Annotated in this window: 47 protein-coding genes (2 of these 47 running past the window's edge); 17 read left to right on the top strand and 30 right to left on the bottom strand. The window is 44.5% G+C overall.

The features are described 5' to 3' along the window. The 3 genes in view from ACDQ55_RS12965 to ACDQ55_RS12955 are tightly spaced (at most 45 nt apart) and all read left to right on the top strand, a layout consistent with a single transcriptional unit that may run on beyond the window. A protein-coding gene (locus ACDQ55_RS12965) for a metal-dependent transcriptional regulator (RefSeq protein WP_420981824.1) crosses the window boundary here: on the top strand, positions 1–131 show its end. Its footprint begins 529 nt before the window's first position; 131 of the gene's 660 nt are visible here — the last part of the coding sequence; its start codon lies off the left edge, out of view; it ends in the stop codon at positions 129–131. A gap of 25 nt (positions 132–156) precedes the next feature. Next, on the top strand, positions 157–2031 hold the full coding sequence (locus ACDQ55_RS12960; RefSeq protein ID WP_420981823.1) for an Nramp family divalent metal transporter: 1875 nt from the start codon (positions 157–159) through the stop codon (positions 2029–2031). A gap of 45 nt (positions 2032–2076) precedes the next feature. After that, positions 2077–2469 (top strand): thioesterase family protein, encoded by a 393-nt coding sequence (locus ACDQ55_RS12955; protein ID WP_420981822.1) that lies wholly within the window; start codon positions 2077–2079, stop codon positions 2467–2469. A 30-nt stretch (positions 2470–2499) separates the two neighbouring features. Here the strand turns inward: ACDQ55_RS12955 and ACDQ55_RS12950 are convergent, their stop codons facing one another. From ACDQ55_RS12950 to ACDQ55_RS12925, 6 genes are all read right to left on the bottom strand, one after another. Further along, positions 2500–3237: a LytR/AlgR family response regulator transcription factor gene (locus ACDQ55_RS12950; protein ID WP_420981821.1), complete on the bottom strand. Its 738-nt coding sequence runs from the start codon at positions 3235–3237 to the stop codon at positions 2500–2502. Further along, entirely contained in the window at positions 3215–4279 is a 1065-nt protein-coding gene (locus ACDQ55_RS12945; RefSeq protein WP_420981820.1) for a sensor histidine kinase, read from the bottom strand. The genes ACDQ55_RS12950 and ACDQ55_RS12945 overlap by 23 nt, the downstream gene beginning before the upstream one ends. A 17-nt stretch (positions 4280–4296) precedes the next feature. Then, on the bottom strand, positions 4297–4650 hold the full coding sequence (locus ACDQ55_RS12940) for a DUF4288 domain-containing protein (RefSeq protein WP_420981819.1): 354 nt from the start codon (positions 4648–4650) through the stop codon (positions 4297–4299). A gap of 52 nt (positions 4651–4702) precedes the next feature. Continuing rightward, positions 4703–5449 carry a LiaF transmembrane domain-containing protein gene (locus tag ACDQ55_RS12935; RefSeq protein ID WP_420981818.1) on the bottom strand — a complete coding sequence of 249 codons (747 nt, stop codon included), beginning with the start codon at positions 5447–5449 and terminating at the stop codon, positions 4703–4705. Positions 5450–5666: 217 nt separating this feature from the next. Further along, entirely contained in the window at positions 5667–6335 is a 669-nt protein-coding gene (locus tag ACDQ55_RS12930) for a flavodoxin reductase (protein ID WP_420981817.1), read from the bottom strand. Between the two features lie 141 nt (positions 6336–6476). Next, on the bottom strand, positions 6477–7082 hold the full coding sequence (locus ACDQ55_RS12925; protein WP_420981816.1) for an SGNH/GDSL hydrolase family protein: 606 nt from the start codon (positions 7080–7082) through the stop codon (positions 6477–6479). A 189-nt stretch (positions 7083–7271) separates the two neighbouring features. Between ACDQ55_RS12925 and icd the strand changes: the two genes are divergently transcribed. The 3 genes from icd (at position 7272) to ACDQ55_RS12910 (ending at position 10681) form a co-directional block, all read left to right on the top strand. Further along, a complete protein-coding gene (gene icd, locus ACDQ55_RS12920) occupies positions 7272–8543 on the top strand; it encodes an NADP-dependent isocitrate dehydrogenase (protein WP_420981815.1) in 1272 nt (423 codons plus the stop codon). Positions 8544–8816: 273 nt separating this feature from the next. Next, positions 8817–10049 (top strand): NADP-dependent isocitrate dehydrogenase, encoded by a 1233-nt coding sequence (locus ACDQ55_RS12915; RefSeq protein ID WP_420981814.1) that lies wholly within the window; start codon positions 8817–8819, stop codon positions 10047–10049. A 209-nt stretch (positions 10050–10258) separates the two neighbouring features. Beyond that, a complete protein-coding gene (locus tag ACDQ55_RS12910) occupies positions 10259–10681 on the top strand; it encodes a hypothetical protein (protein ID WP_420981813.1) in 423 nt (140 codons plus the stop codon). A gap of 26 nt (positions 10682–10707) precedes the next feature. On the opposite strand, the gene ACDQ55_RS12905 is transcribed toward ACDQ55_RS12910, so the two are convergent. The 7 genes from ACDQ55_RS12905 to ACDQ55_RS12875 all read right to left on the bottom strand — a co-directional run bounded on the left by ACDQ55_RS12905 (position 10708) and on the right by ACDQ55_RS12875 (position 18053). After that, entirely contained in the window at positions 10708–12381 is a 1674-nt protein-coding gene (locus tag ACDQ55_RS12905) for a L,D-transpeptidase family protein (protein WP_420981812.1), read from the bottom strand. A 291-nt stretch (positions 12382–12672) separates the two neighbouring features. Next, positions 12673–13245 carry a helix-turn-helix domain-containing protein gene (locus ACDQ55_RS12900; protein ID WP_420981811.1) on the bottom strand — a complete coding sequence of 191 codons (573 nt, stop codon included), beginning with the start codon at positions 13243–13245 and terminating at the stop codon, positions 12673–12675. Positions 13246–13248: 3 nt separating this feature from the next. Beyond that, the gene (locus ACDQ55_RS12895) at positions 13249–14115 is read right to left on the bottom strand and encodes a hypothetical protein (protein ID WP_420981810.1); all 867 of its coding nucleotides are present in this window, start codon (positions 14113–14115) and stop codon (positions 13249–13251) included. 14 nt (positions 14116–14129) lie between these two features. Then, positions 14130–14675, bottom strand: coding sequence for a heavy-metal-associated domain-containing protein (locus ACDQ55_RS12890; protein WP_420981809.1), 546 nt, complete (start codon positions 14673–14675; stop codon positions 14130–14132). Positions 14676–14772: 97 nt separating this feature from the next. Beyond that, positions 14773–15162 carry an HYC_CC_PP family protein gene (locus tag ACDQ55_RS12885; protein ID WP_420981808.1) on the bottom strand — a complete coding sequence of 130 codons (390 nt, stop codon included), beginning with the start codon at positions 15160–15162 and terminating at the stop codon, positions 14773–14775. A gap of 70 nt (positions 15163–15232) precedes the next feature. Next, a complete protein-coding gene (locus ACDQ55_RS12880) occupies positions 15233–17212 on the bottom strand; it encodes a putative porin (protein WP_420981807.1) in 1980 nt (659 codons plus the stop codon). 19 nt (positions 17213–17231) lie between these two features. After that, positions 17232–18053 (bottom strand): purine-nucleoside phosphorylase, encoded by an 822-nt coding sequence (locus tag ACDQ55_RS12875; protein ID WP_420981806.1) that lies wholly within the window; start codon positions 18051–18053, stop codon positions 17232–17234. A gap of 130 nt (positions 18054–18183) precedes the next feature. On the opposite strand from ACDQ55_RS12875, the gene sucC reads away from it, so the two are divergent. Then, entirely contained in the window at positions 18184–19398 is a 1215-nt protein-coding gene (gene sucC / locus ACDQ55_RS12870; RefSeq protein WP_420981805.1) for an ADP-forming succinate--CoA ligase subunit beta, read from the top strand. 79 nt (positions 19399–19477) lie between these two features. On the opposite strand, the gene ACDQ55_RS12865 is transcribed toward sucC, so the two are convergent. Continuing rightward, positions 19478–21886, bottom strand: a complete 2409-nt coding sequence (locus ACDQ55_RS12865; RefSeq protein ID WP_420981804.1) for a penicillin-binding protein 1A — start codon at positions 21884–21886, stop codon at positions 19478–19480. A gap of 217 nt (positions 21887–22103) precedes the next feature. Further along, on the bottom strand, positions 22104–25202 hold the full coding sequence (locus ACDQ55_RS12860) for a tetratricopeptide repeat protein (protein ID WP_420981803.1): 3099 nt from the start codon (positions 25200–25202) through the stop codon (positions 22104–22106). A gap of 263 nt (positions 25203–25465) precedes the next feature. Here ACDQ55_RS12860 and ACDQ55_RS12855 point away from each other — a divergent pair, with 263 nt between their 5' ends. The 5 genes from ACDQ55_RS12855 to ACDQ55_RS12835 all read left to right on the top strand — a co-directional run bounded on the left by ACDQ55_RS12855 (position 25466) and on the right by ACDQ55_RS12835 (position 27688). Next, positions 25466–25870 carry a hypothetical protein gene (locus ACDQ55_RS12855; protein ID WP_420981802.1) on the top strand — a complete coding sequence of 135 codons (405 nt, stop codon included), beginning with the start codon at positions 25466–25468 and terminating at the stop codon, positions 25868–25870. A 143-nt stretch (positions 25871–26013) separates the two neighbouring features. Then, positions 26014–26466 carry a bactofilin family protein gene (locus ACDQ55_RS12850; RefSeq protein ID WP_420981801.1) on the top strand — a complete coding sequence of 151 codons (453 nt, stop codon included), beginning with the start codon at positions 26014–26016 and terminating at the stop codon, positions 26464–26466. After that, positions 26435–26659 (top strand): AtpZ/AtpI family protein, encoded by a 225-nt coding sequence (locus ACDQ55_RS12845; RefSeq protein ID WP_420981800.1) that lies wholly within the window; start codon positions 26435–26437, stop codon positions 26657–26659. Before ACDQ55_RS12850 ends, ACDQ55_RS12845 begins: the two co-directional genes overlap by 32 nt. Beyond that, the gene (locus tag ACDQ55_RS12840) at positions 26652–27038 is read left to right on the top strand and encodes a hypothetical protein (protein ID WP_420981799.1); all 387 of its coding nucleotides are present in this window, start codon (positions 26652–26654) and stop codon (positions 27036–27038) included. The genes ACDQ55_RS12845 and ACDQ55_RS12840 overlap by 8 nt, the downstream gene beginning before the upstream one ends. A 5-nt stretch (positions 27039–27043) precedes the next feature. Beyond that, positions 27044–27688 carry a SprT-like domain-containing protein gene (locus tag ACDQ55_RS12835; RefSeq protein WP_420981798.1) on the top strand — a complete coding sequence of 215 codons (645 nt, stop codon included), beginning with the start codon at positions 27044–27046 and terminating at the stop codon, positions 27686–27688. A gap of 1 nt (position 27689) precedes the next feature. On the opposite strand, the gene ACDQ55_RS12830 is transcribed toward ACDQ55_RS12835, so the two are convergent. From ACDQ55_RS12830 to ACDQ55_RS12820, 3 genes are all read right to left on the bottom strand, one after another. Next, positions 27690–28622, bottom strand: coding sequence for a M20/M25/M40 family metallo-hydrolase (locus ACDQ55_RS12830; protein ID WP_420981797.1), 933 nt, complete (start codon positions 28620–28622; stop codon positions 27690–27692). An 82-nt stretch (positions 28623–28704) separates the two neighbouring features. Continuing rightward, the gene (gene yidC / locus ACDQ55_RS12825) at positions 28705–30558 is read right to left on the bottom strand and encodes a membrane protein insertase YidC (protein ID WP_420981796.1); all 1854 of its coding nucleotides are present in this window, start codon (positions 30556–30558) and stop codon (positions 28705–28707) included. Positions 30559–30829: 271 nt separating this feature from the next. After that, positions 30830–32473: a CTP synthase gene (locus tag ACDQ55_RS12820; RefSeq protein WP_420981795.1), complete on the bottom strand. Its 1644-nt coding sequence runs from the start codon at positions 32471–32473 to the stop codon at positions 30830–30832. Between the two features lie 335 nt (positions 32474–32808). Here ACDQ55_RS12820 and ACDQ55_RS12815 point away from each other — a divergent pair, with 335 nt between their 5' ends. Continuing rightward, complete coding sequence (locus ACDQ55_RS12815) at positions 32809–33327, top strand: acyl-CoA thioesterase (protein WP_420981794.1); 519 nt, start codon at positions 32809–32811, stop codon at positions 33325–33327. 50 nt (positions 33328–33377) lie between these two features. Here ACDQ55_RS12815 and ACDQ55_RS12810 read toward each other — a convergent pair whose 3' ends face one another. The 4 genes from ACDQ55_RS12810 to ACDQ55_RS12795 all read right to left on the bottom strand — a co-directional run bounded on the left by ACDQ55_RS12810 (position 33378) and on the right by ACDQ55_RS12795 (position 37655). Beyond that, a complete protein-coding gene (locus ACDQ55_RS12810) occupies positions 33378–34034 on the bottom strand; it encodes an HD domain-containing protein (RefSeq protein ID WP_420981793.1) in 657 nt (218 codons plus the stop codon). 107 nt (positions 34035–34141) lie between these two features. After that, positions 34142–34735 carry a precorrin-2 dehydrogenase/sirohydrochlorin ferrochelatase family protein gene (locus ACDQ55_RS12805; RefSeq protein ID WP_420981792.1) on the bottom strand — a complete coding sequence of 198 codons (594 nt, stop codon included), beginning with the start codon at positions 34733–34735 and terminating at the stop codon, positions 34142–34144. Further along, a complete protein-coding gene (cobA, locus tag ACDQ55_RS12800; RefSeq protein WP_420981791.1) occupies positions 34735–35511 on the bottom strand; it encodes a uroporphyrinogen-III C-methyltransferase in 777 nt (258 codons plus the stop codon). Before cobA ends, ACDQ55_RS12805 begins: the two co-directional genes overlap by 1 nt. Before the next feature lie 29 nt (positions 35512–35540). Continuing rightward, positions 35541–37655 carry a nitrite reductase gene (locus tag ACDQ55_RS12795; protein WP_420981790.1) on the bottom strand — a complete coding sequence of 705 codons (2115 nt, stop codon included), beginning with the start codon at positions 37653–37655 and terminating at the stop codon, positions 35541–35543. Between the two features lie 510 nt (positions 37656–38165). Between ACDQ55_RS12795 and hxpB the strand changes: the two genes are divergently transcribed. Continuing rightward, a complete protein-coding gene (gene hxpB, locus ACDQ55_RS12790; protein WP_420981789.1) occupies positions 38166–38825 on the top strand; it encodes a hexitol phosphatase HxpB in 660 nt (219 codons plus the stop codon). Positions 38826–38969: 144 nt separating this feature from the next. On the opposite strand, the gene rpsA is transcribed toward hxpB, so the two are convergent. Continuing rightward, entirely contained in the window at positions 38970–40871 is a 1902-nt protein-coding gene (gene rpsA, locus ACDQ55_RS12785; RefSeq protein WP_420981788.1) for a 30S ribosomal protein S1, read from the bottom strand. 355 nt (positions 40872–41226) lie between these two features. Here rpsA and ACDQ55_RS12780 point away from each other — a divergent pair, with 355 nt between their 5' ends. Both ACDQ55_RS12780 and ACDQ55_RS12775 read left to right on the top strand, forming a co-directional pair. Beyond that, the gene (locus tag ACDQ55_RS12780) at positions 41227–42108 is read left to right on the top strand and encodes a rhomboid family intramembrane serine protease (protein WP_420981787.1); all 882 of its coding nucleotides are present in this window, start codon (positions 41227–41229) and stop codon (positions 42106–42108) included. A gap of 73 nt (positions 42109–42181) precedes the next feature. After that, positions 42182–43405, top strand: coding sequence for a 4-hydroxy-3-methylbut-2-enyl diphosphate reductase (locus ACDQ55_RS12775; protein ID WP_420981786.1), 1224 nt, complete (start codon positions 42182–42184; stop codon positions 43403–43405). 254 nt (positions 43406–43659) lie between these two features. Here ACDQ55_RS12775 and ACDQ55_RS12770 read toward each other — a convergent pair whose 3' ends face one another. From ACDQ55_RS12770 to ACDQ55_RS12740, 7 genes are all read right to left on the bottom strand, one after another. Beyond that, entirely contained in the window at positions 43660–44427 is a 768-nt protein-coding gene (locus ACDQ55_RS12770; protein WP_420981785.1) for a LytR/AlgR family response regulator transcription factor, read from the bottom strand. A gap of 111 nt (positions 44428–44538) precedes the next feature. Beyond that, the gene (locus ACDQ55_RS12765) at positions 44539–46491 is read right to left on the bottom strand and encodes a tetratricopeptide repeat protein (RefSeq protein ID WP_420981784.1); all 1953 of its coding nucleotides are present in this window, start codon (positions 46489–46491) and stop codon (positions 44539–44541) included. A gap of 584 nt (positions 46492–47075) precedes the next feature. Further along, complete coding sequence (gene cmk, locus ACDQ55_RS12760) at positions 47076–47765, bottom strand: (d)CMP kinase (protein WP_420981783.1); 690 nt, start codon at positions 47763–47765, stop codon at positions 47076–47078. 134 nt (positions 47766–47899) lie between these two features. Further along, complete coding sequence (locus ACDQ55_RS12755; RefSeq protein ID WP_420981782.1) at positions 47900–49465, bottom strand: T9SS type A sorting domain-containing protein; 1566 nt, start codon at positions 49463–49465, stop codon at positions 47900–47902. Between the two features lie 15 nt (positions 49466–49480). After that, positions 49481–51895: a hypothetical protein gene (locus ACDQ55_RS12750; protein ID WP_420981781.1), complete on the bottom strand. Its 2415-nt coding sequence runs from the start codon at positions 51893–51895 to the stop codon at positions 49481–49483. A gap of 92 nt (positions 51896–51987) precedes the next feature. Continuing rightward, complete coding sequence (locus ACDQ55_RS12745; RefSeq protein WP_420981780.1) at positions 51988–53820, bottom strand: hypothetical protein; 1833 nt, start codon at positions 53818–53820, stop codon at positions 51988–51990. Positions 53821–54545: 725 nt separating this feature from the next. Further along, positions 54546–57080 (bottom strand): ATP-dependent Clp protease ATP-binding subunit, encoded by a 2535-nt coding sequence (locus ACDQ55_RS12740; protein WP_420981779.1) that lies wholly within the window; start codon positions 57078–57080, stop codon positions 54546–54548. A gap of 300 nt (positions 57081–57380) precedes the next feature. Here ACDQ55_RS12740 and ACDQ55_RS12735 point away from each other — a divergent pair, with 300 nt between their 5' ends. Continuing rightward, a protein-coding gene (locus ACDQ55_RS12735) for an STAS domain-containing protein (RefSeq protein WP_420981778.1) crosses the window boundary here: on the top strand, positions 57381–57671 show its 5' portion. 84 nt of this gene lie beyond the right edge of the window; 291 of the gene's 375 nt are visible here — the first part of the coding sequence; its start codon is at positions 57381–57383; its stop codon lies beyond the right edge, outside the window.

The raw sequence follows: 57671 nt of genomic DNA, 5'->3' as shown, positions 1-57671 counted from the left end.
AACTAGGCACGCAACTGGAAATCGTTGCCCATTACGAATACGACAATTCTATAGAAATAAAAACCAAACAGCACCCTGCCATTACCATCAGTGAACAGGTGGCAAAAAATATTATGGTAAGACCTACCTGATACAACAGGGAATTTCTAATTTATTATGAGCTTCGAACATTCAACCGCATCATTAAGTGAAGTACATCAGAGCGTAGAAACGAACGGAAAAACCAAGTGGAAAAAAATATTCGCTTTTCTGGGGCCTGCTTACCTGGTAAGCGTAGGCTATATGGACCCAGGCAACTGGGCCACCGACCTGGCCGGAGGCAGCCAATACGGCTATAAACTGCTCTGGGTGCTGCTCATGAGTAACCTGATGGCCTTGTTACTGCAAAGCCTCAGCGCCCGGCTCGGCATTGTACGTGGCCGAGATCTGGCCCAGGCTAACCGCGAAAGTTATCCTCCTGCTATCAACTTCATCCTATATGTACTGGCGGAAATCGCCATCGCCGCCACCGACCTGGCAGAAGTGCTGGGCATGGCCATCGGTATACAATTGCTTACCGGTCTTCCGCTGATATGGGGCGTTAGCCTTACGGTACTCGACACCCTGCTGCTGCTGGTATTACAACGTTATGGCATCCGGAAAATGGAAGGATTTATCGTAGGCCTGGTAGCTATTATCGGCGCATCTTTCCTGATAGAGCTCATACTGGTAAAACCACATATCGGGGAAGTGGCCAAAGGCTTTATTCCTACCATCCCCGACAATAACGCACTGTACATCGCCATCGGTATTATCGGCGCTACCGTTATGCCACACAACTTGTACTTACACTCTGCCTTGGTACAAACCAGGAAAATCAAAAAAGACGAAGCAGGTATCCGGCAGGCAATTAAACTGAATTTCCTGGATAGCACCATTGCTCTAAACCTGGCCTTTCTGGTAAATGCCGCTATTCTGATACTCGCTGCGGCAGCATTCTTCACAACCGGGCGCACCAATGTAGCAGAAATACAGGATGCCCACAGACTGCTGGATGAGCTCCTGGGCAGCAAACTGGCACCAATACTGTTTGCCGTTGCCCTTATTGCAGCCGGACAAAGCTCTACCGTTACCGGTACACTCGCCGGACAGATCGTTATGGAAGGCTACCTCCACCTGCGTATCAACCCCTGGTTAAGAAGACTTATTACCCGGCTGCTGGCCATTATTCCAGCCCTGCTTACCATCCTCATCGCCGGCGACCAGGAAGTGGGCTCCCTGCTGGTATTTAGTCAGGTACTGCTTAGCCTGCAATTAGGATTTGCCATCATTCCCCTGATACATTTTGTAAGCGATAAAAAAGCAATGGGCATTTTCGCCATCTCACCGCTCACCAAAATTGTAAGCTGGGCCGTCGCCATTTTATTGGTATACCTTAACTTGCGGATGGTGTTTACATCCGCCATAGGGTATATGAACGGCTCCGGAAATATTTTCATTGATGGCCTTATCGTAGCCGGCTGCATCGGCTTTGTGGTGCTGCTGCTGATCACGATCATCTATCCCCTGCGTAGCCGCTACCGCCATGATGCTACTGCTGGTATCCACACAGCGCAAGTGTCGCTCGGCGAAATGGAAAAGCCCATCTACCTGCGCATTGCCATGGCCCTGGATTATACCAGCAAAGACAGAGACATCTTTTCTAATGCCATCGCACACGGAAACGAACATACGCAATACATCCTTATCCATATTGTAGAGAGTGCGTCGGCCAAATATTCCGGTAACGACTCCGACGATCTGGAAACCAGGAAAGACCAGGAACAACTGGATACCTATATTGCCCTGCTGAAAAGCCGCAACATCAATGCGAAAGGGGTATTAGGCTTTCGCAGACGTGCCCTCGAAATTGCCCGCATTGTGCAGGAGGAAAACGCCGACTTCCTGGTACTCGGCGGACATGGGCACCGTGGTTTTAAAGATTGGCTATATGGCGAAACGGCCAACCAGGTAAGGCACCGGGTAAAAGTACCGGTGCTGGTGGTACAATAACCAGCGGCCGCCCAATAACTGCTTTTACATACAATAACCCTGCTTATGCACTCCATCTTTCAACCCGGCCATACCATGCAATTCAGTCGCGTGGTAAGGCCGGAAGACTGCGCTACCTTCGATAACGGCAACGTACACCCGGTATATGCCACCTTTGCGCTGGCACGGGATGCAGAATGGTGCTGCCGGTTATTTATTTTGGCAATGAAAGAAGAAACAGAGGAAGGTATCGGCACCCGGCTTACGATAGAACACATTTCACCCGCACGGATAGGTTCCCGGGTAGATTTTACGGCTACCATTACCCATATTCATCATCACGAAATCACCTGCCACTATGAAGCTGCTTGCGCCCACCGTGTAATTGCCGTAGGTGTACAGGTACAAAAGATATTAAAGAAAGAAAAACTGGAGCGGTTGTTTGCAGGGATACAATAGGGGTTTACAAACCGGATGAACTTTATTACTTTACAGCCCCAGCGCTGCTTTTAATTTCGGATAACCGGTTTTACTCACCAATATCCGGGCGCCACTGCGCAGGATCGCCAGGTGGTTTTCCTTCTCATAAGGCTCTATGCGGGTTACCTGGTTTATGTTGAGTATATAAGAACGGTGCACACGGGTAAATTGCTGCGGATCGAGCATTTTCTCGAAAAACGACATCGTTTTATTTTTCAGGAAACTGCCTTCTTGGGTAACAATTTTCACATAATCATCTGCTGCTTCCAGGTAGTGTATGTCCTGCACCGGAATAATTTTGATTTTACCATTGATCTTAATCACTACCCGGTTGCTCTGAACCGGATTACTGGCGGCAGTTTCCAGTAAGGCATTTGTATTGGCAGCAGGCGTATGGTAATGCTCCAACCACTTCTGTACTGCTTTATCGAAACGCTCGCCGGAAAAAGGTTTTAGCAGATAGTCCACCGCATTTACCTCAAATGCCCTGATAGCATGCTCTTCAAAGGCAGTGGTAAAAATAACCGCAGGCATATTTTCTACCAGTTCCAACATTTCAAAACCAGTGATCTTAGGCATTTGCACATCCAGGAAAATAATATCCGGCTGATATTGCTGGATAGCTTTCAGTCCCTCAAATCCATCACCGCATTCCTGTACCACTTGTATCTGCGGATAGCCCAGCAAATATTCTTTCACTACAGACCTGGCTAATGGTTCATCATCAATTATTACTGCTTTTATCATGGACTTGTGGTATTTTGATCAGGGTAGTAAAAATATTTTCATGGGAAGACGTTTCCAACAGGTCTTGCCGTGCAAACAACAGGTACAATCGCCGCCGGATAGAATTCAGTCCAAACCCGGTTCCTTTATTGGGCTGCTGTAGTTCGCGATCGAAAGGGTTTTGAACGGAAATATGTAACATACCATCAGCTACCCATGATTTCATTGTAATCGTGATATCGCCAACTGTATCGTATAGGCCAAATTTAATGGCGTTTTCCACAACAGGCTGTAAAAGCATCGGGGGCATCAGCATCGCTGCTGCCGCTTCGTTTGATATAATGTTGGTGGATAAACGATGACCAAAACGTACTTTCTCTATATCCAGATAGAGTTGCAGATATTTCAGCTCTTCTGCCAGTGAAATCCGCTGCTCATCTTCCCTTTTGAGGGAGCCCCTTAAAAAATCGGAGAGTTTTAACACCATTTCCCGGGCTTCTTTCGGACGCAGCATAATCAGCGCATTGATAGAATTAAGGCTGTTAAATAAAAAGTGTGGCTGCAACTGCTGACGGAGTTTAAACAGTTCGGCCTCCCGGACTATTTTTTCAGTGGCTTCTTTTCTTTGTCTGGACTCCTGTTGTTCTGCTGCATCATACCATATCTGGCTACGGTAGCCGATTCCAGCTATCATCATCCAGGCTACAAATACATGAATAGGAATAGCATGATTTAACCACCTGAGATAATCCCCTTCATATGGGAAAGTGCCAACCAGTATCCATCTGCTTACACACACCCACATTATCGACAAGGCACAACTTATCACGCCTACATATCCAAACTTCATCTTATCATCTGTTGGGCGGTAATAGGCCACATTACGGGTGATAATGATACCGGCAGCACCCAGCAATATTATGTGTACAGCACTATCTACAATAGACTCCAACGGAGGAAGGTCAAACCAATACCAGAGTAATCCGCCATACAACAGCATCCATAAAAAAAAGGAAGTAAGGTAGGTTTGCCAGGCATTATCGGTAATTATTTTCTTTGGCAAGCGTTTATATTTATCTGTTAAACGTTGAGCTCAAAATACTGCTGCCCCTGTAGTTGTGCAGACTTCATCTGTAACCAGGCGATATAAGAGTTGGGATCCCCGGGCTCTTCAATGCGGGAATACAGTTCCATACCATCTGTTAACTGATCCAGGGTATATACTTCCGGTACATTGATAAATTTCCATTGTACCAGTTCCTGCTGTTGGTTTTTAAATGCATACTGTTCCTGCATGCCTATTTCGCGGGCTCTATTACAGGCATCCTTCCTGTTCACAGCGCTGATTAATCTTAACTGCTCATCGAATTGCGGGGTGTGATTACCTTCACCGCAAATGATCTGATATACAACTTTAGCAACAAACCAATGCATAAAAAAAATTTAAGAAGTTGGAGAAAGAAAATAGAGAGATGATGGCTACTGGTTAGGCATAGCTTTTAATTTCTACCCCACCCAGAATACAGGACCCTTTCAATATAAGCAGCTTTTCTGTTGCTGTTGTTGTTAACAACTCCATGTACCGCTTATCTTCCACCCCGCCGAGAATGCAGGTAACATCCACTTGCACTTTCCAGTTGGACGGCACTATAATTTCACAGCCTCCCATAATAGCACTAACATCCAACACCGCTGTTTTTTGAATATCGGCTTTCATAAAGTTCAGCACAGTACCGCCAAATATAGCCGTTACCTCACCGCCTTTGAAATTTTTAGACATCACTACTTTATTCACACTGCCGAAAATGGCAGTAGCATTAATGCTATCTTCCGCATCGGAAGATTCTATATCGGCCAGGAATTCATTTTTTTTATAGTCGTTCCATCCCTCTCCTGCATAATTCTTTTTTAAAATGATCATTAACCCAACTATGATCATCACGACCGGCCATATAAAGCGTGAAGTATCATAAGACCATCGGAAAACGTCTGCTACCAGAAAAATGCTTCCTATCAGTACTGGTATCATCCAGCCTCCGGCTTTAAAGTTGTTCCTAGCCCCCAGCGCTACACCAATACCTATAGGCAGCATCTGCCAGGAATACATCCAGTGCGGAATATCAAGGTCCAACCGTTGTAATAAAAGGAATACACCTATTATAATCAGGATAGTGCCACCCGTTCTCTGCCCCTTCTTTTTTCTTTTTGAGATGTCTATATCCTCGTTTTTCATTTGTTTTAATATTTGTGATACAAATGTAGCAAGGCAGCATAGCTTTTAAAACAGCGTTTAGGCCAAAAAAGAGGGGTTACCGGTAAACAGCAGGAAATGACCGGCGAAAAAGCGACCGGCGGCTAGCCCCTAATAATTAGTAACGGTAAAACAGGACTGGGAAGCGTTTTTACCAAAATAAACGAGCCTGGCTTCCAGCTCTGGCAGGAAAGCTATTTCATATTTCCAGGGTTATCAGGGCTTCGTCGCCAGCCAATTTTACCAATATGCCCTTGAGCTGTTGTACCATAGGATCGGGACCACAGAGGTAGAACTGCTGGTTGAAATCGGTGATTTTTTCTTTCAGATACCCTTCATCAATTGTATGGTGGTCGTAGCCATACACTTCCTGGGCAGTAAGCGTGTTAATAAAACGTTTACCCAGCATAGTGGTAAATTCATCTTTCAGAATAATATCTCCCAGAGTTTTATTAGAGCAGATCAACTGGTTCTTGCCTAGCTGCCCGGTGTGTTGCAATTCACGGAAAATGGCAATAAACGGGGTTACGCCGGCGCCGCCGGCAATAAAGGTACCTTCCCCTTTGTATCGAATGGTTCCCCACACATCATGCAATACCAACTCATCGCCGGCTTTCAGCTGCCCCAGTTCATGGGTTACGCTATGGCGGTCATCGTAAACTTTGATAGTAAACTCCAGCTCATGCCAGGAATTCAGCCCGGTGAAGGTAAAGGGGCGCCTTTCTTCTTCCCATCCTGGCTTATTAACGGAAACTTCTGTTGCCTGTCCGGGTACAAAACTGTATCCTGCAGGCTTTTCCACAGTAAATTGCCGCACATTGTGCGTAATGGGGGTTACGGCCAGAATTTTTACGATATGGCTTTCCATTGGTTTAGGTTTTCTTCCTATGAATGTAGGGTAATTTTTCACTCCCTGCAAAAGCCATTTCACCGTCCGTTATCCCCTCCTGGGAAGAGCATTTTTTCCGTTAAAGCAAGATGATATTAGCGGCGCCATGCTTAACTAACCTTACTTCAGCGCCTGTGCTAACAGTGGCGCCAGGGCCAGGGCCCAACGGTGATAATCTTTACCGGAAGGATGTAAGCCATCTGGAGCTACCAACTCCGGATCTTGAGGTGCCTCCCTGGTAAAATGGGTGATATACAGGTAAGGTACCTGCATATCGCCGGCAATAGCTTTATTAGCCGCATTATAAACATCTATTTCACGGGAGATCTGCTGTTGGTCGCGATCGGCAGCAAAGGGCGTAACGCCCCAGTCGGGGATAGAAAGCACCACTACGTGCCCAGGCCGGTTGCCGGCAAAAGCGATGGCTTTTTTCAGCAGGGCAGCGAACTCCTCACGGTATTCCGTTACGGAGCGGCCTCTGTATTGGTTATTAACGCCTATGAGCAAGGTAACGATATCATAAGTTTGGCCGATATGAGCAGCCGCAATGCCTGCTTCCAGTTCGTCTGTTGTCCATCCGGTGGTAGCAATAATTCTGGGATCTGCCATTGTATAGCCTTCCTGCCGGAGCAAAGCAACGGTTTGTACTGGAAAACGTTCGTGGTCTGGCACCTGTTCACCAATGGTATAACTATCGCCCAGGGCGAGGTATGTAATAGGCATCATGCTGCTGTCTGAGATTTTGTTGCTGCAAAAAAATGAAGAGCAAAATAACATTAATCCTAACATAAGCAAAAAGTTATATACAGGCGGATGATTCATAATAAACACAAGAACATCGCCGGCCATTAAGCTGAAAAGCGTTACCTTTGCACCCGATTACAACAATTACGTAACGCATAAAGAAACCGTTTTATGCCGGCAGAAAAAATTACGATGAACAATGGCCTGTTACAGGTCCCTGCACAACCCATCATCCCATTTATAGAAGGCGACGGAATAGGTCCGGATATCTGGAAAGCGAGTGTTCGTGTATTCGACGCAGCTGTAGAGAAAGCCTATGGTGGTGATCGGAAAATTGAATGGAAAGAAGTATTGGCAGGCGAGAAAGCCTTCCAACAAACAGGAGAATGGCTGCCTAAGGAAACGCTGGACGCACTAAAGGAATACCTGGTGTCTATTAAAGGCCCCCTTTCTACTCCGGTAGGTGGCGGTATCCGTTCCCTGAATGTGGCAATGCGCCAGGAACTGGACCTCTACGCTTGTGTAAGGCCTGTACGTTGGTTCAACAAAGTTCCCTCTCCAGTGAAACATCCGGAGAAAGTTGACATGGTCATTTTCCGTGAGAACACGGAAGATATCTATGCCGGCATAGAATACATGACAGGTACGCCAGAAGCGAAAAAACTGCTTGATTTCCTCCAAAATGAAATGGGCGTTAACAAGATCCGCTTCCCGGAAACCTCCTCCCTGGGTATTAAACCAGTATCTATTGAAGGTACAGAAAGACTGGTACGTGCGGCCGTTCTCTATGCACTGGAACACAAACGTCCTTCTGTTACCCTCGTTCACAAGGGTAATATCATGAAATTCACCGAAGGCGGTTTCAAAAACTGGGGCTATGCCCTGGCAGAAAAAGAATTTGGGGATAAAGTATACACCTGGGAACATTGGGAAAAAACCAAGAAAGACCTGGGCGAAGAAGAAGCCAATAAAGAACTGAAAGTTGCCCAGGCTCAAGGTAAACTGCTGATCAAAGATGTGATTGCAGATAACTTCCTCCAACAGATCCTGCTGGCACCGCAAGATTACGATGTAGTGGCTACGCTGAACCTGAACGGCGATTATATCTCAGACGCCTTAGCGGCTGCAGTAGGTGGTATTGGTATTGCCCCTGGCGCCAATATCAACTATCAAACCGGTTACGCAGTATTTGAAGCCACCCATGGCACTGCCCCCCGCTTTGCCAACACCAATACCATGAACCCTTCCTCTGTGATCCTGAGCGGCGTAATGATGCTGGAATATATGGGCTGGAAAGAAGCCGCCAATATTATTGTACATGGCCTCAGCACGGCTATCATGCGCAAACGCGTTACCATCGACTTCTACAACCTGATGGACGATGCCACCCTGGTTAAAACCAGCGAATTTGCAGACGAAGTGATTAAGCAAATGTCTATGTAATTTTTTTTGATGGGGGGTGAAAAAGTAAACCCGGAAATCAATAATTACAATAAATTTAGCGAAGATTGAAGTGTACATGACTACTTTCAATCTTCGCTTTTTTTAGCAAAAAACATCAGCACAATCAAACAAATCACACTGATCACATTAAATAATCATTTAATCACATTGTTTTTATCGTAGCTATTCGTATTTTTCGGGATTATCCCGCAAGGGACTTGCTTGAATAATTGTTGTGAATAGCTTTTAATCAATTTTTTTAAAAAACCCGAAATGGCAGAAAAAATTAAAGTTGCTAATCCGGTAGTAGAACTGGACGGTGATGAGATGACACGTATCATCTGGACATTCATCAAAAACAAACTGATACTTCCATACCTGGATGTTGATATTAAATACTATGATCTGGGCATGGAGCATCGCGACGCTACCAACGACCAGGTAACTATCGATGCAGCAAATGCGATCAGAGAGGTTGGCGTTGGTATCAAGTGTGCTACCATTACACCAGATGAAGCACGTGTAAAAGAATTCAACCTGAAACAGATGTGGAAATCACCTAACGGCACTATCCGTAATATCCTGGATGGTACCGTATTCCGTGAACCCATCGTGATGAAGAATGTACCCCGCCTGGTACCTAACTGGACAGCGCCTATCTGCATCGGCCGCCATGCTTTTGGCGACCAATACCGCGCTACCGATTTCGTTACAAAAGGAAAGGGTAAACTCACCATCAAATTTGAAGGTGAAAACGGCGAAGTAATCGAACACGAAGTATACAACTTCCAAGGCGATGGCGTAGCCCTGGCTATGTACAACACCGACGAATCCATCAAAGGCTTTGCACGCGCCTGTTTCAACCAGGCATTGATGAAAAAATGGCCGCTGTACCTGAGCACCAAAAACACCATCCTGAAAAAATATGATGGCCGTTTCAAAGATATCTTCGAAGATATTTACCAAAATGAATTCAAAGCTGAATTCGATAAAAATGGCTTAACCTACGAACATCGCCTGATCGATGACATGGTGGCCAGCGCCCTGAAATGGCATGGTAACTTCGTTTGGGCTTGTAAAAACTACGATGGCGATGTACAATCTGATACCGTAGCACAAGGTTTTGGCTCTCTTGGCCTGATGACTTCTACCCTCATTACCCCTGATGGTAAAACAATGGAAGCAGAAGCAGCACACGGTACCGTAACCCGCCACTACCGCGACCACCAAGCTGGTAAACCAACTTCCACCAACCCAATCGCTTCTATCTTCGCATGGACCCGCGGTTTGGAATTCCGTGGTAAACTGGACAATAACCAGGCACTCATCAACTTCTGTCAGGCACTGGAACAGGTTTGTATCGAAACCGTTGAAAGTGGTAAAATGACAAAAGACCTGGCTGTTTGTATCCACGGTAATAAAGTAGAACATGGTACCCACTACCTGTATACAGAAGAATTCCTGGATGCACTGGATACTGCACTGAAAGCAAAACTCGCTCAGTAATATTTATCTGGTAAGTATATAAATATAAAGGGGCGTCTCAAAAATAATTGAGACGCCCCTTTATATTTATAGTGTGTCCCGTCCCAGATTAATTAAAAAAGAAGATTAAAATGAAACCGCTCCAAGTTATATGTCTGATTTTCTGCTTTCAACTTTTGTTTTTTCATTCGAAAGCCCAAACCCGCAATACCTGTGACTGCAGCCTTATCATGAATCCATTCTTTAAAGGGAAAATAGGGTTATACGATAAAACAGGTAATCTTATAAGGTATCTAAAACACAATATCAAGGATGAGGATTTTATAGTTTTCGAGGTCACGGAAGATAGCGACAGCTTGTTTAATGTGTCTGTTATATATTCCATTGCCGGCACTACATTCAAAGGATGGATAAAAAAATCCAATGTTATAGGTACGTACCTAGCATCCTATACTGGAAACATTGCCATTTATGATGAACCGAATAAAAAGTCCCAAAAAAGTATAATCTCCGATTGGACCAACGAACTAGTGGTTGTTTCTGCATGCAAATCCAAGTGGGTAAAAATTTCGCTTTTACAAAAGGGAAAGAAATATCTCGGATGGCTCCCTCCGGAATCACAGTGTGCTGATCCCTACACCACCTGCAACTAAGAGGGATGACATTCTTGTTGATACGATTAATCGATCTTCATTTTTTTCCTCAACACCTGGTCTTCTCCATAAATATCATCATAAAAAACCAGGTTGCCATTTTGCCCTTCTGCGGTAAAATAACGCAGGTAAATAGGTACGTGTTTAGGCAAGTCGACCTGTCTTTTTTCTTCCCTGGCTAACCATGCCCGGATACTATCGCTCCGGTGCCCTATAGAATCGGCCCGCACCAGAAACGCTGCCAGGCTATCCCATTGCTGTACCCGCACACAACCATGGCTCATCGCACGCATGGAATTTTTAAATAACCCGCGGTTATTGGTATCATGCAAATACACACTGTACTTATTCCTGAAATTGAATTTCATAATACCCAGTGAATTATCCAAACCATCCATTTGCCGCAATACATAGGGAAAATACCCTTTGCTGAGTTTAGCCCAATCTATCGTGTGCGGATCTACGGTATTACCATTTTTATCGATCACTTCCAGGTTCTTTTGCGCCAGGTAACCAACATTCTTTTTAATCGCCGGCAACATTTCCTTGAATACAATACTGTAAGGCACCCGCCAGTAAGGGTACATCATAAAATTGGTCATATAGGAATTCAATAACGGCGTACGGGTATGTGGGGCGCCCACAATTACGCGGGATTCCATCTTTACATCTCCGCTGTCTACTACCCGCAACACATATCCTGGCAAGTTTACCATGATATACTGTTCCGGCAATGTATCAGGCAATTTACGCCACCGGTCGAGGTTTACAGCCGCCTGCATTACCCAATCGTGCATAGAGCGGTTCAAGGCCATCACTGTTCTTTTACCGGCTACGCCATCAGGATAAATATTAAACTCTTTCTGGAAAGCTTTTACACCAGTTTTCAGCAAGGAAGTGTCGATAATTTTGCCAACAGTATCCAGATGACCGCTTTGCACCAACCGGTTAACTACCAGCTGCCGGAACGCTACTGTATCTGTATAATTAAGCGGTAACGAATCCCAATGGTAGCTGGCATAATGCCCTTTAAAAGATTGTATGCCCGCCTTCAAAGCCACATAACCCGAATGCACAGGTTCCTGCTCATGCAGTAAGCCTATCACATTTTGCGTTTCCAGGGCTTGCTGTAATTGCTGGAACAATTGTTCATCTGTAAACAACGAATCTCTTTTCAAAGTAATGCTATCGCGTGGGGCTACACCAAAACGCAAATCCGATGACATCCGCATAAAAGCATCGGTCATCAGCACGTCTACTTTTGCCCACAAGGCCGCATCTTGCTTAGCATTAACGTCATGAGCAATCTGGTAAAGTGCCGCTGTAAGTGCAGCGCCATGGTATTGGGAGGAAACAAGCCCCACATCGTCGGCATGCTGGATCATGTACAGCATAGAGTCTACCGAAGCACTAGCTATACCATTCTTCGACCAATGTCCTGTAGGTTGTCCACTTCCGTAAAAAGATTGAATAGCACTTGGCCTGAAAGCAGGTAAGCTATCTTCCAGCTCTCCTTCATTGTCTTTTAACGCCGATAACCTTTCCTGAATACTTTCTGAAATAACTTCATCCAGTTGTTTAATGTTGGCTACAATCTGTTTTTGTTTTGGGGCGGTATGCTTCTTTTTATTGACACAGGCTAACAATAAGCATATTCCTGATCCGCATAACAAACTAATAATAAAAAACTTATTTTTCATCTGCAGTAAATCGCTTAGGTAAAGATAAGAAAAAAACAACCGCTAACGATTGGCCTTTCCGCTTTCACCATCAATTAATATAGTAGAGATTACACTATTAGCAGCTGGCATCGCGCAATGGCGGTTTATTTGCAGCAATCCTTTTTCATGAATAAGGACTGGATCACTTTTAATATACCTGTTAATATTTTTTTCATGTTCATTTCTTTTTGAAAAAAGAGGCTACGATGTGCAGCAGCCTCTTTTTAAACTAAAACTAAAACAACTATCTTTTATTCCGGCAGTGGTATATTATAACTTATCTATAGGTATACGCACAGGTACCTTCAATTGTTTAAACTTACTGGGAGTAAGGCCGGTCACCTTTTTGAACTGGGCTGAGAGATGCGCTACGCTGCTGTACCCAAGCTTATAACTGATCTCACTCAAACTCAATTCGTTGTATACCAGCAGCTCTTTTACCCGTTCTATTTTTTGCAGGATGATATATTGCTCGATGGTGGTGCCTTCTGCTTCAGAAAAAAGATTACTCAAATAATGATAATCCTTTTGCAACTTCCCTGCCAACAACGTCGAGAAATTTTCTTTCATTTCATCCAGATCGGAATGATGTACTGCCTGCACAATGATACTCTTTATTCCGGCAACCAGTTGCTGTTTTTTATCATCAATAAGTAAAAATCCTTCCTGTTGCAAGGCCGTCGACAGCGCCTGCAACTGCTGCGGGGTAACGGTGCCGGCTAGGGTTACTTTACCCAGCTGGATATCCTTGATCTCTAGCCGTTGCGCAGCTACCGTAGCGGTAACCACCTTCACACAGCGCGGACAAACCATATTTTTTATAAACAGATCTGTGGTTGCCATCGACTATCTTTTTTTGATATTAAAAATATTATGCTCCACCCTGATTATAAATGTATTAAAAGTGTTCCGGTCCATATCACCTGTCAGCTGAGTACGATAAGATAAATCCAACCTGGTGGTACTATTGAAGATCAACTGCACAGCAGGCGCAATGTCCAGGTAAGTGCCCTTTCCTATCGCATCTGTATTGGTTTTACCCAACAGCTCCACGTATAGGTTCAAGTTGGTTTGCTGAAAACTCCGGTACTTAACGGGCAATAGCAAATATCCTGCAGACAGGCTATAATTTACGGCATTTCTGGAGAAATCGTCCGGAATATTATTACTCACATTATTCATATAACGGATATATCCCAGCGTAGCCGATAATGCTAGTTTATGCAGTAACTGTGTAGCCACAATGCCACCATTTACGCCAGAGGTAACACCTTCCAGGTCTAGTTCCTTATTGTTATAAGGCCGTTTTACGGGGGCGCCTTCAGGCATTACGGGGTAATATGGATTATCTATCACAGATCCTTTTACATAGGCAGCCATCCGGAAATGCGCATGCTGTTGATCGAGCGATAAAAAACGGTATTTAGCGTATACGCTGCCCCCTTCTGCCCTTACAGAGGGCTGCATCATATCAGAAGCATATCCGGTAAGGTGTAGCATCAACCTTTTGTTAACACCCCACATGATTTCAGGTTCAAACCGCATTCCATTATCGCCGGAATGCTGCATGTTAAAAAACTTATTGGTAAGTCTGATACCCAGTGAATTGGCCGGCATATTGCTGGCAGGCTCTGTATTCACATATAATTCCTGTGCAATTGCGCTGGTAGCCATGGTGAGGAAGATCACCATCATTGTTATTATACTCTTCATGTGCTTTCACGCTATTAAATGGTAACGTGATAAATTCTCCTGGAAGCGGGCCTACCTTCGGGCTTGCAGCAATCGCCCATCATGCCGGTTTTGTAGCAAGGCATGCTGGTTTCAGTACTGAATTTTTTGAACTGTTTGGCAGAAACAAAATCCTTGTCGATAACGGTAATATTCTTCTCGCCGGATAATACCTGTTCTTTTACGTCCATAAAATGCAGGGTACTGCCGCCAAAAGATACATGGGCATCCTGTTGCACCTTTACACCGTTAAAATCACCGGTCATTACCAACTTACCGATAGAGAAACCAGCATCTTCCACTTTTTGCTTAATGGCATCAATGCTAACAGGAACGTCACTTTTAAAAGAGAGCACAAAAGTAGTGTTGTCTAGGTCGGTATCTATTTTATCCACAAACGGCAGCGAGGCAAGCGCTTCGAAAGTAGCTTTGGAGCACATCGCGCAGGTAAGGCCGCTGGCATATACACTGGCTTTTTTAAATTGGGCTTGGGCGCCAAAAGCGATACCCAATGCAAGCAATATAATGGAGATAGTTTTCATGATCTGATTAAATAAATAAATGAAATAATTACAGCCGTAGCAGCACAGCTCCGGGTAAATGGAGCAGTCTATTATATTATATTATATTATTTCAATATCAGATCCGGAAAATGCAGTTTTTGAGGAAGATGGGAGTGGTAGCCGGTTCCGGCGGATCATGCGGATAAACTCCGGCGATCAGCTGTTGGGTAAATGCTGCAGGGATGTTGAGTATACGTACCGGCAACTGTAAATCTACGCCAGGGTTAAAACCTTGCTGTAACACTTTTGCAGCCTGGTGCGATTCCGTTACCTTACAAAACTTGAATTCATCTTTACAGCAATCCATGCCCTTTGCAGGCTTACCGCATTTCTGGCAATGGTCGGCTGGAGTATCCTGCCACTCTACGGATGCCAGCTTACCCATGCAATAGTGCACGTTTACTGCTACCCCGCTGGTAAGCGTGATATACAATACAGCAAATAATATGGCAAAAAACCGTTTCATGATGAAAAGCAAAGATACAAAAACTACCGGCTATTAGTTACTACAATCAGTAGCTAATAGCCGGTAGCTGTTAGTTAATAAACCACCATCTTATCCCCAGTCGGAACTGGAAGTTATTATAGGGGTATAAGGGTGCGGCAAAGTTGTTATTCGCCAGAAAGGTATTCAGGTTTTCTGCCCGTATGTAGGCGGAGAAAGACTTAATCCTAAAATTGGCAAAAGCAGTAATATCGGGTAAAGGATTACTGATTTTGGTGGTATGCTGGTAAACAAATTGTCCTGTGAGCGGGGAATAGTCATCTGCAAAATACCCCGTGTTATAACGAAGCTCTATACCTGTCATGAGATGCAGGTGCGTATACAACGTTTTCTCAAATGCAAACCGGTTGCGGGTCCACACGGTAGGCACATTTAATGGTGCGTTGCCGTGTAGCTGCTGGAAAGCCAGGTCGAAATACCAGGCGAATGAATTGAGCGTAAACTTCTTGCTGAACATTATCTGCAAGAGATTAAATAAGGAGTTATCCTGCTCACTGTGATAGTAATCTTTAAAATACGTATAGTTGGTGAACAGGAAATAATTGACCGCCAACGTGTATTTCAACTTTTGGTTATCGGTAGCAAACTGCAATTGCGTAGTATTTTGCTTAGCCAGGGAAGTATTATACCAAGCATCGCGGTTGCTATTGAAATACTTATATACGTAAGAAGGTTCGCGGTTCACATTATTAACAGACAGGCGCACATCTCCCAGCAAGTCGTTGATATGCCGTTTTAACATGCCATAAATTCCATAATCGCCGATATTTTGCCCCATTACATAAAACTCTCCTCTGGCAGCGAAATCCCATTTTTGATTCCTGGTTTTGTTCCGGTATTCTCCATGTACAGCCAGGTTGGTAAAGTTAATGTCGGCATCCAGGAAGGTACCTTGTATACTTTCGAACCGGGCGCCCAGGTTAATAAAATGCCCCAGGTTGCCTCTTATCGGGAACTGTATCAACGATAAGTCGTTGGTAATCATTTTCCACGTATGCTTTGCATTCACAGTGTCTCCTGGCAGGAAATTATAGTGGCGGGAGTAGAAAGACGTATCCGGATCGCTGTCGATGAATTGATAACTGTCGTTCTCATAGTTGAACGTATACTGTACCCGGAACACCGGATCATATTTATAGTACTCCGTAGTGTCGTTTACGTGAATGGTATCGCCACGCCCCCAGTCGTACTGTTGCTGTATCAGCAGTCCGGTTTCCCGGTAGTTGGATTTTACCGGCAGGTTGCCACTACCCAAAAACGTATAAGCCTGGGGAGTATTATTGCCCAGGTTTACCGGGATGGTCTTACGTTGTTCGTACCCGGGTATGGTCAAAAAAGAATCGTTCCTGATACCGCCGTTTTCCCCTCCGTTGATTTTATTAAAATATAAGCTCAGGAAGGTATTGGCACGTTTGTTTTTACTCTGGTAACGGGAGGTAAGCCGGTAAAAATCGTGGTTCGTATTCTGGGTCCGGAAGTAACCGGGCGAGTTGATCTTGTGGTAATCTATAGCGAAATTGAACCTTTCTGTGCGGTTTTGGGTATGCGATATCCCGATCACCTGTTCTTGTTTACTGCCCACCAGGTATTTCATCTCGGTATACGGACGGCTGGTGCTGTAAAAACGGGCATCCTGATGTGAATTGGAATAAACATCAAAAGAATGGAATCCGGCATCGAAGCCAGGTTTCATCAGCGGGCTATAAATGATGTTATAGGCTGCACTACCATTATTACCCAGATTAGTATAAGAAGCCGGCACCCCCAGGTAATTTAACTGGAAGTCAGAGATAGAGGAATCTATCCGGTAATCGGTAGGTTCTCCAAGTACGCGGTACCTGATGGTAAGCGTATCCAATTCTTCCTGGTGTCTTACGGTATCGCGCTGCATTTTACTGCTGCCGCCTCCGCCGCCACCCATACCGGAAAAACGACCCGAGTTAAACTGGGCCTTTAATTGTATCCCGCCTACTAACAGCAGGGCTATGAAAATAAAAAAGAATTGCCTCATCCGAAAGGTACAAAAGCGTTTATAGTTGCCGGATTAATTCACTGAAAATAAGCGTAAGCTTAGGCTCCGCTGCTTTGGCAGCTGCCAGTACTTCCTCATGGGTAATTACATTTTCTTCCTCCCGGATACCGATGTCGGTAATTACGCTCATTGCAAATACTTTCAAGCCGGCATGTGCTGCTACAATTACTTCCGGAACAGTACTCATGCCTACTGCATCACCACCAATGATATGCATGTACCTGTACTCTGCCCTGGTTTCGAAAGTGGGACCTTGTACACCTACATACACACCGTTGTGTAAAGATATATTGTTAGCAGCAGCAATTTTATAGGCGGCATCAATCAGTTGTTTGGCATACGGTTCACTCATATCCGGGAAGCGGGGACCCAGCGCATCTTCATTTTTACCCCTCAGTGGATGTTCTGGCTGCAGGTTGATGTGATCGCGGATAACCATGAGGTCACCCACCTGGAAAGTAGGGTTCATACCACCTGCGGCATTGGAAATGAATAAGGTATGTATACCCAGGGCTTTCATTACGCGTATAGGAAAAGTTACCTGCTGCATAGAAAATCCTTCATAGTAATGAAAACGTCCGGCCATGGCCACTACGGGTTTGCCATTCATATACCCGAGGATCAATTTGCCGGAATGCCCTTCTACAGTAGATACCGGGAAATGAGGAATATCGCTATATGGAATCTCAATCTTATTTTCTATGTCGGCGGCCAGGTTACCTAGTCCACTGCCAAGTATAATACCCGCCACTGGCTTTTCTTGCCAATATTTGCTGATATATTCACCCGCTGCAGTGACCTTTGCTATTAGTTCACTCATCTGTTTTATACATTAATTAAAAAGGTGGGTCTAAAAAATAAACCCGCGCAAAGTTATTTTTTAATTCACAAATGACTGCAGTTTTATATTTAAATCATAATGACCTATTTTAGCGGCAAATTTTATTCCGATGAACTTACACGAGTACCAGGCTAAAGAACTGTTGAAAAAATATAATGTACCAGTACAGGAAGGTATTCCTGTGGATACCCCTGAAGCGGCTGCGGAAGCGTATAAGCAGCTAAAAGTACAATTTGGTAATGAGTTTGCCGTAGTTAAAGCCCAAATTCATGCGGGTGGACGCGGAAAAGGTAAGATCCGTGGTACGGAACAAAGAGGTGTGGCAGTAGGAAAAAATGCAGAAGAAATCAAAACCATAGCTGGAAATATACTGGGTGGAACACTTGTTACCATTCAGACCGGTGAAGCTGGTAAGCTGGTAAATAAAGTACTGGTAGCGCAAGATGTATACTATCCTGGCGCTAACCCAGTAAAAGAATTCTACCTGTCTATCCTGCTCGATCGCGCCAAAGCCGAAAATGTGATCATGTATTCCACAGAAGGCGGTATGGACATTGAAGAAGTAGCGCATAGCACTCCTGAAAAAATATTCAAAGAATGGGTAAAACCCAATATGGCCCTGCAGCCTTTCCAGGCGCGTAACATCGCCTTCAACCTGGGTTTAAGCGGTGAAGCACTCAAAAACATGGTAAAATTCGTTACCAATCTGTATAATGCTTACGTAGGACTGGATTGCAGCATGCTGGAAATCAACCCGTTGTTCAAAACCAGCGATGATAAAATAATTGCAGTAGATGCTAAGGTAAACCTGGACGACAATGCGCTGATGCGTCATCCCGACCTGGAAGCCCTCCGTGATATCAGCGAAGAAGATCCTACTGAAGTGGAAGCCAGCAAATTTAACCTGAACTTCGTAAAACTGGATGGTAACGTAGGCTGTATGGTAAACGGCGCCGGTTTGGCCATGGCTACCATGGATATGATCAAATTGAGCGGTGGTGAGCCAGCTAACTTCCTGGACGTAGGCGGTACTGCTAATGCACAAACTGTAGAAGCAGGTTTCCGCATCATCCTGAAAGATCCTAAAGTAAAAGCGATCCTGATCAATATCTTTGGTGGTATCGTACGTTGCGACAGGGTGGCTCAAGGTGTGATCGACGCCTATAAATCTATTGGTAACATCACCGTGCCTATCATTGTACGTTTGCAAGGTACCAATGCTGCTGAAGCAAAAGCACTGATCGAAGAAAGCGGCCTGAAAGTACAGTCTGCCATCCTCCTGAGCGAAGCAGCTGCACTGGTAAACAAAGCAGTAAGCGCATAAGGTATAGAAAATATCATCATAACATAAAAAACGGGGAAGACTCATCGTCTTCCCCGTTTTTTATGTTATATCCTTCTCCTTATTCTCCCTTTTTAGGAGGAGCGGGCATGGTTGCCTTAGGAGCAGCAGGCGTTTTTACATCATCCTTTACTGGCTTTTGCACGGGAGGCTTCTGTTCTTCTTTAGCAGGTGAAGGTTTGGGCGCTGGTTCGCCATATCCCGGATCAGCATAATTGCTATCATCTCCTGAACCATAATCGTCTGCAGAACCATTGCCTACATTATCTGACTGCGCATCCGGGGTTAAGTTGGAATCGTAATTCAAGTAAATATCATCCTGACTCATATTGGGCGGAATCGGGAAATGATCGTTGGTACTCAGCTTCAGGGTAGGGTCGGCATATACTTTTTGCATAAAATAAGCCCAGATGGGCAGGCCCGTATTAGCACCCTGCCCAATAGCAGTTGTACTGAAATGGATAAAGTTGTTTTCGCAACCTACCCAGGCGCCAGCCAGCAATTTAGGCGTGTACCCTACAAACCAGCCATCGGTATTATCGTTGGTGGTACCTGTTTTACCGGCAATTTCACCCTGGATATTATAACGGGAACGCAAACGCGCGCCTGTTCCACCCGGAGCTACCACACCTTCCATCATTTTCACCATGGTATAAGATTCTCTCTCACTGATCACCTCTCTTTTTACCGGCGCAAAAGTTTCCAGGATATTGCCATTCCTGTCTTCTATGCGGGTAATATAGATCGGTTTAGTATTGATGCCCCTGGCCGGGAACATGGTATATCCCTGCAACAGTTCATACAATGAAATTTCCACTGCCCCAAGCGCAATTGCCGGATAAGCCGGGATATCACTGCTGAAGCCAACTTTATTTTTGGCGAAATCGGCAAAGGGCTTAGCCCCTATCTGCTTAATCAGATAAGCCGCCACCAGGTTAAGCGACTTAGCCAGGGCGCCTGCCATCGTAATGGTGCCACCAGTAGTTCCTTCAGAGTTATGCGGCGTCCAGCCATTGATATTAATAGGCTCATTCGGCAACATCGTATTAGGCGACATACCGTTCATAATGGCAAAACAATACAGGAAAGGTTTGAAAGTAGATCCAACCTGCCTGCGGGTTTTGGCAACGTGATCGTTTTTAAAATAACGGAAATCAGGTCCGCCTACCCATGCTTTTACTTCACCACTTTCAGGGTCCATGGCCATAAAACCTGCCTGCAAAATAGCACGCATATATTTAATGGAGTCCAGCGGCGTCATCACCGTGTCTATTTCATTCAGATCTGGATCTGTGGAACTTCTCCAACCAAATACCTTCATGCGGGTGGGCGTGTTGAAAACCTTGGTAATAGTGGAATCGGAAGCATTATCCTCTTTCATCGCCTTATAACGGTCGGATTCCTTGGTATATTGATCCAGGAATTTGGGCCATTTTTTCCATACACTGCCACTTTTAACGTCGTTTTGGGCAAAGAGGGATTTTTGCAGCGTAGCCAGGTGTTTAGCTACCGCTTCTTCTGCATATAACTGCATCCGTGGATTGATGGTAGTATAAATTTTCAGGCCATCACGGTAAATGTTATACGGTGAGCCATCTGATTTTGTATGTTCTTTGCACCAACTTTTGAGCTCATCGCGCAATACTTCGCGGAAATAAGGCGCTAGTCCTTTATTATGGTCTATTTTATTATAGTGTAAAACAATCGGTTTGCTCTTGGCGCTAACTGCTTCTGCAGGAGTAATAAATCCTGCCTGCTGCATATTGTCGATCACCGTATTACGGCGGTTGAGTGCAGTTTGCGGATTACGGCGCGGATTATAGATTGTGTTCCCTTTAAGCATACCTACCAATACAGCAGCTTCTTCTATAGACAAATGACCGGCATCTTTACTAAAAAAGGTACGGGCACCATTTTCGATACCATATACGTTATCTCCATAAGCTACCGTATTGAGGTAGAGGGTCAGGATTTCCTGTTTGGTGAAATTCCTTTCCAACTTTATGGCAATGATCCATTCCTGTATTTTCTGAAAGCCCCTGGTAAAAGGATTATCGGCTCTTTTCTTACCAAGGTTATCTGCTTGCAGGTTTAAAGCTAACTGTTGGGTGATGGTACTGGAACCACGTTTTTTACCTATCAGCAGGTAAAAGGGAATGGCCAGCGTGCCCTTAGGATCAATACCGGAATTATCATAGAACCGGGTTTCTTCGGTTGCAATGAGCGCATTGATCACATTTGGTGAGATTTCATTGTAATCACTGCTGGAACGGTCTACCTGATAGTATTTCCCCAGGATGGTACCATCATCGGCAATTACTTCTGAGGCTAAAGCTGCGCGGGGATTTTCCAGTTCTTCCATAGGAGGCATGCTGCCTATTATCCGGAAATTAATTAGTAAAACAAGGATTACAATTAATGCTAAGATACCAAAAGCCACCCGCCACAATATTTTCACCGATTTTTTCATGCGCTTATTTAATTTGTTTTATGGCAAAATTGCTAACCAATAAAAATGGATAGCAATTTATTACTATCTGTTGGCTATATATATATTTTTTCAATAAGGTCCCCCCTGCAATAAACAAGCCTGTTTATAACAGTTTGACCGACAAAGCTATTTAAAATTTACAAAAATTAGAATTTTGAATTTCCGGTCTGCTTCGCAGTTTATATCCTACGCTATATCACTGGGTTACGTAGTTATCTGCAAAGAATTTGCGGTACCCCACCAGGTCTTTAGTACTGTTCAGGAGGATAAAATTATCCCTTGAAATAACAAAGAAATTATATTCGGTAGGCCTGATCCTGGGGATGATATTAGCGGCGGCCTCATCCCGGATTTCGTCGAAGTAAGCCAGGGCCTTATCTTCATTGGGGAACAACCGGAAAATGAGCATTACATCATTTGGTGTGAGCACAAAGCTGCCTACTTCAATTTTATCGTTGGCATGTTTGGTGGCGTTATAGCGGGCAAACTGGTTCAGCCCCTCGTCCATCTGCTCCTTCGACACACGTTGGAAAGACAATACTACGAAGAAAGGATTGTCGTTAGTCACCTTCACCTTATAAGGCGTGATTGGCTTTACCGGCACAATGGGCGAAGGCAACGGTGATGTCATGGCAGCGATCATTTTCACAGAATCCACCGGGGGCTTAGCCTGAGCAACGTTCAGCTTATCAGCCAACACGGGCTGCGGATTTTGCCAGGGATAGCGCATAGTGATGTTTTCGTCTAGCAATACGCCATTGGCATCTTTTTTACTTGCTTCCAACTTGGCCAGGTAGTCGGTAAGCTCAGCCCGGTGATCCAAGGCATCCATAAGCGCCTGAGCCTGGGTACGGACAGGTTGGTCTGCCGCATATTTAGTAAGCACCGCCTGTACTGCTCCGCGTGAGCGCTGCAGGGAATCGGTGGCAAAGAGTGTATCCGTTTTAATGATGAGCATCGCTTCCAGCAGATCGAACTTTGATTGCAGAAAATTGACGCCGAAAGTAGTATCCGCTTCTTTTTTCAAGGACATAGCCCGGGCATAGTCTCCATTCCGGAAAGCAATATAGGCCGAATCATATACCTCGCTGATCTGCTTCTTTTTAGCATCATCCACATCTTTACGGCCACCGGAGCGTATAATGTCTGCAAAATTGGTATTTCCATACTGGTTAAGCACCATGCTCTTATATTGGTCTGCTTCTGTATTATGGTTCAGTTTGCTATGCCAGATGTATAATGAATATAACACTTCCGGTTTCCGGGGATGATCCGGGAACAACATCAATAAAGAATCGTAGGTTTCAATGGCCAGTGGAAAATTATCCAGCTTATCGTGGTAGAGCTTACCCAGGTCGAACCAGGCTTCCCTGACTGCTTTCTCGGAAGCGGCCAACTGTTCCGGAGCCAGGGGCAGGCCTTTAGCAAGGGTTTCTATTGTAATGCTATCCGGTGGGAGGTCTTTAACAGCCATGGTATTAGCCATTTCCTCTTTAATGTCTACCGGCGTACTGCTGTTGGCATTAGCCACACCAGTTTGGCTACGGCGCCAGTTATCGCCAGGCTGACGGTTGCCCCATTTGCGTTTAAACTCCGAATATCCTGCAGATTTGCTGCCAGCATTATAGAAATACCAATCACCTTTATCATCTTTGTTGCCAGTGTTTCCTCCTCCGTTCATCATACTGAGCAGCGGGTCGTTATTACCGGCAGAACTGGCCGTTTCCAGCGCGTCCTTCTTTATCTTCTCTACAGCGTTATTTTTTAGGGTAGCCACCATTTTTGTCAGGAAAATATTCCGGTCGGAAGGCAACATAGCTACAATTTTCTGGAGACTATCTTCCCGGTGTATAAGCTCTAGCTTAGCCACTACTTCGGTGAGCACTTCTTTACGGGTATTCACCAGGGCGGCATCAGTAAATTCTTTGGTCATGATGCCAGCGGTACTATCATAATATTTTTTTGCTTCTGTATAATTACGCTGGTCGTAATAAATATCTGCCATCCCTTTATAGGTGAGCGTGCGTTGTATGCTGTTGTTACTGGGTACTTTGAGCGATTGCTTCATATAACCGATGGCTCCTTCCGGGTCTTTGGGCGCCACTAGGGTACCCATCGTATAAAGGATGCCATCACGATAGCGGAGGAAGCGATCTTTTTTAAGCATGCGGCGCAGGCCTGCAATACTTTGCGCCACATTGCCGGTAGTTTCCGCATTGGTTTTGGCTATCTGTATCCTGGCCTGGAAGTCCATCATCGGATCGGGTTTCATGGCGATTACGTGGCGAAACTGTTCCAGTGCGGAGTCGGGATGCTGCTGTTGCACATACAACTGCCCGAGAATGAACGACATCCTCGCGCGGGTTACTTTATTATGGCCCTTTTCGATGGCCAGCCGCAATGGCGCTATGGATTCAGGATATTTTTTCTGGATATAGTTGCCATAAGCGCGTACTTCCGCCAGATCGCCATCCAGGCGGCGGGGAAAAGTAGGGTCTGTTTTGAGGATGTTCAGGAGCGCTTGCACCTCATCGTACTCCTTCATCTCCAGGAGGGTTCTGGCCCGCCACAGGAAAGCGTCGTTACGGGCTTTGATATGTTTAAACCGGCCTAAAAAGCCTTTCCTTTTTTCATTGGTGGCAATGGTGATCTGGTCATTTTCCCGTGATCCTACCACTGTTTTGTATTCTGATTTCTTTTTGGGAGCAAATGCAATGTTGATGTATTGGAATGTTTTATTGGCATTTTCGAGATCGCCTTCATAGAAATAAGCGCGGCCCATGAGCAGGAAGCAATCGTCTATCCATTTACCCCTGGGATCGTGCAGCTGGATGGCCATATTGGTTTTATCAATCACGGAGTCCAGTTCTCCCCTGTTAAAGCCCTGGCTCTGTAAGCTATAGGGGTAAAAAGGCAATAGCACATTATAGTTGTCTTGCCCATCGCGGTTAGCGCCTTTCACCACCTTATCCATTTTAACTTTTGCGTGGAAGTAGTAGTTAAAACGGGTAGCCATATTTTGGAAAAACTGTCTTTTCCAGGTCCATTTCTTTTTTTCCAGCATTACTTCAGCAGGTGGACGCCGGTCTTGTACATGGGGCTCTTTCGGCTTAAAAAGAGGCTTGGCAACAGGTTTATTATGCTGTTGCGAGGTGTCTGTGTATGGTTGCTGGGAATTTGGTTGCATCGGCCGTTTCGGTTGCTTCACTTGCGCCTTTGCGGCCGGCGTTATCCCCAGACAGAACGACAATAAAATAAATCCCAGATATTTATGTAGCAGTTTTTTGCGATTCATGGATGCCAGGGTGTATAGGCTATATATATAACTTCCAGTTTGAAAAAATATTTTAAAGATAGGATAAAATAGTTGATTGCATGCGCGTTTAGTGCAGCTATAAAACACTTTTTTCTCTGCTTCCCTCTTTTTTAATGCGCTGGTTATCAAATAAAAAAATGGTTATCATTTGATAAACCTTAAAACACTGTTCCCATTTTTACAATAATGATTAACTTTAGCCCGCCTTAAAAGGAATAAATTCTTTCAGTAGTATCACAAACATGGCCAGGAAGGGGAACAAAAACAACAGAAAAAACCTTGAAAAATTCAGTCATAAGTACCGGTTGGTGATTATGAATGAAGATACCTATGAAGAAGTAACCTCATTCAAGCTATCCAGAATGAGCGTATATATAGCTTTCAGTACCGTGTTTGTATTACTGGTGGCCATTACCGTAGCTACGGTGGTATTTACGCCTTTGCGTTATTATATACCTGGTTACGGCGACCTGAAACAGCGCAAGGAATTTATCCACCTTAAAATGCGGGCCGATTCACTTGAATCAGCTATCAATGCCCGCGACGTGTACTTGAAAAACATTAAACAAGTCATTAACGGTGATTTTACCGGCAAGCTGGATACCACCATGTTGAAAGTTCCTGCTGTAGACAACAGTACCTATTAGTCAACACATTTAGTTTTTTATTTAAATATTCCTGCAAACAGGTCAGGTGAGTGTTTGAATAAGATATCTAAATATATAAATACTTAGTTAATTACATATTTTATTTATATTACATTCACTTAACTTGAAAAACCTTACTCCCTATGTTTAATAACAGTCAGAAATCTAAAGGCGACAACAAAGTGGCGATGCTGCCAACTTCTACCATCAATATTATAGGCACTGGTACTACTATCCAGGGTGATATTGTATGTGAAGGCGATATCCGGATAGACGGCCAGGTAAATGGCCTGGTATCCACCAAAGCTAAAATTGTGGTAGGTCCGGAAGGAGATATTGTTGGTGACCTGGTATGCCAAAGCGCTGATATCCTGGGTAAAGTAACCGGTATCATCAGAGTAGAAGAACTGTTGTTCCTGAAAGGCAATGCATTGGTGAAAGGTGACGTATATACCGCTCATTTTGAAATGGAACCTACTGCTAAGTTCAATGGCCGTTGCTATATGGACGAGCAGCCAGTTCCTCCAATAAAAGCAGAAAAAACAGATAAAGACAATCAAAAAAATGGCAAATCCGTCCTCCAGGAAGCCCAATAACCGTAATCCGCTGTTACGATATGCCGGGTTAGCCTTTCAGATGATGGCGACCCTTGGTTTGGGCGTTTTTGCAGGATATAAATTAGACCAGCGCATAGGCTGGCGCTTTCCTATATTCCTGATCATTTTTTCTTTAATTGCTTTAGCCATACTTTTGTGGCAAATTATAAAAGACACCCGACGGCATGAGTGATAGATTTTTTATACGGCTATTTGCACTTTTTGGTATTGTAAACGGACTGCTAATCATATTTAAACCCAGGTTACTGGACCTTGGCGGGCATATAAATGTACTGCTGGCAGGTAACCTGATTATGGCGATCATTTCCCTGGTGTCTTACTTGATAAGCCGCCAGGGGCTTGCCTCTTCCAACCACAATGCGTTTATCCGCGCCGTTTATGGCGCTACGCTCAGTAAACTCTTTTTATGTGTGATCGGTGTAGCCATATACGTATTCCTGTACCGGCCCGATGTGAGCAAATTAACCATCTTCCTGCTATTATCTTTTTACCTGGTGTATACTATCTTCGAAACACTTAGTCTTTTCGGGCTAACCAAGCCTAAAAAATAATCTGCTTGAAAAAAGAGGCGCCTTTAAATACTTTAGCGTCGTTCCTGCCAGAAGGCACCTTCGATCAGGTAATGGATTACCTGACCACTTATAAAGTGCATCTCACGGTAACGCGGGAACGCGCCAGCATATTAGGCGATTACCGGCATCCCGATGGACTGGGCAAAGGACACCGCATCAGCGTAAATGGGTCCCTGAACAAATATGCATTCCTGATCACGTTGCTGCATGAAATCGCACATCTTACCACTTTTAATAAATACGCTAACCGCGTGGCCTCGCACGGCAAGGAATGGAAACAGGAATTCAGCTACATCCTGCATGGTTTTGTAGGTAAGCACCTATTGCCGCCCGATGTAGAAATGGCCATACGCCAAAGCATGTCTAACCCTGCCGCCAGCTCCTGCGCCGATGAAAACCTGATGCGGGTATTGAAAAAATACGACCGGCAGAAAGAAAATCACTACTTCGTGGAGCAGGTGCCTTTACACAGCCTGTTTAAAACCAAAGACGGGCGGGTATTCCGCCGGGGGGAAAAAATAAGAAAACGCTACCGCTGTGAAGAGGTAGCGTCTCATAGGGTATATTTGTTCAGCCCTGTATATGAAGTGGAAATAATCCAAGAACCAGGCATTCCACCTACCCTGTAACTTAGGGCTTTTCTCCTACGTAATGCAATACCGGATAAGCTATTGCCCTGTTGATCAATTGTATTTCCAACTGCACAATATTGGCCTCCGCTGCTGCCTGTAATTTAGGAGCATCGTCGGTAGGCTTATGATAATCATCATGCCCGCCGGTATGAAAGAACATCACCGGCACGCCATTCACATAAAAATTATGGTGATCGGAAGCTCCTTTACCAGCAGCATCTGTAAAGAATTTAATACCCGGCTGTTGCACTTCTTTAAAAACAAGCGGCCATTCTTCAGCACTGCCATAGCCGCCAATGCCAATACCCCTTTCCGGATTATAACGGCCAATCATATCCATATTAAGCATGAAATGCGTTTTGTCCAGCGGTATCAACGGATGGGCAGTATAATATTTTGAGCCTTGCAGTCCCAATTCTTCTCCTCCAAAAGCAATAAATAGGAAATTAAACGACTCTTTTGCACCGTTCTGCGTATAATACCGCACTAATTCCAGCAAACCGGCTACACCGGAAGCGTTGTCATCTGCACCGTTATGTATCTGCCCAATTGGATACTTGCCATCAAAGAGAACGGCAGTGCCAAGGTGATCGTAATGGGCACCAATAATAATCGTACGGGAGGCGCCGTTGTTGAGCCACCCAATTACATTACGGCTGGGAATATTGGTATGCTCCTTCCTGTCGAAAGTAAAATCCTGAAAATAACTGTTGCCGTTACCAGGTTGCAACCCCAATTTCTTGAATTGCCGGGCCACATAGCGGCTAGCCTTCCATCCTCCTTTTTCTGCAGTACCGCGGCCTTTAAGCTTGTTTGCCGCCAGGTAATTTACAATGCCCTGTATACGCCCTGCGTTGGGAATTGTGTCTTGAGCCGATGCGCTGGTGTATATTCCTGCAGCGCATAGCCATAATAACCATTTTTTATTCATATCCGGCTAAAATAGAGAAGGCTTCCGGAACCGGAAGCCTCCTGCTAAAATTTATGTTTGAAATGTTCAAATTGTATCAACATTACTTTTTACGCTGTTGTTGCTGCATGTCCTGCTGGCGCTTCTGGACCTCTTCTAGTTTTTCCTGCCATTTGGATTTTGACTTCGGCTTCTTCTTGTTTTCCTGGATCTGTGCGTGGATCTTATCATGGTTAATGATAAACTTCTGAATCACAAACTGCAACAGGATACTGATCACGTTAGAGAGGAAGTAATAGAAGGTTAATGCAGCGGCCAGGCGGTTAAAGATACCCAGCAGCATGATCGGCATGATGAATGGCATGTACTTCATTACCGGATTGCTCTGATCTGCCATACCACGGTTGTAGAAGGCAAGGATAAGGCTGGTAATGGTCATGAGGATGGTGAACAAGCTCACGTGGTTGCCATAAAAAGGAATATTGAACGGCAGGTTCAGGATAGAATCGTAAGTGGATAAATCCTTTGCCCACAGAAAACTTTCCTGACGCAGCTCAATGGAAGACGGGAAGAAGCTGTACATCGCTACCAGGATAGGTAACTGCAGCAATGCCGGCAAGCATCCTCCCAGTGGATTCACCCCTGCGCTCTTAAACAATTTCATCTGCTCTACGCCAAACGCTTGCTGATCATCGCCATGTTTTGCTTTCAGTTCATCAATTTCCGGCTTCAGCACCTTCATCTTTGCCTGGGATACATAGCTCTGGTAGGTAAAAGGAGCTATCAGCAAACGGATAAAGATGGTGAGCAATATAATGATGATACCATAGTTATGGATAAAACCACTCAGGAAATTAAATACCGGAATAATGATGAAGATGTTCACATACTTCACAAAAGCGAAGATACCGGTACCTAACGGGATGATCTTCTGTAAACCGATATCGAAAGATTTCAGTGTTTTATAATGGTTAGGACCATAATAAATTTCTATCGGGAAAGAGAAATCATTAGCGCGGTTGTACGGGATCTGAATGGTGCTGAATGTTTGTCCAACTACATTAGGGCTTTCCGGTACTTTAGTATTGATATCCGCATTATTGAAAAGCTCATTTTTTGCAATCAGGGTAGCATTGAAGAACTGCTGTTTTACGCTCACCCATTTCAGTTTATGCTCCAGTTTTTCGTGGCTGGAATGGCTGAGAGTGAAGTAATCATGCTTATCATGTTCGTACATGTAATGCACCTGGTTGTTCAGGCGCTCGTTTTGCATATCATGCTCCTGTTTATCGTCCTGTGCATTCCACTGCAGGTTCAGGTAATTTTGATTACCTGGGAACAATCCCTGCATACCTACGGCGTGGATGGTATAATCTACCACGTAGCTGCCTGGTTTTAGGGAATAAACGAATTCCAGGAAAGCGCCGGGCTGATTGGTGCCCAGGCGGTAAGAGATGGTTTTAACGCCACCAGCCAGTTCCTGTGGTTGTCCGGCGGTGAAAAACAGGTCGGCACTGTTCAGCACTTTAGTCGGACTGGCGGGCACTTCTATGGAAAGGCGGTTAAAAGAGCCTTCCTGCAACATCAATGGTTCGCCTTCGTATGTTTTGTATTGAGTGAGTTGTACACTGGCTGGTTGCCCGCCTTTATTGGAGAAAGTGATCTTTACTACATCATTTTCCAGTGTTGTTGTTTGCTCATTGCCCGTTGCAGCAGCGGCAAATACACCAAATTCTCCGCTCAGCAAAGCCTGATGCGCTGAATCCAGCTGCCCGCCGGCAGCCGCGAAACCTGCTGTGTCTACAAGAGGAGTGGTTTTAGGCTTGTTAAGCTCTGCGATGGAATCTTGCCTGGCTTTTTCCCTTGCGGCTCCTGCCTGTTGTTTCTGATTGTAGAATATGTATCCTATCAACAAAACACCCAACAGTAAAAACCCAATGACCGAATTTCTATCCATGAAATGCAATTAAAATTTAGGCAGCAAAGGTAAGCAGGATTTTATGAAAAGCCCATGCTTTTTAGGTGAAACCCATGTTAATTGCGGTTAAAATGACAGCCAAGCCGAATAAATATGTAATTCACTGATAATCAATACTATTTTGATTAATTCTTCAGGCAGAAAAATTTGGGGAAACGAAAGGCTTTAACAGGATAAAAAGAAAAACGCACTTGTATATATATAAAATATATAATACAAATGCGTTCTACTATAGTTGTTAAAGGATTATTTATTGTACAATCTCTTCCAGCTTGGCTTTGCCATTTTTGCTCTCTGCATACTGCTTAGCAGCTTTAACAAAGGAAACGAAGATAGGCGCAGGATTTTCTACTGTGCTTTTTAGTTCTGGATGGAACTGAACGCCCACGAAGAAGGGATGTCCGGGTAATTCAACGATCTCTACGAGGCCGCTTTCCGGGTTTTTACCGGAAAGTACCAATCCGGCTGCTTCAAAATCAGCTACGTAATCATTATTGAATTCGTAGCGGTGGCGATGTCTTTCACTGATGGAAGTGGCGTTATAGATTTCAGCAGCTTTGGAACCTGGCACCAGTTCGCAGGCATAAGCCCCCAAACGCATGGTACCTCCTTTGGCGGTAATTTTTTTCTGTTCTTCCATCAGGTTGATCACCGGATGAGCGGTATCGGGGTTCATTTCCACGGAATGCGCGTCTTTCCAACCGAGCACGTTACGGGCATATTCCACCACGCTCATCTGCATACCGAGGCAAATACCAAAGAAAGGCAGTTGCTTTTCGCGGGCATACTGGATCGCCGTAATTTTACCTTCAATACCACGGTGACCGAAACCTGGCGCTACCAGGAGGCCATCAAGATTTTTCAGTTTCTCGCCTACATTTTCAGGTGTAATATGTTCTGAGTGGATATTTTGTACCACCACTTTACATTCGTTGAGGGAACCGGCATGAATAAAGGATTCCAGGATAGATTTATAAGCATCCTGTAATTCCACATATTTACCGATCAGGCCGATAGTAACCTTGGATTTAGGATATTTTAGTTTATCCAGGAATTCGCGCCATTTCACCAATTCCGGTTCTTTCTCTACCGGAAGACCCAGTCTTTTCAATACGGATATATCGAGTTTCTCGCGCATCATTTCCAGGGGCACTTCGTAGATGGTAGGTACGTCATTAGCTTCAATCACCGCATCTACCTGTACGTTACAGAACAGGGCGATCTTCTTTTTCAGGTCGCGGTATAACGGTTCTTCAGTACGGCAAACGATAATATCCGGATGCACGCCATACTCGCTCAGCAGGCGTACGGAGTGTTGCGTAGGCTTGGTTTTCAGCTCTTTGGCTGCGCGCAGGTAAGGAATAAGGGTAAGATGCACTACCAGGCAATCTTCTTCGCCCAGTTCCCACTGTAATTGTCTTACCGCCTCAATGTAAGGCAAGGATTCGATGTCGCCCACGGTGCCTCCCAACTCAGTGATCACAATATCAAACTTGCCATCTTTTCCCAACAGGAGGATGCGGCGTTTGATTTCATCGGTAATATGCGGGATTACCTGTACGGTTTTACCCAGGTAAGCACCCTCTCTTTCCTTGTTAATCACTGTTTGATATATACGGCCAGTAGTAACGTTATTAGCCTGGGATGTAGGCGTATTGAGGAAACGCTCGTAGTGTCCTAGATCCAGATCGGTTTCTGCTCCATCTTCCGTTACGTAACACTCACCATGTTCATAAGGGTTTAATGTTCCCGGATCCACATTGATATATGGATCAAATTTCTGAATAGTCACTCTAAAGCCGCGTGCCTGCAATAATTTTGCAAGTGAAGCAGCTATAATTCCTTTACCCAAAGAGGAAGTAACACCTCCCGTAACGAAGATATATTTTGCCATAAAAACTAAAATTCAGCTAAAAGTACTTGACCTATAAACGGGGAAGTCCGGACTGCATTTGGTGTAATACCGATCAAGTAAACTACTTCCGAAGGTCATGCAAAGTTACACAAATTTGCGTCGCTCCCAAGTTTTTTACCTTTGCGCTTTATTTGTTTGTTAATTTTTCAGAGAATATATTTAGCTCTCATCATTGATCTGCAGGGCGTTTTAAAGAATTTTCAAGTAGTTGAAATTATTTGTTAAAAACCTTTATTCTGCTACTAGCGTAACAACAGATCGCTGCACAACCTTACGTATATATACAGTAAATTTGCGTCCGAAATACATAAAAGATGACTTTAACGCCAAAGAGAGCCCAAGACTCGCTGATTCAGATGACTGAACTGGTTTTACCGAATGATACTAATACTTTCGGTAACCTGATGGGGGGCCGCCTGATGTACTGGATGGATATTGCCGCAGCCCTGGCTTGCATGAAACATTGCAGCGCGCCTGTAGTAACCGCTTCTGTAGATAATATTTCTTTCGAAAACCCGATCAAATTGGGTAACGTAGTACATATTGAATCCAAGGTTAGCCGCGCTTTCAATACTTCTATGGAAGTGCATATCCGTGTGTGGGGAGAAGATCCGGTGCAACAGTACCGCTATAAATCTAATGAAGCTTTCATGACATTTGTAGCCCTGGACCCTAACGGTAATTCCCGCCCGGTACCTCCGATTATTCCGGACACAGAAGAAGAAAAAAAATTATATGATGGCGCATTGCGTCGCCGGCAACTCCGCCTGGTATTGGGTGGCAAGATGAAGCCAGAAGACGCCACCGAATTAAAAGCGCTGTTTAGCTTATAAAACGTGATCCGGCTGTTTGGGCAAACGCCTAACAGCCGGATTAACCAAAGCTATAGCTCTCCTTTCCACTCTTGATAGAACCGGTCGAGAAATAACTCCATGAACGCATGCCTTTCCTGCGCCAACGCCTTGCCGGTGGCGGTGTTCATCCGGTCTTTCAGCAACAATAGTTTCTCATAAAAATGGTTGATAGTAGGTGCTGTGCTGTTTTTATACGCTTCCTTCGTCATGTGTAAATCGGGCGCAATGGCAGGGTCGTAAATAGCGCGGTGCTTAAAGCCTCCATAATTGAAAGTACGGGCGATGCCCACAGCGCCCATGGCATCCAGGCGGTCGGCATCTTGCACAATACCCAGCTCTATAGAGTAAAATGTTTTTTCCTGGTGGCCGCCTTTAAAAGAAATATGACGGATAATATCTACCACATGCGCTGTGATGGCGGGCGACACTTGTATACTTTCGAGGAAAGCGGCCGCTTTAGCGGGACCAATATTTTCGTCGCCCTGGTGGAATTTTGCATCTGCAATGTCATGTAACAGGGCGCCTAATTCTACTACCAGGAGATTGGCTGTTTCTCTGGCAGCGATCTGCCTAGCTTGTTGCCATACCCTGTAAATATGCCACCAGTCATGGCCTCCTTCTGCACCTTCCAGTTCTTTTTTTACATAGGCAACGGTGGTATCAATGATTTGTTCATGCGCTGTCATGCCCGCAAAATAAGCCGGCAGTAGCTTCTTTCAAAAAACAATCTGCCAACAGGTGTTAGTATTTCATACCACTCACAACCAGACACTCGAGTTATTGAAAAAATAAGCTACAACTGTTCACTTTCCGGCTTTACCAATACTTCTGTAATATTATTCAGCTGTTTTACTTTACTGGCAAAATCACCTTTCAGCCGGTCGCGGATGATGGATAATTTGATCAACACTTCGTCCAGTGTATCCGGAATAGCTTCCTGCAATACCTGTTTCAGGCGTTTGGCTACGGTAGGCGATTTACCATTGGTGGAAATTCCGATTTTGAGGTTTCCTTTCCGGACTACAGAACCCAGGTAAAAATCGCACAATTCCGGGGTATCTGCCACATTGATCAGCACTTTGCTACCTTTGGCATTCTCCCATATATGATAATTAAATTCCGTTATGTTGGTGGCCGCAATCACCAGGTCTTTACCCAGCAGATCACCACAGGAAAAGGATTTCCGGATCAGGCTAATATTAGGGTACTGACGGGTTAAGGCTACCATTCCAGGCAAAAAATCCAATGCTACCACAGTAATATTCGCCTGCGCACAATTTTCAAGCAATGCATGGGCTTTTTCCAATCCAACGTTCCCACCACCTACAATAAGTATCTGCAGGCGATTTAGTTTGATAAATACCGGATAGGTCTGATTTTCTTCCATTATACAGCAATTTTAAGTTCTTCAGACACCTTGCTCTGCAGGGCCTGAAAGGATTCGTGGAAGCGAACCACCTCTCCTATTATCAGGATAGCAGGATTGTGCAAGTCGTGTGTAGCCGCTGTTTCTACCAGGTTAGCCACTCTTCCCAGTCCCATTTTTTGGGTAGGCAGGGTACCATTTTGAATAATCGCAGCAGGGATATCGCCTTTACCGGCAGCACTATAAACAGCCGCTATTTCCGCCAGTTTGCTCATGCCCATCAGGATCACTACCGTTGTGTTGGCCTGAATGGCATGCTCCAGATCGCGGGACAAGTTCCGGTGTTGTGTATTGCCGGTAATCACCCAAAAACCTTCGCTGACATTGCGGGCAGTTACCGGGATCTTATTCACCGCAGGAACAGAAATAGCGCTGGATATGCCAGGCACTACCTCTGCAGCAATACCAAACTGCTGGGCAAAAGCCATTTCCTCCTGACCGCGTCCAAACACAAAGGAGTCGCCTCCTTTTAAACGTACTACATTACCATAAGTTAAGGCATATTTTACAATCATTCTATTTATTTCATCCTGCGAATAAACGTGCATGCCTGCACGTTTTCCCACAAAACGACGCAGGCAGTTGGCGGGGGCATAATCCAGCAGCTCGTTACTGGACAAAGCGTCATACAGGATTACCCGGGCCTGTTGAATAGCTTTTAATCCTTTTACGGTGATTAATTCCGGATCTCCGGGGCCGGCCCCTATCAAGGTAAGTTTAGGTTGTATCTGTTGCATGTAAGTTTGTGTTTAGGTAGATGAATAAATTATGCCTGTTCTGCCACTGTTGACTGTTGCTGGCGGTATGCCTGTGCATTTTTATAGAACGTCTGGGCTTCCTGGAAATATTCTTTCGCAAAACTTTCCGTAGGCTCGTTCGCGTTAATCTGCAGTACCTGTGTTTTAAAATCTGTTGGGAAGCTGAATTTACCCGTAGCCACGAAATGTTTATCAAAGTCGTTGATGATACCGATCTGGGTATTGCCGCTCACCGCTTCTCCCAGCAACAGGGCTTTAGCCCCTTGTACAAAAGAAGCGTAAGCATGATAAATACCATCTGCGTAGGCGCCGTGGATAATGGCCGCACTGCCCAGTTCCAGCTTTTCTTCCGCCTCCAGCAACAGGGTGGCCACCAGATCTATGATAACACCGGCACACTCTCCTATGCCAATAGCAGTAGCATAGTCCTCTGCCTGCCCCCAATCTATGAAATCGGCTGCTGTAAGATTGCCCAGGTCTGCCAGTGGCTTGAGCAGCTCATAGAAATATTTTTCACCCTGCCGATCGTAGTAATCGTTGAAACGTTCATTTTCCTGTCCGTTCACTTCATAATCATTCAGCAAGCTGCGGAGCACATCCGGGCCACGGCGGCTGGGCACCTTTATTACCTTATCGGCTATACGCCCTACGCCATCGCCTACAATACCGCCGCCAAGAAGTACCTGCAGTGCGGGCAACACCTTACCGCCACTTTTCAGGGAGGAACCATGGAAACCAATGGCTGCAATGCTATGCTGGCCGCAAGCGTTCATGCATCCGCTGATCTTGATCTTAATATCTTTATTATAAATGAGGTCTGGAAATTCATCGGTGATCACGGTTTCCAATATTTTGGCGATACCGGTGCTACTGGAGATACCAAGGTTACAGGTGTCTGTACCCGGGCAGGCAGTGATATCTGCAATGCTGTCGAACCCCGGTGCTGCTAAACCGGCATCTTCCAATACGCTGAACACATAAGGCAGGTTGCCTGGCTGTATATATTTCAGCAACAGCCCCTGGTTAGCGGTAATCCTTACATCATCGGCAATAACAGGGCGCAACGCTTCGATCAGTTTACGGCTTACAGCCGTACCAATGTTGCCAAGGGTAATCTTCACATAAGCCGCGAAGTAGCCTTTCTGCTTCTGCTCAAAGGTGTTGGTAGCTTTCCATGCCTCATATTTTTTTGGATCTTTAATATGATAAGCTGGCGTAGGCGCCGGAGCCGGCGGTTCAGTCGCTTGCCAGGCAGTAACATCTACCGGCACATTTTTTACTTTTACAGCTTTATATTCTTCTCTGATAAGCCGCTCAAATTCTTCTAGGCCGATCTTCTGGATAAGGAATTTCATACGCGCCTTGTTCCTGCTGGTTCTCTCCCCATAACGGTCGAACACGCGCAGCACATTTTCTATATAAGGAATGAGCAAATCTGTTTCCAGGAACTCATGTACCGTTTTAGCGAGAAAGGGTTGTGCACCCAGGCCGCCACCTACCAATACCTTGAAACCGCGAACTTCTTTACTGTCTATTATTTTTACTTTCGGGATCATGCCGAAATCGTGCATAAACGACCAGGCAGTATCCTTTTCAGAAGAAGAGAAAGCGATTTTTATTTTGCGGCCCATTTCCTGACTCACAGGATTGCGCAGGAAATAACGGAAAACAGCGTCTGCATAGGGAGTTACCTCAAATGGTTCTTCCGGATCAATGCCCGCCCGGTCGGAAGTCGTTACATTACGAACAGTGTTGCCACAGGCTTCGCGGATGGTGATCCCGTCTAACTCCAGTTTAGACCAGAGTTCCGGTGTTTTTTCCAGGCTAACATAATGTATCTGTACATCCTGACGGGTGGTCAGATGCAGGTTACCAGTAGCATATTCATCGGAAATATCAGTAATTCTTTTCCATTGCTGCAGGGTCATTTTACCGTAAGGTAATTTAATGCGCACCATCTGCACACCAGGTTGACGCTGGCCATACACCCCTCTGGCCAGGCGGAGACTGCGGAATTTTTCATCTGTAATGGCGCCTTCGCGGAACAGGCGTATTTTTTTCTCCAGATCAATAATGTCTTGTTCAACAACTGGATTTTCTAATTCTGTTCTGAAGCTTTGCATAAAAGTATTTTCAGGTGGTGGTAAAAACAATCTATTCTTTTGGTTGAGGGGGAACATTTTCTTAAAATCACAAAGCCCCCGATTAACTGCGGAGGCCTGGTATAATGATTGGTTTACAGTAAGTTGACCACTGGTACCTATATTACACGTACTCCGGTTGTTGTTGACCAACAACAACTATATCTGTTTATCTCCTCCTTATTACCCATATTTCCTATAGTTTTAGTAGAGTAATACAAAGATAGAAATGCAGGTCATTTTTCCAAAAATTTTTTAGGCCCGCCAGAAGGGGATAAAAAGAGGCGCCGCCGCTTTCCGCAGGGAGCAGCGAGGATGAAACATCATCCTGGCAAGGGTTAGATCGCTCGTATATTACTAAAATATGCAGCAGGCCGATAACCTGATTTTATCCGGCATAACTTTTTGTTATGGCAAAAGCGAAAATCCAAGCCAGGTCTGTTATTGAATCTCTATCTTATCTTTGCGGCGCATAACATAAAAGGACTCAATATGATAGACACGGTAATATTTGACATGGACGGCCTGTTGATAGATTCGGAACCTTTGTGGGGCATCGCCATGCGGGAGGTATTTGCAACAGTAGGCGTAACCCTGTCGCCGGAGCTAACACATTTAACTACCGGGCTGCGTACCAAAGAAGTGGTGAGCTATTGGCATAACTACTTTAAATGGGAAGGTAAAAGTGCGGAGCAAATGGTGAATGAAATTATAGACAGTGTTATAAAAAAGATCGTTGAAGAGGGTAAGCCCATGGAAGGGCTGGCATATATACTGCAGTATTTCCGGGAAAAACAGTTTAAAATGGGGCTGGCCTCTTCTTCTCCTTTACGCCTGATCAATGCGGTATTGGAGCACTTGCAGATCAAGGAGTACTTCCAGGAGGTATATTCCGCAGAATTTGAAGAGCATGGTAAACCTCACCCGGCCGTGTACCTGGCTTGCGCTAAGGCATTGAACAGCGATCCGCTCGATTGCATTGCCTTTGAAGATTCTGTTACGGGTATGATTGCTGCTAAGGCAGCGCGTATGACTACAATAGTGGTACCCGAAGCGCATAACCGCCATGATCTGAGGTATGCATTGGCTAATGTGCAATTGAACAGCCTGCTGAACTTCAATGATCAAATACTGGAAGGATTAATGAAATAAGAAAGCGCGCGTTTGTTTCCGCGCATATAGTCGCTGTTATTCCGGGACAGGGTAAAGAATAAATATACCATATAGGTTGCTACAAAAGTAAAAGGCTGTCTCAATACTATGAGACAGCCTCTTCATTATTTAACGAAACGGATCTTATTGTGCGCTTTTTTCTTCGCCACCTTCAGATTGTTTCAGTTTTTCTCTCAGTTCAGCTAAAGCGCCCAGATCACCTAAAGTAGCTTTTTCTACTTTACCCTGGATGTTTTTCACTGCTTTACGGGTTTTATCAGCCTCTTCTTTCTTCTCTCTAACCACTGCTTGTTTTTCTTCAGCCTGGGCTTTTTCCCATACTCTGGTGTGAGAAACCAAGATACGTTTTTCGCTGCGATCGAATTCGATGATCATGAATTCTTTCACATCTTCTACGTTGATTGGTTTATCGTCTTCTGTTCTGAGGTGACGTGCAGGAGCGTAAGCTTCCAGACCGTACTGCAGTTGAACAGTAGCACCTTTATCATCTTTCTTCACAACAGTACCTTCGTGTACAGAGTTGATCGGGAAGATAGTTTCGAAGGTGTTCCAAGGATCTTCTTCGATCTGTTTGTGACCGAGGCTCAGCTTGCGGTTTTCCTTGTCGATACCCAGGATCACTACATCTATTTCGTTACCTACTTTAGTGTATTCAGATGGGTGGTTGAAACGTTTGATCCAGCTCAGGTCGGAGATGTGGATCATGCCGCCGATACCGGTTTCCAGTTCAACGAATACGCCATAAGGAGTGATGTTTTTCACGATGCCTTTGTGACGGCTGTCAACAGGGAATTTAGTTTCGATAGTAGACCATGGATCTTCTGTCAGTTGTTTGATAGACAGGCTCATTTTGCGTTCTTCCTTGCTCAAGGTAACTACCACTGCTTCGTATTCTTCGCCTAATTTGAAGAATTCTTTAGCGTTGATAGGGGTAGAAGCCCAAGAGATTTCAGAAACGTGTACCAGTCCTTCAACACCTGGCATGATTTCCAGGAATGCACCGTAGTCTTCGATGTTTACTACTTTACCTTTTACTTTAGCACCTTCGGTGATAGTAGCTGGTAAAGTATCCCATGGATGCGGAGTCAGTTGTTTGTAGCCCAGGCTTATGCGACGTTTTTCGTCGTCGAAGTCCAGTACCACCACGTTGATTTTCTGATCCATCTGGAGCACTTCGCTCGGATGGGAGATACGGCCCCAGCTGATATCGGTGATATACAGCAAGCCGTCCAGACCACCCAGGTCGATGAACGCACCGAAGTCGGTGATATTTTTGATGGTACCTTCCAGCACCTGGCCTTTCTCCAGTTTGCTGATGATATCCACTCTCTGTTGTTCGATATCGCTTTCGATGAGCGCTTTGTGGGAAACAACGGCGTTGCGGATGGTTTCGTTTACTTTCACCACCTTGAACTCCATAGTTTTGCCTACAAACTGATCGTAATCTGTAACTGGTTTCACATCGATCTGAGAACCTGGTAGGAATGTTTCCATACCGTATACATCTACGATCAAGCCGCCTTTGGTTTTGCTGGTAACGGTACCAGTAACCACTTCGCCTGTTTTGTAAACTTCCACGATTTTTTCCCAAGCACGTTTCTGGCGAGCCTGTTTACGGCTCAGGTGCAGGTTACCGTCGCGGTCTTCTTTTTCTACTACCAGCACTTCCACTTCATCACCGATCTTCAGACCTGGTAAATCACGGAATTCGTTCAGGGAAATCAAACCATCAGATTTGAATCCGATGTTGATCACTACGTCTGTGTTGGTTAAACCTACTACAGTACCAGTCAGCAGACTGTTTTCTTCAAACACTTTGAAAGTGCTGTCGTAAGTTTGGTCGTACTTTTCTTTTTCTTCTTTGCTGTAAGAAGATACGTTACGCTTGTCTACGCTCCAGTCGAAATCGTCGTGTGCGGTTTCTACTATTGCTACAGGAGCCTTTGGTGTCGCTGTTTCAACCGCAACATCTTGCGGAGCCTGTTGTTCAGCGTTTTGTTCGTTAGAAATGTTGTTTTCGCTCATAAAAAAATGAAATTTAAATCCGGAATACCCGGACTCCCTGTTTTATGGGACGGCAAAAATACGAATAAATCCCTGTTTTTCCGCAATTTCATCGCAGAAAAAGCCTTCCTACTGCAGAATAAACCGCTATTTTCAAATATTTTTTAAATGTATTATTTAAATTTTTACTACATTAAAAATTTAACCTGCGTAAAAGGCATTTTTTTTGCCGGAAACAACAACCAGAACGCAGATTAATTGTTGATAAACGGGAAACGGACAGGTGATATTACTTTGCGGTGGCGGGCATTATTTTTCCAGTATTCAAATGTTAATTACGATAATTTTATCCCGGATTTTAGTTTAATTTGTATATATGAACGGGACTTCATTTCAATCGGATATTCGTTATTGGCTCAGGAAAGGTAACACAGTAAACCATTTACTTTTCTGGAATATTGTTGTTTTCCTGGGAATAAATTCACTGCGTCTCATTGGATTTCTGACCAAAAATTTTATTCCCTTCGAGTGGACAAGCGACCAACTGGCCATGAATGTGCCATTTAGCGTTTTTATACGGCAGCCCTGGGGACTGATTACTTACATGTTTACACATGTGGCAATATTTCATGTGTTATTTAACATGATCAACCTGTATTGGTTTGGCAATCTTTTCCGTGATTTCCTGGGCAATAAGCGCGTGCTACCTCTCTATTTATTGGGTGGTATGGCTGGCGGTCTCTTATATCTGCTCAGCTCCGCCCTGTTTCCCGGATATGTAGGCTACTCTATGATAGGCGCTTCCGCTGCTGTTATGTGCTTGCTGTTTGCTGCTACCACCCTGATGCCCAACTATGAAATAGGGCTGATGTTTATAGGAGGCGTAAAGTTGAAATGGCTGGCCCTGGCCTTACTGGTGCTCGGGTTAATTTCCATCCCGGATGGCAATATTGGCGGATTGATATCGCATCTGGGTGGCGCATTGCTGGGATTCCTCTATATAAGAGCCCTGCAGGCAGGCACCGACCTTTGCCAACCGCTCATTTGGGTATTTAGCGCTGGCAACAGAAAAACACAACAGAAAAGCAGCAACGGTAACTTCAAACCTAAAAAATCCCCTCTGAAAGTAGTGAAGAAAGCCGATGAAGTAAACTCTTCCCGACTAGACCAATTATTGGATAAAATCAATGAAAAGGGATACCACAGCCTGAGCGCCGAGGAAAAAGCCTGGCTGGACAAAGTGAGTAAAGAAAACTAATGAGAAATTGCCTGCACCCAGAAGCGGGGCCAGGAAAATATTAACTTTGCCATTCAATTCCGTCAAATCGCACATGAAAACATTTAACGTCCCGGTGATATATCGCAGTCCGCTGATCAGCGCTATTAAGAACAGGCGCAAGCTGGAGGACCGCATGAAAAAAGATTTCACGCCCACAGCACTGAACTTTGGCCCTATCAAAATTTTGCTGGCCCGCCATTTCGGATTTTGCTACGGAGTAGAAAATGCCATCGAAATTGCGTTCAAAACGGTAGATGAAAATCCCGGCAAACGCATCTTCCTGCTAAGTGAAATGATCCATAATCCCCACGTAAACAACGACCTGCTGGATCGTGGCGTACAATTTATTATGGATACCGCCGGCAACCAACTAATACCCTGGGATACTTTACAAACAGACGATATCGTAATCATCCCTGCTTTTGGCACCACACTGGAAACAGCGCAACAATTATCCTCCCTGGGCATAGAGCCACTGCAATATAATACTACCTGCCCCTTTGTAGAACGGGTATGGAACAAAGCAGAGCAGATCGGGAAGAAAAATTACACCGTAGTAGTACACGGCAAGCCTAAACATGAGGAAACACGGGCCACCTTCTCCCATAGCCAAGCTGGCACGCCAACGGTAGTCGTAAAAGATATCCAGGAAGCCGCCCTCCTGGCCGAATTCATCAATGGAAAAAGAAACCCGGATGAATTTTACCAGGTATTCAAAGGCCAATATTCTGAAGGCTTTAATGCCGCCACCGACCTGCAACGGGTAGGTGTGGTCAACCAAACTACGATGCTCGCCACTGAAACACAGGCGATTGCTGATTATATCCGGCAGGTAATGATAGATACTTTTGCACTTACCCCGGCCACCGTAGGCGAAAGGTTTGCCGATACCCGTGACACCCTCTGCTATGCCACTAACGATAACCAAACTGCCGTTACCGGCATGTTACAGGAACCTGCTGATCTGGCTATTGTGGTAGGCGGTTATAATAGCTCCAATACCTCTCACCTGGTAGAGCTGTGCGAAGAAAAATTACCTACTTATTTTATCTCTTCCCCGGAACATATGCTGTCAGCTAAGGCTATCCAGCACTGGGATTTCCATCATAAAAAGCAAATCAGCAGCAACCAGTTTTTACCGGAAAAAGAACAAGTAACGATCCTGCTCACCAGCGGAGCTTCCTGCCCCGATGCCCTGGTAGAAGGCGTTATCCGGCGGCTACTGTCTTTTTACCAGCTAGAACACAAAGCAGATGAAATGGCTACAATTGAATAAAATTATCTATATATAATTAATTAACAAAAAAGACACCAGGAGGTGTCTTTTTTCTTTGGGGCTAATCACGCGCTAGTATTGCAGCGTATAAAAATCTTTATGTGTACAGAATATATATCGAATTTAGGATTCAAAAATAGTTGATCCCTTATACGCCTGCAATAACTATTTAGTATATGGTAGCTAATGCGCTATAACTGGCATAAAAATGAAAAAAAGTGGAAATACTTATTTAAAAACGTTGAGAATCACTATCAAAACTGCATTGCTTTTTTCAGGAAATCAGCTTTTCGCCGCCTGGATACCTCTACTTGCGTGCCATCACTCATCAATGCAAAACCACCTTCCCCCTGTATATATGATTGCATTTGCTGCATATTGATCAAATGAGAATTATGTACCCGGAAAAAATCAACCTCTGCTAACAACTCTTCAAATTCTTTCAGGGGGCGCGATACCATCAGGTTTTTCTTATCTGTAAAATAAATACGGGTATAATTCCCGGTAGATTCACAACGCACAATATGTTGCACCGGCATAAACACCAATCCGTTGATCGTAGGCAGAGCTATTTTCTTATGCGTTTGCTGCAGCGTTTTCATGTTCTGTAAAAACACGTCCATCGGCGATGCCATTCCCTGCTCCTTCGACCTGCTCATTTTTTTCTCCCGGCATTTTTCCAAGGCATCCTGTAATTCCTTGATACTAAATGGTTTCAGAAGATAGTCCAATGCATTGAACTTAATCGCTTTGAGGGCATATTGTTCGTAAGCAGTAGTGAATATCACGTCAAACAGTACTTTATCGAACTGTTTCAGGAGCTCAAACCCGTTTTGATAAGGCATTTCCACGTCTAGGAATACCAGATCCGGCTGCAGTTCATCCACCAAAATTTTGGCCTCCTTTACACTTTTAGCGCTACCAATAACATGCACCCCGGGGCATTTTTTCAGTAACATTGTTTGCAGGGCATCAATGCAATGTTGCTCATCATCAACGATGATAGCTTTGATTTCGCTCATAGCGGTTAACGGTTAGCTTTATTGATTTAATAATAGTTTGAAACAGATTTCCTCTCCAACAGCTTTTACTTTTACGTTGAAACCCAAAAGTTGATCATCTATCGCCTGCTGTTAAAATATAAACTCTGCCGGCAAAGTTATCGCCACCATGGTACCGGCTGCCTGCCCCGTTGCACTTTCCAGGTCTGTTATCATTACCCTGGCCTCTTTATGATTGATTTTACGGATCAGGTCTATTCTTCCCGCTGTTACTCTCATGCCCACCGAGTTATGCATCCGTCCTTTGCGGTCTTTGATTTCCATAGCTTTTTTACGCCCGATGCCATTATCAGTAATAGTGCATACCAGGCTGCGTTTTTTTAATACAATGCCTATTTCCAGCAAGCCTTTTTCAGTAGGCAGCTTATGCACCAATCCATGCCAGATGGCGTTTTCTACATACGGCTGTAATATCATGGGCGGAATCAATACTTCTTCCTCATTGATCCCGGGATCTATAGAAAAACTATATTCAAAAATACCGTTACAACGCAAAGATTCCAGATCAAGGTATAGTTTCAGAGATTCCAGCTCTTTATTCAAAGTAACGAAAGTATGCTGGGTGTTATCCAGAATAAGTCGCATTAACCGGGAAAACTTGGTCAGATAATCAGAAGCCTCTTCCTGGTTATTGCTCCAAATGTAACGATGAATAGAACTCAAGGAATTAAAAATAAAATGCGGATTCATCTGGGAACGCAGGGAACGCAACTCCAGTTGCAGCGTTTGTTTATTAGCCTGCAGGTTACGGTGACGGATATAGAAAAAACCGCCTACAATTGCCATTAACAGGAACGCAGCGAGAAAAAAAGTAATCACCACATTCCGCTTGGTACGCAACTCCGTTACCATTTTATCGTGCTCCAACATACGGATGTGGTTATCTTTCCGGTCTACTTCGTAAATGGCTTGCATCTGCGCCAAAGCCATGGCAGACTTCTCATCGAGGATACTGTCTTTATACAAGAGGGCCTTGTCGGTAGCTTCGAGCGATTTTAAAAAATCGCGACTGTCTTTGTAGTTGGCCGCCAAGGCTTTATAGGCATCCACCAACATCGACTTAAAGCCCCAAAATGCGCTTACCTCTATCGACTGTTGTATATATTTCCGGGCTTCTTCATGTTTGCCCTGTGCGCCCAACAGCTCACCGATATTCAGGTAACTTTCTGCTACATGTACCTTATCTTCTACTTTTCCGTTCACTTCCAGGGCTTTCTGCAGGAAGTCCATTGCCGCCAGGTATTCTTTTTTTTCCTTATAGGCCGCTCCCAAAGCATTATAACAGATGGCCATTCCCGTGGCATTATCCAATTTCTGGTTTACAGCCAGGGAATGTTTATAATATTGTATGGCCAGGTCCAGTTTATTTTCTCCCTGGTAAGCACATCCCAAATTACCCAGATTGATGGCGACGCCCAGGTCGTTATGGCTTTTTTCTTCCAGTTCCAGCGCGTATAAGAAATGGGCGATCGCATCGCCATACTTTTCTGTGGAGAGTTGAATGTTACCGATGCTATTGGTAGCCACACAGATATTCCGGGTATCATTGATCTGTTCGGCCAGCCGCAGCGCCTTTACATGATAATCAAATGCTTTCTGGAGCTTGTCTTGCCGCCGGCAATCTACCCCGGCATTATTCAGGGAAAAAACGATCAATAAAGTATCTTTTGCCTCTTCAGCAGCTTTGAGGGCTTTTTCGTGATAATCTTCCGCAACAATATAAAGAGACTTGTTTCTTTTATTAGTGCCTATCTCATTATAGGCGCGGGAAATACCTTTGGCATAATGGAGCTGTTGAGATAATACCAATGCGTCTTGCAAAAATGGGTTATCTATTTTGCGGGACGCAAAGAAACGGGCATTGGCCTTGCCATTTTTCAGGAGCAAGGATACTCTCGCGGTATCTGCGGGCCGTTTACGGGCCAGTTCCAACTGATGATAAATCGCTGTTGAATCCTGGGCGATAGCTCCCAACAAGGCTCCCAGCAGGAGCAAGCAAAAAAAACATACACCTTTAATAGACATTGGCGGGCCTGTGTGACTTCACAATTTAAAAAAGAATTATGAATAACAAATTTAAACAGACTACCTGGGAAAAAGGCTATCTGCACATTATTTGACAATCAATGATAAAAAGCGAAAGGGCGAAAGAATTCGCCCCTTCTTCCTATTAACCGAATACACCTACTGAAAATATGGAACGGCTATGGCATGCCATGCCATTCCACATTATTTTTAATTCCTGTTCTAACAGGTTGATTTATATATTATAATAATTATAGTCGGTTAATAGCAAAGGCTCCTTATGGATATAGCTAGGATAAGACCTTTCCGGGAAGCACGATATGTAACGCGCGTACGCACCAATCAGTTGTCTTATTCAAATCATACTACACAATACTGTCCATACAAAAAACGACCTAAGCAGTATTTTCAGGAAGGATAAAGTTGGATATGCTAAACAGTGTCAACAGTACAATTGACTACCTTATTGGCATAGTAATAAGTTGTTACTGGAAATTCTGGAGGATGTGGAAAAATTATTGGGTTGTTGACATTGAGTCACAACACAAATGTATAAAAGAGTTTTAATAAAAGAAAAAAATATTTTATGAAGTATGCGCCATGATAGCGTCTTCTACCCATTGCATCACCAATTGCAGTTGGTTTTCGAGGTTTAAATTACTGTTATCCAGTATGATAGCATCTTCTGCTTTGCGGAGTGGGCTCACTTCGCGATTGGCGTCAATATAGTCCCTGAGTTCCAGGTTTTCCTTTACTTCGTCCAGGCTAACATTTTTGTTTTTCTCAAACAGTTCTTTAAAACGGCGTTCCACACGGATGGCTATATCGGCGGTCATAAAGATTTTGAGCTCAGCGTGTGGAAATACTACGGTGCCTATGTCACGGCCATCCATCACCATTCCTTTACGGACGCCCATTTTCTTTTGCTGAGCTACAGCGAAATCGCGCACTTCCTTAACAGCCGCTACCTCGCTTACTTTTTCCGCTACGATCATTTCCCGGATCAGGTGCTCTACGTTCTCATTGTTCAGGTACATTTCCCCTAAACCGGTCAGCGAATTCAATGCAAATTCCAGGTGTATGTTTTTTAAGGCTTCCACCACTGCGGCGGTAGACAACCAGTCGACACGGTTTTGAATAAAATATAAAGTAATTGCACGATACATGGCGCCACTATCAATATAGGTATAGTTCAGCTTCCGGGCTAATTGCTTTGCCAGGGTGCTTTTGCCACATGAAGAGTAGCCATCTATCGTGATGATTATCTTTTTCAAAACTATCTGTCTTTTAAATGAATCGTCTATAGGGAAGAACGTTACAAAATTGAGGCAATTCTTTGAGAAAAGCAAAACAATATCGGCAAGGGGCCTTGATCTTACATTATTATGAAAATCAAAACCCCTTGCGGCTATTGTGCCACCACCACCTTGCAGGTGTAAGCCACTTTCATTGTGTTTTTATAGTAAATCACCAGGAAATAAGCCCCGGAAGGCAGGTCGGTTATATTGATTTGTGTATCTGCTTTTCCATTGTATTGGCGCATTACCTGGCTCCAGGTATCCCTTATCTGGATCAGTGTTTCCTCACGGATACCGCGGACGGTGACTTTAAAGTTACCATTATTCGGGTTCGGATACACGCTGATCTGTACAAAAGGCGGTACAGCGCGTATTGCTGAATACACGACCTCTCCGTTTTTACTAATGGCCTTCACACGGTAATAGGTCCAATCGTCGTAATCATTGAGATCCTGGTAGGTATAGCTGAGTGGTACGTTACTGTTGCCATTAATCGCTTTGGTGGGTACAGTAGCAATCCTTGTAAAGGTTTCTTCCCTTTCATAGCGGCGTTCGAGCTCAAATCTGCTATTCACAATTTCTTTGGAGGTAGTCCAGTCTAATTGTACCATTACCGGAGCGATCCGGTAAGCTTCAAAGCTCAGGAACATAGCAGGTTTCGCCTTTCCGATAAGGGCTGTTTTAGCAAAAAATTCGTTGGCACCCAGATCATCGAACGAACGGAGGTGCATGGTAGCCGGAGCCGACAACGGGCTGGTGGTTAAGGTACCTGCCAGGGGTTGGTTAGTAATAAAAGGCACCCGGTCCCATACGCCACTCACAAAATGGGTAATAAAGCTGCTATCACGGGAAGGGGCGTAAGCAGGCAATTCGTTGATATCGGTATGTTGCAAGATCAGGTCCACCTTCCCTCCGGTATTATCTATCCTGCGAATATTCCAGGTTTTATTCACAAAGCTATCGGCGTATGCAGCGCCGCCAGCAGCTACAGTATATACGCTATCGTACACCCTGGCGCCTATCACATCGGTAGCACCGGTAATGAGCAGGGCCGCAGGAGCGTAACTGTTATCATCTGTTCCCACGGGGTATACCACTTTTCCAGCGGCATTGTTAATACCAGCGCGGAACAGGCTTCCTCCCGCTATATTATTGCCGGTTACTACATAACGCTGATCGTTGTAGCCGGTAATATTACCTGGCGACCGCTCTCCTACCTGCAGGTTCCACCCGTTGAGGTAAATGTGGCCATTAGTGAACTGCAGGTTATTTCTCACTTTAAGGTCGCTCAGGTCTTCCAGCAGGAGGCCTCCGTTATTGCTCAGTTGCAGATTGGGGAAACTTGCCCCAGATTTAGCGGTAAGGCTATAGCCTCCAAAAACGCGCTGCTGGCTGGTACCGGAAAACAAGAAATTGCCACCGGTGCCGGAGACACCATCCACACTTTCATCCGGAAGCGTAGATCCATTTCCGTTAGTCCACAGTTTACTGAGAAAGTAAAAGGTGCTGTTAGGATTAGAGCCGAGGCTACCATTGTTGGTTATATCTGAGAAGATACCAACATTGGCATTGGCAGCCAGCCATACGGTATCACCAGCAGGAATGTACACCCCTTGCTGAGCAGAGGCCACTTCCCAGGATAAGAACCAGAATAATATTACCAGTGAGTACTTCACGTTTTTTATAGTAGCTTATTTGTTGATAACAACCACGTTAAAATTTATCGTTCTTGCTGCCGATGTGACAATTGTTCCTGAAGTTAACCCCACCCTGATTGTTCCCGTAGCAGAAACATAAGCATAAGCAATACCCACACTAGCCAGCTCACTTGAGATACTGATAAACGAGTTAGTAGGCGAAAGCATTACCACACTATTGGTAGAGGCATTAGGAAAACTAAAAGTGTACTCTGATGTTGCTGTTTGGTAATAAGTTCCCCTGGGTATTGTAATAGACCCTGTGCCAGTAAGCATGCCAGTAATAGGCGTACCGTTTGTACCCAGTTTGGTAGTCCCGTTTACATCCAGGGTAGCCGCAGGATTATTGATTTTCAGTCCCAACCTTTTACCCCCATTATCCCAAAAAAGATTAGTTGGATCCTGGGTGGTTTCGGAAGAAGCATCTGAAGTTTTCTGGGCAAAAATCACGCCCCCATCAGTGAACGTATTATTGCCGTTAGTGGTTACTACCTTATACCATCCGTTTCCGGTATTATTTTGCAGCGGAGTATTGAAGCCCGCCCACTCTTTCAGCGCCAGTGTGTTTTTATCGAAGTACAACTGGGTGGTAAATCCCGGCATTTGGAAAGATAACACACTCCAGGCATTGGCAGTAGTGCCTAAGGGTCCGTTCATAACAACCCCGTTAACAGGAGAAGCCCAAATCTTCATGCGGTATTTAGGGTCTGGTGCATTGGCATACCTGATATCGTTGTTGGTTAAATCTCCATAAGAAGCACCACCAGTAATATCATCTGCCGGTACATAGGTACTGGAGGTGTTATTCCATTTCAGTACTTGCCCGTCTGTTGGCGCAGTAGCAGATATGTCTTTACCCTGTATCTGACCTGCATTCCAAACCGCGCTGGTATTGTTAGCGCCTAATACGCCGGCAGTAATCGCAAGGGTATTGGCATTGATGCCTAAGTTATTGATATCACCATTGTTATCGCGGCCTAATATAGCAGTAGGCGTGCCTGCGCTGCCTGTTAACCGCATATCGCCGGCTACATGGAGCGACCTGGCAGGCATGTTAGTAAGACCAATACCTACTTTACCGCTCTGTAACCGCATGATCTCTGTAGTAGCACCCAAATAATTATATGACTTGAAGATAATTGGTTCATCACCATCATCACCTACGATAAAATCAAATGCCCCATTATTATTGGTGCCAGTAGCCCCGAACTCAAACAAGTCGGTACCGGCCATACTGCCCTTCATCCTAAAATTACCATTAGGATCAACAAAGAACATAGGCTGATAGAAAGATGCACCGGGCGCTTCAAATTGCAGTGCAGAACCAAGCAGCGTTACTTTTTGTGTACCGTCTGTATAGTCTGGTTTACTATCTATCAGGTTCAGTTTACTACGGCTGCCGAATTGCAGGTATGGTACGTTATTAGACTTGATCACCATTGGCACATCATCTTTATTACCCAGAAAAGAGCCTGCAGGAGCGCCAACATTGCCGGAGATAAGCCAGTTATCCAACGACACATTCTGCGTTACAATCACATCGCCTGCATTATTAATAGACAATACGGCGTTAGTAGGTGCCTCTGGCGTTACTCCCGCCAATCCTTTCAGTGTAAAAGTGCCACCTATAGTACCATTTCCGGCGATATTAAAATTAGCGCCGGCCTGGGCAGTAGTAGTATTTTGTATATAGGAAGATAGATTATTCGGAATATCTGCTGCCACCAGGCTGCGGAAGACAGGTGTGCCAGGAGTAGTGCCGGCAGCTGGCCCGGCTAAAATAGTGTTAGGGTTTACATCGTTCAGGGTAGCGGTTAAAGTACCCGCAGTAGTTACCGGAGAACCAGTAACAGTAAATAAGGAGGGCATCGACAAACCAACAGCGGTAACGCCTGCAGGTGCAGTTGCTTTGGGCACCCAATTGGTGCCATTAAAAGTCAGTACATCATTATTAGCAGGAGGAATAGCAAAAGAAACATCTCCCATCTGACCAAGGTTATAATCGCCTGCTTGCGGAATAACATCTCCGGTGCGTGTTTTAAAGCTAGTAACGCCGGTATTTTTGATTGTATTCGTAAGGGGATCTATATTGATACCTGTACCGGCTACCATAGAATAGTCGGCCACTTTTTGCCAGGTATTATTTTTTTTCAGGTACAGGCTAGATTCATCGGTTATAAATACGAACATGCCGTTTTGCGCGTTATACAACGCGCCTCCCGATAAGATCTGGGATTTAGCTATACGAGGGAGCAGAAGACCTTGTTTATCGCTATTTAATTCCAGGAGCGCATTTTTGTCTATTACAGTAGGAGCGGCTCCCAGCTTCAGTTGCTGAGCGAACAGCTGTTCAGAAAATATACTACACAATACGATCAATAACGCTGCTTTCCAGGTTTGCAACTTCATACACTTTACTACTTTAAGAAAAATCACCAAGGGGCAAAACAAATGCAGTAAACGGTGATCATCACATCACCGTTTACTGCATTTAATATAAATTATTTTTTAATTACATACCAGGCCGAGCCATCAGACTGGATAGTATAGAAAGTCCAATCGTTATAGATAGTGAGAGTACTGCCACCTTCTATTGTATCAGTACCGTTAGCAGCGATTACTACTTCATTGGAGATAATAGAATCGTCTGTACCATTAGGTATTTTCTTAATGGTATAAACACGGCCAGTGCAGGTGTTAGCTGCCGGCAGATTAAGTCTGGAAGCTGCGCTGGATTTTACGAGCAGGGTATTATCAGTAGCGGCAACGTTGTAAGTAGCCTGATTCTCTACTTTTACGATAGACATAGACACAGAACCTGTTACCTGCAGGGTAGAATTAGCTGCGTTAGTAGTGTCTCCGATGCTTACATTTTTCTGAATGGATACTTCATTGCCGAATTTTTTAGCGCCGGCGAAGCTTTGGTTAGTATTGCTTACCAAACCACCAGTAGTAGTAGGTGCAGCAATCGGAATGCTGATCGTTACTTTACTGTTAGCATCTTCTGCAACAGCGAGGTCGGTGCCTGCATGGTCTGATGCAAAAGTAAGGTCTGTGAATGCAGTAGAAGACAGGGTTCTCTTTACTACATTACCGGTAGCATCACGGAGTAGCACTGTATTTTCGGTAGTGCCATCTGCGATATTAGTAAGGGTAAGACCTTGATCTAATACAGTGTGTCCGATTACATGCAGATCCTGCGCCAGGGTAGCGTTACCGCTAACATCCAGGGTAGAAGACAGGACAGTAGCGCCACTCACTGTTGTAGTACCAGCCACACTGAGGTTACCATTTGTACCGGTTACCGTCAAACTGCCATCCACAACAGAAGTACCGGTAACATCAAAGCCTCCGCTTGTCACCGTTAAGCCAGTACCAAAAGTACCTTTTTTAGCGATGGTCAGGTCCTCATTACCAGCAATAGTTTTAATGAAAGTTTTAGCGCCTTCAAAAGTTTGTGCACTGGTAGAAACAGCACCGGGATTAGTAGCGTCTGCTGCGTGCAATACCAACTTAGGGGCATTACCCGGAGTAGCTACGATACTTAAACCATCAGGATTGGAAGTTACGCCATCAAAAGCGCCTATAGCCAATTGTGTAGCTAATTTAAAGCTATTGTAATCGTCTTTGGTGAGCAAACCCACACCAGCAGTACCATCCTGTGTAGCGATGGTTAATACATGTGTGTCGGTACCAGAGGTAGTAAATTTATAATCATCCGGAGTAGCAGAAGTAGCTGCCGCCGTTGTGAGTTTTTGATCGGTATCAGTTAAGCCATTCAGTTTGTTGATAGCATTAGCGAATGCAGATTCAGCGATAGTGCGGGAGCTTACTTTACCAGTAGTAGGGTCTACAATCAGTACGTCCAGGCCGGTAGTAATTTGGTCGAGCTTTTTCAGGAAAGTATATCCGTTGTCTACCACGATGCCTTCTATATTATTGGCCCGGATAGAGAAAGGAATAGGATTGGTAGTTCCAATAAATTCACCTGCCTGGGCAGCATTTCCGTTTCTTCCCCAACCATCGTCGGCACTGTTCATTAATACCCAGTTACCGCCTTTACGGATATATAAACCTGCTACGCCATCAGCTGCGCTCAGTTTATATACGATCATTCCATCGGGGATTGTTACGCCCAGATTATTGATCTGAGTAAAATCATCGAGACGGGGCAAGAGCAAACCTTGTTTTTTGCTTTCCAGCTCCAGTACGGCAGATTTATTAATAGTTGTAGGATTAGTACCCACTTTCAGCTGGGCCACTGCAGGAAGTGCCGCAAAACCGGCGCCACCTATTACCATAACGCGAACAAGAGTGCGTAAAGATGTTCTCATAGAAATAAGGATAAATAGTTAGTATTTTCTGAATGTGCCCAATTTGTAATCAGGTTCTGGAAAATGAAAAGGATAATTAAATGAGATTTTTGGGAATATGTTAAGGCAAGCTTTATATATAATATACATAAAGATATTGAAAATATATTTATTATAATATAAAACAATCTATTACACTATTCATACAAAACACATATTGCAAATATTACATATTAAAAAATTAAAAAAATAACATGATTGTACCATTTTTTTAATCAATTAATATATAAATGCATTTGTATATCCTCAGATTATCAGAAGATTTTAGCAGAATAAGGTAGAGATCGTATTGTTAAAGCGTACACAACAGGTACTCTATATAACAACTAACATGTTCATGTTATAAGAAAGGGATATATGAGAAATAACAAAACAAACTATCGGCTGCTGGGGTACTACTGAATAAAAGAGGGGGTGTATCATCAATAATAAAGCCCAGAAGAAGGTCCAAACAATACTCCTGGCTTCCTGGATGCTGAGGGGATAAATAAGCCGCTCAAAACTCCCAGCCTCTGGAGGAGATACTTAATAAATAAAAGCTATGAGGAACACTCAAACTCCTGGCCTGGGGATAAATAAGCACGAGGAACGCTCAAAACTCCCAGCCTCTGTGGGATACTGAATAAAAAGCGGGTGTACCGGACTTGGGTACACCCGCTTTAGGAATATTACTTTAGCGTGTGTTATTACGCTTCGGATTTTTCTGAGAGACTCTTGGAAGAGTTGTTCTGTAGAGTAAAGATCAGCTTTTGATTTTCCTTATCCAGATCGGCCACGAGTATGTCTCCATCATGAATGTTCATGTTGAGGATTTCCTCTGCCAGTGGGTCTTCCAGATATTTCTGAATGGCCCTGTGCAGTGGTCTGGCGCCGAACTGCTGGTCGTAGCCTTTATCTGCCAGGAAGCCTTTGGCATCATCTGTCAGTTCCAGGCTGAATCCCAGGTTATTCAGGCGTTTCAACACGCTCTTCATGGTGATGTCGATGATGGTATAGATGTGTTCTTTAGCCAAAGAGTTAAAGATAATCACATCATCGATCCTGTTCAGGAATTCGGGAGAGAAAGTACGTTTCAGTGCTTTTTCGATCACTGATTTGGTATTTTCCTCTTCGTTGCTAACTCTTGCAGTAGTAGAGAATCCTACGCCTGCACCGAAATCTTTCAGCTGACGGGCTCCGATATTGGAGGTCATGATGATGAGGGTATTTTTAAAGTCTACCTTACGGCCGAGGCCATCGGTGAGGATACCATCATCCAATACCTGTAACAGGAGGTTATAAATATCCGGGTGAGCTTTCTCTATTTCATCCAGCAGGATAACAGAGTAAGGTTTACGGCGTACTTTTTCAGTCAGCTGACCACCTTCTTCATAACCAACGTATCCCGGAGGCGCACCAATAAGGCGGCTGGCGGAGAATTTCTCCATGTACTCGCTCATATCGATACGGATAAGCGCTTCATCGGAGTCGAACATGTAGCGGGCCAATGCTTTAGCGAGCTCTGTTTTACCAACCCCGGTAGGTCCCAGGAATATGAAGGTACCGATTGGTTTTTTAGGATCTTTTAGCCCTACCCGGTTACGCTGGATGGCTTTGGTGACTTTGCTGATGGCATCGTCTTGTCCCACCACGGCGCCCTTGAGGTCTTCACCCATACGGCGAAGCTTTTCAGTTTCTGCCTGTACCATCCTTTTTACAGGGATACCGGTCATCATGCTGACTACTTCGGCGATGGCTTCTTCATCGATCGGGTAGCGTTTATGCTTCACTTCTTCTTCCCACATTGCTTTAGCACGTTCCAGGTCTTCGCCCAGTTTCTTTTCAGTATCGCGTAAAGCAGCGGCTTCCTCGAAGCGTTGGCTTTTTACTACTTTATTTTTTTCTTGCTTGATATCTTCTATCTGTTTTTCCAGATCGAGGATATTTTGTGGCACATTAATGTTTTTGAGGTGTACCCTTGCGCCTACTTCGTCGAGTACGTCTATCGCCTTGTCTGGCAGCAGACGGTCGGTCATGTAGCGGTCGCTCAGTTTCACACAAGCATCAATAGCAGCCTCAGTATAGCTTACGTTATGGTATTCTTCATAACGGGGCTTGATATTATTGAGGATTTGGATGGTTTCGTCGACAGTAGGTGGTTCTACCATTACTTTCTGGAAACGACGGTCCAATGCGCCATCTTTTTCGATGTACATGCGGTATTCATCAAGGGTGGAAGCTCCAATGCATTGGAGCTCGCCCCTGGCGAGAGCGGGTTTAAAGATATTGGAGGCGTCCAGGGAACCGGAAGCGCCACCAGCGCCCACGATAGTATGAATTTCATCGATAAACAGGATCACGTCCCTGTTCTTTTCGAGTTCATTCATGATGGCCTTCATCCTTTCCTCGAACTGACCGCGGTATTTAGTACCGGCTACGAGAGCGGCCAGGTCCAGGCTAACCACGCGCTTATCGAACAGCACGCGGGAAACCTTACGCTGCACGATGCGCAGCGCCAGTCCTTCCACAATAGCGGTTTTACCTACGCCAGGTTCACCAATAAGGATCGGATTGTTCTTTTTGCGGCGGGAAAGTATCTGGGAAACCCTTTCAATTTCCTGCTCGCGGCCAACAATCGGGTCTAAGCTGCCACTTTCGGCCAGCTTGGTGATGTCTCTACCAAAGTTATCCAGTACGGGTGTTTTGGATTTGGTATTAGTCTGTTTGGCTTTGGATGCGTAACTCTTTCTTTCATCTTCAAACTCTTCTTCACCCGGATCGTCGAATTCAGATTTAGGGTCCGCAGATTTTACAAAGCCCAGTTCGTTTTTAAAAGTATCGTAGTCCACGTCAAATTGTTGTAAGATTTGTGTACAAACGTTTTCCTTATTCTTGAGTATAGAAAGCATCAGGTGTTCTGTTTCCACCGTAGCACTTTTGAGTGCCTTGGCTTCCAGTACGGTAACACGGATGACTTTCTCTGCCTGTCTGGTAAGTGGAAGGCTATTAATATTAGCGATATTCTTTCCCGTCTTATCTTTTACAGCCAGTTCTACTTCCTTTCGTAATTCATACAGATCTACGTTCAAAGCCTGCAGAATCTTTACGGCCGTGCCCTCGCCTTCTCGAATAATACCTAGAAGCAGGTGTTCAGTACCTATGAAGTCATTTCCCAGGCGTAAAGCTTCCTCTCTGCTGAACGAAATGATCTCCTTAACTTGCGGTGAAAAATTCTGGTCCATTGTGAGATTATTAAATGATCAAAAACCCTTACGGGGGCTTGCTTATACAATAATAACGAATAATTCTGACTTAAGATTATAACGCTTTCTTATGAAATGAAGTTATTCCTTTTTTGATTCAAACTCCTTACACTTTAATAGTATAAGATTTATTTTTGCGTTGACGCGGGTACGTTCGTTTAAAAATATCTACGAAGAAAAAGAGGTTTATGTGTTTCAATCTCTTGCGGTGAATATTTGTAGGCGGGCCCCTCTATTCAAAATTTATTTTTACTAAAAGTATAAAACAACGTCCAACACATGAAATTCAAAATTGATACCAAAGAAAAAATAGTCGTTTTTAGGCCAGAAGCCGCCGTGTTGGATGCTAATTTGTCAGACGACTTTATCGCCACTGCAACCCAATTACCAGAACTGACAGGACGCAATCTCATACTGGATTTGACATTGATAGAAAAAACGGACGCGGTTGGCGTAGAAGCCATTTTAACAGTTTATCAAAAAATGTATGACAACAACTTCTCTTGTGCGCTGACGGGTCTTAACAACACTTTAACAGCTGAACTGAAGTCTGCTAGCGGGGAGATGTTG

It is taken from the genome of Chitinophaga sp. 30R24 (assembly GCF_049056765.1).
In the GTDB taxonomy this organism is placed as follows: domain Bacteria; phylum Bacteroidota; class Bacteroidia; order Chitinophagales; family Chitinophagaceae; genus Chitinophaga.
The sequence above is the reverse complement of the archived record's forward strand: the minus strand, read 5'-3'. Positions and strand labels throughout refer to the sequence as shown.

Coding starts and splice junctions, on each gene's coding strand:
- ACDQ55_RS12960 (WP_420981823.1), top strand. CDS start 157: ATGAGCTTCGAACATTCAACCGCATCATTAAGTGAAGTACATCAGAGC.
- ACDQ55_RS12955 (WP_420981822.1), top strand. CDS start 2,077: ATGCACTCCATCTTTCAACCCGGCCATACCATGCAATTCAGTCGCGTG.
- ACDQ55_RS12950 (WP_420981821.1), bottom strand. CDS start 3,237: ATGATAAAAGCAGTAATAATTGATGATGAACCATTAGCCAGGTCTGTA.
- ACDQ55_RS12940 (WP_420981819.1), bottom strand. CDS start 4,650: ATGCATTGGTTTGTTGCTAAAGTTGTATATCAGATCATTTGCGGTGAA.
- ACDQ55_RS12935 (WP_420981818.1), bottom strand. CDS start 5,449: ATGAAAAACGAGGATATAGACATCTCAAAAAGAAAAAAGAAGGGGCAG.
- ACDQ55_RS12930 (WP_420981817.1), bottom strand. CDS start 6,335: ATGGAAAGCCATATCGTAAAAATTCTGGCCGTAACCCCCATTACGCAC.
- ACDQ55_RS12925 (WP_420981816.1), bottom strand. CDS start 7,082: ATGATGCCTATTACATACCTCGCCCTGGGCGATAGTTATACCATTGGT.
- icd (WP_420981815.1), top strand. CDS start 7,272: ATGCCGGCAGAAAAAATTACGATGAACAATGGCCTGTTACAGGTCCCT.
- ACDQ55_RS12915 (WP_420981814.1), top strand. CDS start 8,817: ATGGCAGAAAAAATTAAAGTTGCTAATCCGGTAGTAGAACTGGACGGT.
- ACDQ55_RS12910 (WP_420981813.1), top strand. CDS start 10,259: ATGAATCCATTCTTTAAAGGGAAAATAGGGTTATACGATAAAACAGGT.
- ACDQ55_RS12905 (WP_420981812.1), bottom strand. CDS start 12,381: ATGAAAAATAAGTTTTTTATTATTAGTTTGTTATGCGGATCAGGAATA.
- ACDQ55_RS12900 (WP_420981811.1), bottom strand. CDS start 13,245: ATGGCAACCACAGATCTGTTTATAAAAAATATGGTTTGTCCGCGCTGT.
- ACDQ55_RS12895 (WP_420981810.1), bottom strand. CDS start 14,115: ATGAAGAGTATAATAACAATGATGGTGATCTTCCTCACCATGGCTACC.
- ACDQ55_RS12890 (WP_420981809.1), bottom strand. CDS start 14,675: ATGAAAACTATCTCCATTATATTGCTTGCATTGGGTATCGCTTTTGGC.
- ACDQ55_RS12885 (WP_420981808.1), bottom strand. CDS start 15,162: ATGAAACGGTTTTTTGCCATATTATTTGCTGTATTGTATATCACGCTT.
- ACDQ55_RS12880 (WP_420981807.1), bottom strand. CDS start 17,212: ATGAGGCAATTCTTTTTTATTTTCATAGCCCTGCTGTTAGTAGGCGGG.
- ACDQ55_RS12875 (WP_420981806.1), bottom strand. CDS start 18,053: ATGAGTGAACTAATAGCAAAGGTCACTGCAGCGGGTGAATATATCAGC.
- sucC (WP_420981805.1), top strand. CDS start 18,184: ATGAACTTACACGAGTACCAGGCTAAAGAACTGTTGAAAAAATATAAT.
- ACDQ55_RS12865 (WP_420981804.1), bottom strand. CDS start 21,886: ATGAAAAAATCGGTGAAAATATTGTGGCGGGTGGCTTTTGGTATCTTA.
- ACDQ55_RS12860 (WP_420981803.1), bottom strand. CDS start 25,202: ATGAATCGCAAAAAACTGCTACATAAATATCTGGGATTTATTTTATTG.
- ACDQ55_RS12855 (WP_420981802.1), top strand. CDS start 25,466: ATGGCCAGGAAGGGGAACAAAAACAACAGAAAAAACCTTGAAAAATTC.
- ACDQ55_RS12850 (WP_420981801.1), top strand. CDS start 26,014: ATGTTTAATAACAGTCAGAAATCTAAAGGCGACAACAAAGTGGCGATG.
- ACDQ55_RS12845 (WP_420981800.1), top strand. CDS start 26,435: ATGGCAAATCCGTCCTCCAGGAAGCCCAATAACCGTAATCCGCTGTTA.
- ACDQ55_RS12840 (WP_420981799.1), top strand. CDS start 26,652: ATGAGTGATAGATTTTTTATACGGCTATTTGCACTTTTTGGTATTGTA.
- ACDQ55_RS12830 (WP_420981797.1), bottom strand. CDS start 28,622: ATGAATAAAAAATGGTTATTATGGCTATGCGCTGCAGGAATATACACC.
- yidC (WP_420981796.1), bottom strand. CDS start 30,558: ATGGATAGAAATTCGGTCATTGGGTTTTTACTGTTGGGTGTTTTGTTG.
- ACDQ55_RS12820 (WP_420981795.1), bottom strand. CDS start 32,473: ATGGCAAAATATATCTTCGTTACGGGAGGTGTTACTTCCTCTTTGGGT.
- ACDQ55_RS12815 (WP_420981794.1), top strand. CDS start 32,809: ATGACTTTAACGCCAAAGAGAGCCCAAGACTCGCTGATTCAGATGACT.
- ACDQ55_RS12810 (WP_420981793.1), bottom strand. CDS start 34,034: ATGACAGCGCATGAACAAATCATTGATACCACCGTTGCCTATGTAAAA.
- ACDQ55_RS12805 (WP_420981792.1), bottom strand. CDS start 34,735: ATGGAAGAAAATCAGACCTATCCGGTATTTATCAAACTAAATCGCCTG.
- cobA (WP_420981791.1), bottom strand. CDS start 35,511: ATGCAACAGATACAACCTAAACTTACCTTGATAGGGGCCGGCCCCGGA.
- ACDQ55_RS12795 (WP_420981790.1), bottom strand. CDS start 37,655: ATGCAAAGCTTCAGAACAGAATTAGAAAATCCAGTTGTTGAACAAGAC.
- hxpB (WP_420981789.1), top strand. CDS start 38,166: ATGATAGACACGGTAATATTTGACATGGACGGCCTGTTGATAGATTCG.
- rpsA (WP_420981788.1), bottom strand. CDS start 40,871: ATGAGCGAAAACAACATTTCTAACGAACAAAACGCTGAACAACAGGCT.
- ACDQ55_RS12780 (WP_420981787.1), top strand. CDS start 41,227: ATGAACGGGACTTCATTTCAATCGGATATTCGTTATTGGCTCAGGAAA.
- ACDQ55_RS12775 (WP_420981786.1), top strand. CDS start 42,182: ATGAAAACATTTAACGTCCCGGTGATATATCGCAGTCCGCTGATCAGC.
- ACDQ55_RS12770 (WP_420981785.1), bottom strand. CDS start 44,427: ATGAGCGAAATCAAAGCTATCATCGTTGATGATGAGCAACATTGCATT.
- ACDQ55_RS12765 (WP_420981784.1), bottom strand. CDS start 46,491: ATGTCTATTAAAGGTGTATGTTTTTTTTGCTTGCTCCTGCTGGGAGCC.
- ACDQ55_RS12750 (WP_420981781.1), bottom strand. CDS start 51,895: ATGAAGTTGCAAACCTGGAAAGCAGCGTTATTGATCGTATTGTGTAGT.
- ACDQ55_RS12745 (WP_420981780.1), bottom strand. CDS start 53,820: ATGAGAACATCTTTACGCACTCTTGTTCGCGTTATGGTAATAGGTGGC.
- ACDQ55_RS12740 (WP_420981779.1), bottom strand. CDS start 57,080: ATGGACCAGAATTTTTCACCGCAAGTTAAGGAGATCATTTCGTTCAGC.